Annotated in this window: 49 protein-coding genes (1 of these 49 only partly in view); 26 read left to right on the forward strand and 23 right to left on the reverse strand. The window is 66.6% G+C overall.

Features of this window, described 5'->3' with window-relative positions; genetic code table 11:
* Positions 1-68: 68 nt before the first annotated feature.
* Genes AUL32_RS18755 through AUL32_RS18775 form a run of 5 tightly spaced genes read right to left on the reverse strand, consistent with a single transcriptional unit; the run spans position 69 to position 4,728 of the window.
* Complete coding sequence (locus tag AUL32_RS18755) at positions 69-1,055, reverse strand: branched-chain amino acid ABC transporter permease (protein ID WP_062118401.1); 987 nt, start codon at positions 1,053-1,055, stop codon at positions 69-71.
* Positions 1,052-1,939 carry a branched-chain amino acid ABC transporter permease gene (locus tag AUL32_RS18760; protein WP_062118543.1) on the reverse strand — a complete coding sequence of 296 codons (888 nt, stop codon included), beginning with the start codon at positions 1,937-1,939 and terminating at the stop codon, positions 1,052-1,054. The genes AUL32_RS18755 and AUL32_RS18760 overlap by 4 nt, the downstream gene beginning before the upstream one ends.
* Before the next feature lie 5 nt (positions 1,940-1,944).
* Positions 1,945-2,658 (reverse strand): ABC transporter ATP-binding protein, encoded by a 714-nt coding sequence (locus AUL32_RS18765; protein WP_062118404.1) that lies wholly within the window; start codon positions 2,656-2,658, stop codon positions 1,945-1,947.
* Entirely contained in the window at positions 2,651-3,484 is an 834-nt protein-coding gene (locus tag AUL32_RS18770) for an ABC transporter ATP-binding protein (RefSeq protein WP_062118407.1), read from the reverse strand. The genes AUL32_RS18765 and AUL32_RS18770 overlap by 8 nt, the downstream gene beginning before the upstream one ends.
* 11 nt (positions 3,485-3,495) lie before the next feature.
* The gene (locus AUL32_RS18775) at positions 3,496-4,728 is read right to left on the reverse strand and encodes an ABC transporter substrate-binding protein (protein WP_062118411.1); all 1,233 of its coding nucleotides are present in this window, start codon (positions 4,726-4,728) and stop codon (positions 3,496-3,498) included.
* Positions 4,729-5,030: 302 nt separating this feature from the next.
* Here AUL32_RS18775 and AUL32_RS18780 point away from each other — a divergent pair, with 302 nt between their 5' ends.
* Positions 5,031-5,942 carry a LysR family transcriptional regulator gene (locus AUL32_RS18780; RefSeq protein ID WP_062118414.1) on the forward strand — a complete coding sequence of 304 codons (912 nt, stop codon included), beginning with the start codon at positions 5,031-5,033 and terminating at the stop codon, positions 5,940-5,942.
* 37 nt (positions 5,943-5,979) lie between these two features.
* On the opposite strand, the gene AUL32_RS18785 is transcribed toward AUL32_RS18780, so the two are convergent.
* The 8 genes from AUL32_RS18785 to AUL32_RS18820 all read right to left on the reverse strand — a co-directional run bounded on the left by AUL32_RS18785 (position 5,980) and on the right by AUL32_RS18820 (position 14,255).
* Positions 5,980-6,297 (reverse strand): hypothetical protein, encoded by a 318-nt coding sequence (locus AUL32_RS18785; protein ID WP_061978620.1) that lies wholly within the window; start codon positions 6,295-6,297, stop codon positions 5,980-5,982.
* 161 nt (positions 6,298-6,458) lie between these two features.
* Positions 6,459-7,184 carry a class II aldolase/adducin family protein gene (locus tag AUL32_RS18790; protein ID WP_061978621.1) on the reverse strand — a complete coding sequence of 242 codons (726 nt, stop codon included), beginning with the start codon at positions 7,182-7,184 and terminating at the stop codon, positions 6,459-6,461.
* Entirely contained in the window at positions 7,181-8,569 is a 1,389-nt protein-coding gene (locus AUL32_RS18795) for an FGGY-family carbohydrate kinase (protein WP_062118416.1), read from the reverse strand. The genes AUL32_RS18790 and AUL32_RS18795 overlap by 4 nt, the downstream gene beginning before the upstream one ends.
* Positions 8,566-9,639 carry an ABC transporter permease gene (locus AUL32_RS18800; RefSeq protein WP_082659835.1) on the reverse strand — a complete coding sequence of 358 codons (1,074 nt, stop codon included), beginning with the start codon at positions 9,637-9,639 and terminating at the stop codon, positions 8,566-8,568. The genes AUL32_RS18795 and AUL32_RS18800 overlap by 4 nt, the downstream gene beginning before the upstream one ends.
* Positions 9,632-10,663 carry an ABC transporter permease gene (locus tag AUL32_RS18805; RefSeq protein WP_062118419.1) on the reverse strand — a complete coding sequence of 344 codons (1,032 nt, stop codon included), beginning with the start codon at positions 10,661-10,663 and terminating at the stop codon, positions 9,632-9,634. Before AUL32_RS18805 ends, AUL32_RS18800 begins: the two co-directional genes overlap by 8 nt.
* Positions 10,656-12,149, reverse strand: a complete 1,494-nt coding sequence (locus tag AUL32_RS18810) for a sugar ABC transporter ATP-binding protein (protein ID WP_062118422.1) — start codon at positions 12,147-12,149, stop codon at positions 10,656-10,658. The genes AUL32_RS18805 and AUL32_RS18810 overlap by 8 nt, the downstream gene beginning before the upstream one ends.
* A gap of 62 nt (positions 12,150-12,211) precedes the next feature.
* Positions 12,212-13,216 carry a substrate-binding domain-containing protein gene (locus AUL32_RS18815; protein WP_061978625.1) on the reverse strand — a complete coding sequence of 335 codons (1,005 nt, stop codon included), beginning with the start codon at positions 13,214-13,216 and terminating at the stop codon, positions 12,212-12,214.
* A 16-nt stretch (positions 13,217-13,232) separates the two neighbouring features.
* On the reverse strand, positions 13,233-14,255 hold the full coding sequence (locus AUL32_RS18820) for a LacI family DNA-binding transcriptional regulator (protein ID WP_062118425.1): 1,023 nt from the start codon (positions 14,253-14,255) through the stop codon (positions 13,233-13,235).
* Between the two features lie 203 nt (positions 14,256-14,458).
* Here AUL32_RS18820 and AUL32_RS18825 point away from each other — a divergent pair, with 203 nt between their 5' ends.
* From AUL32_RS18825 to AUL32_RS18845, 5 genes are all read left to right on the forward strand, one after another.
* Complete coding sequence (locus tag AUL32_RS18825) at positions 14,459-15,361, forward strand: sugar phosphate isomerase/epimerase family protein (RefSeq protein WP_061978711.1); 903 nt, start codon at positions 14,459-14,461, stop codon at positions 15,359-15,361.
* 241 nt (positions 15,362-15,602) lie between these two features.
* Positions 15,603-16,397, forward strand: a complete 795-nt coding sequence (locus AUL32_RS18830) for a DUF2076 domain-containing protein (RefSeq protein WP_244497976.1) — start codon at positions 15,603-15,605, stop codon at positions 16,395-16,397.
* A 93-nt stretch (positions 16,398-16,490) separates the two neighbouring features.
* Positions 16,491-17,150, forward strand: coding sequence for a DedA family protein (locus tag AUL32_RS18835; protein ID WP_062118428.1), 660 nt, complete (start codon positions 16,491-16,493; stop codon positions 17,148-17,150).
* A 365-nt stretch (positions 17,151-17,515) separates the two neighbouring features.
* Positions 17,516-19,087 (forward strand): TerC family protein, encoded by a 1,572-nt coding sequence (locus AUL32_RS18840; protein ID WP_062118431.1) that lies wholly within the window; start codon positions 17,516-17,518, stop codon positions 19,085-19,087.
* Positions 19,088-19,361: 274 nt separating this feature from the next.
* Complete coding sequence (locus AUL32_RS18845; protein WP_062118434.1) at positions 19,362-19,625, forward strand: hypothetical protein; 264 nt, start codon at positions 19,362-19,364, stop codon at positions 19,623-19,625.
* Positions 19,626-19,664: 39 nt separating this feature from the next.
* Here AUL32_RS18845 and AUL32_RS18850 read toward each other — a convergent pair whose 3' ends face one another.
* A complete protein-coding gene (locus AUL32_RS18850; protein WP_062118437.1) occupies positions 19,665-21,068 on the reverse strand; it encodes a sensor histidine kinase in 1,404 nt (467 codons plus the stop codon).
* Positions 21,061-21,732 carry a response regulator transcription factor gene (locus AUL32_RS18855; protein ID WP_062118440.1) on the reverse strand — a complete coding sequence of 224 codons (672 nt, stop codon included), beginning with the start codon at positions 21,730-21,732 and terminating at the stop codon, positions 21,061-21,063. The genes AUL32_RS18850 and AUL32_RS18855 overlap by 8 nt, the downstream gene beginning before the upstream one ends.
* Before the next feature lie 183 nt (positions 21,733-21,915).
* Here AUL32_RS18855 and AUL32_RS18860 point away from each other — a divergent pair, with 183 nt between their 5' ends.
* Complete coding sequence (locus AUL32_RS18860) at positions 21,916-23,568, forward strand: phosphoethanolamine transferase (protein ID WP_062118553.1); 1,653 nt, start codon at positions 21,916-21,918, stop codon at positions 23,566-23,568.
* Positions 23,569-23,655: 87 nt separating this feature from the next.
* Here AUL32_RS18860 and AUL32_RS18865 read toward each other — a convergent pair whose 3' ends face one another.
* The 3 genes from AUL32_RS18865 to AUL32_RS18875 are packed head-to-tail and all read right to left on the reverse strand — an operon-like array spanning position 23,656 to position 26,279.
* Complete coding sequence (locus AUL32_RS18865) at positions 23,656-24,537, reverse strand: TadE/TadG family type IV pilus assembly protein (RefSeq protein ID WP_062118443.1); 882 nt, start codon at positions 24,535-24,537, stop codon at positions 23,656-23,658.
* The gene (locus AUL32_RS18870; protein ID WP_062118456.1) at positions 24,537-25,067 is read right to left on the reverse strand and encodes a TadE/TadG family type IV pilus assembly protein; all 531 of its coding nucleotides are present in this window, start codon (positions 25,065-25,067) and stop codon (positions 24,537-24,539) included. The genes AUL32_RS18865 and AUL32_RS18870 overlap by 1 nt, the downstream gene beginning before the upstream one ends.
* A 6-nt stretch (positions 25,068-25,073) precedes the next feature.
* Positions 25,074-26,279 (reverse strand): TadE/TadG family type IV pilus assembly protein, encoded by a 1,206-nt coding sequence (locus tag AUL32_RS18875; RefSeq protein WP_062118458.1) that lies wholly within the window; start codon positions 26,277-26,279, stop codon positions 25,074-25,076.
* A 364-nt stretch (positions 26,280-26,643) separates the two neighbouring features.
* On the opposite strand from AUL32_RS18875, the gene AUL32_RS18880 reads away from it, so the two are divergent.
* Positions 26,644-28,599 (forward strand): putative bifunctional diguanylate cyclase/phosphodiesterase, encoded by a 1,956-nt coding sequence (locus AUL32_RS18880; protein WP_062118460.1) that lies wholly within the window; start codon positions 26,644-26,646, stop codon positions 28,597-28,599.
* A gap of 261 nt (positions 28,600-28,860) precedes the next feature.
* Complete coding sequence (locus tag AUL32_RS18885) at positions 28,861-31,242, forward strand: bifunctional diguanylate cyclase/phosphodiesterase (protein WP_062118463.1); 2,382 nt, start codon at positions 28,861-28,863, stop codon at positions 31,240-31,242.
* A 49-nt stretch (positions 31,243-31,291) separates the two neighbouring features.
* On the opposite strand, the gene AUL32_RS18890 is transcribed toward AUL32_RS18885, so the two are convergent.
* Entirely contained in the window at positions 31,292-31,648 is a 357-nt protein-coding gene (locus tag AUL32_RS18890) for a VOC family protein (protein ID WP_062118466.1), read from the reverse strand.
* Between the two features lie 392 nt (positions 31,649-32,040).
* On the opposite strand from AUL32_RS18890, the gene AUL32_RS18895 reads away from it, so the two are divergent.
* The 10 genes from AUL32_RS18895 to AUL32_RS18940 all read left to right on the forward strand — a co-directional run bounded on the left by AUL32_RS18895 (position 32,041) and on the right by AUL32_RS18940 (position 42,279).
* Positions 32,041-32,877: a transporter substrate-binding domain-containing protein gene (locus tag AUL32_RS18895; protein WP_156421527.1), complete on the forward strand. Its 837-nt coding sequence runs from the start codon at positions 32,041-32,043 to the stop codon at positions 32,875-32,877.
* A gap of 115 nt (positions 32,878-32,992) precedes the next feature.
* A complete protein-coding gene (locus tag AUL32_RS18900) occupies positions 32,993-33,655 on the forward strand; it encodes an amino acid ABC transporter permease (RefSeq protein WP_061978641.1) in 663 nt (220 codons plus the stop codon).
* 18 nt (positions 33,656-33,673) lie between these two features.
* Positions 33,674-34,336, forward strand: coding sequence for an amino acid ABC transporter permease (locus tag AUL32_RS18905; RefSeq protein WP_062118472.1), 663 nt, complete (start codon positions 33,674-33,676; stop codon positions 34,334-34,336).
* A gap of 8 nt (positions 34,337-34,344) precedes the next feature.
* Positions 34,345-35,115, forward strand: a complete 771-nt coding sequence (locus AUL32_RS18910; protein WP_062118474.1) for an amino acid ABC transporter ATP-binding protein — start codon at positions 34,345-34,347, stop codon at positions 35,113-35,115.
* A gap of 51 nt (positions 35,116-35,166) precedes the next feature.
* Positions 35,167-35,550: a RidA family protein gene (locus tag AUL32_RS18915; protein ID WP_061978644.1), complete on the forward strand. Its 384-nt coding sequence runs from the start codon at positions 35,167-35,169 to the stop codon at positions 35,548-35,550.
* 25 nt (positions 35,551-35,575) lie between these two features.
* Positions 35,576-36,388, forward strand: coding sequence for an IclR family transcriptional regulator (locus AUL32_RS18920; protein WP_062118476.1), 813 nt, complete (start codon positions 35,576-35,578; stop codon positions 36,386-36,388).
* An 897-nt stretch (positions 36,389-37,285) separates the two neighbouring features.
* Positions 37,286-37,687, forward strand: a complete 402-nt coding sequence (locus tag AUL32_RS18925) for a MarR family winged helix-turn-helix transcriptional regulator (RefSeq protein ID WP_148640216.1) — start codon at positions 37,286-37,288, stop codon at positions 37,685-37,687.
* 173 nt (positions 37,688-37,860) lie between these two features.
* Complete coding sequence (locus AUL32_RS18930) at positions 37,861-38,520, forward strand: glutathione S-transferase family protein (protein WP_062118480.1); 660 nt, start codon at positions 37,861-37,863, stop codon at positions 38,518-38,520.
* Positions 38,521-38,786: 266 nt separating this feature from the next.
* Complete coding sequence (locus AUL32_RS18935) at positions 38,787-39,920, forward strand: GGDEF domain-containing protein (RefSeq protein WP_062118482.1); 1,134 nt, start codon at positions 38,787-38,789, stop codon at positions 39,918-39,920.
* Between the two features lie 364 nt (positions 39,921-40,284).
* Positions 40,285-42,279, forward strand: coding sequence for a putative bifunctional diguanylate cyclase/phosphodiesterase (locus tag AUL32_RS18940; protein WP_062118483.1), 1,995 nt, complete (start codon positions 40,285-40,287; stop codon positions 42,277-42,279).
* Between the two features lie 9 nt (positions 42,280-42,288).
* Here the strand turns inward: AUL32_RS18940 and AUL32_RS18945 are convergent, their stop codons facing one another.
* Positions 42,289-42,903 (reverse strand): NUDIX domain-containing protein, encoded by a 615-nt coding sequence (locus AUL32_RS18945; protein WP_062118485.1) that lies wholly within the window; start codon positions 42,901-42,903, stop codon positions 42,289-42,291.
* A gap of 95 nt (positions 42,904-42,998) precedes the next feature.
* Here AUL32_RS18945 and AUL32_RS18950 point away from each other — a divergent pair, with 95 nt between their 5' ends.
* A complete protein-coding gene (locus AUL32_RS18950; RefSeq protein ID WP_062118487.1) occupies positions 42,999-43,754 on the forward strand; it encodes a DeoR/GlpR family DNA-binding transcription regulator in 756 nt (251 codons plus the stop codon).
* 228 nt (positions 43,755-43,982) lie between these two features.
* Positions 43,983-47,795, forward strand: coding sequence for a PAS domain-containing protein (locus tag AUL32_RS26070; protein ID WP_062118489.1), 3,813 nt, complete (start codon positions 43,983-43,985; stop codon positions 47,793-47,795).
* Positions 47,796-47,863: 68 nt separating this feature from the next.
* Here the strand turns inward: AUL32_RS26070 and AUL32_RS18960 are convergent, their stop codons facing one another.
* Positions 47,864-48,439, reverse strand: a complete 576-nt coding sequence (locus tag AUL32_RS18960; RefSeq protein ID WP_062118493.1) for a hypothetical protein — start codon at positions 48,437-48,439, stop codon at positions 47,864-47,866.
* Positions 48,440-48,802: 363 nt separating this feature from the next.
* Here AUL32_RS18960 and AUL32_RS18965 point away from each other — a divergent pair, with 363 nt between their 5' ends.
* From AUL32_RS18965 to AUL32_RS18980, 4 genes are all read left to right on the forward strand, one after another.
* The gene (locus AUL32_RS18965) at positions 48,803-49,813 is read left to right on the forward strand and encodes a 3'-5' exonuclease (protein ID WP_062118495.1); all 1,011 of its coding nucleotides are present in this window, start codon (positions 48,803-48,805) and stop codon (positions 49,811-49,813) included.
* A 124-nt stretch (positions 49,814-49,937) separates the two neighbouring features.
* A complete protein-coding gene (locus AUL32_RS18970) occupies positions 49,938-50,264 on the forward strand; it encodes an HNH endonuclease (RefSeq protein ID WP_061978655.1) in 327 nt (108 codons plus the stop codon).
* A 291-nt stretch (positions 50,265-50,555) separates the two neighbouring features.
* A complete protein-coding gene (locus AUL32_RS18975) occupies positions 50,556-51,443 on the forward strand; it encodes a sensor domain-containing diguanylate cyclase (protein ID WP_062118498.1) in 888 nt (295 codons plus the stop codon).
* 67 nt (positions 51,444-51,510) lie between these two features.
* Positions 51,511-52,692 carry a winged helix-turn-helix domain-containing protein gene (locus AUL32_RS18980; protein WP_244497978.1) on the forward strand — a complete coding sequence of 394 codons (1,182 nt, stop codon included), beginning with the start codon at positions 51,511-51,513 and terminating at the stop codon, positions 52,690-52,692.
* On the opposite strand, the gene AUL32_RS18985 is transcribed toward AUL32_RS18980, so the two are convergent.
* Entirely contained in the window at positions 52,689-53,789 is a 1,101-nt protein-coding gene (locus AUL32_RS18985) for an aldo/keto reductase (RefSeq protein WP_062118504.1), read from the reverse strand. The two genes, AUL32_RS18980 and AUL32_RS18985, sit on opposite strands and share 4 nt — an antisense overlap.
* A 97-nt stretch (positions 53,790-53,886) precedes the next feature.
* Between AUL32_RS18985 and AUL32_RS18990 the strand changes: the two genes are divergently transcribed.
* Entirely contained in the window at positions 53,887-54,792 is a 906-nt protein-coding gene (locus tag AUL32_RS18990) for a LysR family transcriptional regulator (protein ID WP_062118507.1), read from the forward strand.
* A gap of 219 nt (positions 54,793-55,011) precedes the next feature.
* On the opposite strand, the gene AUL32_RS18995 is transcribed toward AUL32_RS18990, so the two are convergent.
* Positions 55,012-56,550: the 3' portion of a bifunctional diguanylate cyclase/phosphodiesterase gene (locus tag AUL32_RS18995; RefSeq protein ID WP_062118511.1), read on the reverse strand. The gene runs 864 nt beyond the window's last position; 1,539 of the gene's 2,403 nt are visible here — the last part of the coding sequence; the start codon falls outside the window, past its right edge; it ends in the stop codon at positions 55,012-55,014.

A 56,550-nucleotide genomic window follows, 5' to 3' on the forward strand; every position in this document is an offset into this window, starting at 1 on the left:
GGTTGGCGAGCGCGCAGCCCGCCGTGCCGCCGCCGATCACGATGAAGTCGTAGGCCTCCTCCATCGGATCAGCCGCCCTCCCCGCCGAAGCGCCGCCCGAAGCGCGAGGCGAGAAGCTCTCCGACGAGGCCGCGCCGGAACAGGAGCACGCAGACCATGAAGATCAGGCCGGTGATGACCGTGACCGGGAAGGCCGAGGTGGCGAGAGAGTTCTGGATCGCCACCACCAGGCCGGCGCCGACGATCGGCCCGAGCATCGTTCCGATGCCGCCAAGCAGCGTCATCAGGATGACCTCGCCCGACATCTGCCAGGTGACGTCGGTGAGCGTCGCGAACTGGAAGACCAGCGCCTTCATGCCGCCGGCCACGCCCGCCAGCGCCGCCGACATGACGAAGGCCGAGAGCTTGTAGGCGCTGACGGAATATCCCAGCGAAATGGCGCGGTTCTCGTTCTCGCGGATCGAGCGCAGGATCGTGCCGAAGGGCGAGTTGACGATCCGGTAGATCGCGAAGATCGCGGCGAGGAAGATCGCGAGCACGAAGAGATACATGGCCATCGGGTCGGCCAGATCGACGAGGCCGAGCGCCCGGCCGCGCGGCACGCCCTGCAGCCCGTCCTCGCCGCCGGTAAAGGGCGCCTGGAGGCAGAAGAAGAAGAGCATCTGCGAGAGCGCCAGCGTGATCATCGCAAAGTAGATGCCCTGGCGGCGGATCGCCAGCGCGCCGATCACGAGGCCGAGCAGGGCGGCGGCCGCCGCGCCGACGACGACGCCGAGTTCGGGCGTCAGCCCCCATTCCTTGACGGTGTAGGCGGTGACATAGGCCGCGCTGCCGAAGAAGGCGGCATGGCCGAAGGACAGGAGGCCGGTATAGCCGAGCAGAAGATTGAACGCCGCCGCAAAGAGCGCGAAGCACAGGATCTTCATGAGGAAGATCGGATAGAAGAAGAAGGGCGCGGCAACGAGAAGCCCGATCGCCACAAAGAGAAGCGCGAGCTTCGCGCCGAGGGAGGCCGGGCGCGCCGACGAGGAACCTGTAGCCGAAAGGCTCGTCATGCCGCCCTCCCGAACAGGCCGGCCGGGCGGATGAGCAGCACCACGGCCATGATCACGAAGACGACGATGTTGGAGGCTTCGGGGTAGAAGACCTTGGTCAACCCTTCGCAGAGGCCGAGCAGGTAGCCGGTGGCGATGGCGCCGCCGATCGAGCCCATGCCGCCGATCACCACGACCGCGAAGACCGTGATGATGATGTTGGTGCCCATCAAGGGGCTCACCTGATAGATCGGCGCCGCCAGGATGCCGGCGAGCCCGGCCAGCGCCGCCCCGAACCCGTAGGTCAGCGTCAGGAGAAGCGGCACGTTGATGCCGAAGGCGCGCACCAGCTGGGGGTTCTCGGTGGCGGCCCTGAGATACGCGCCGAGCCGCGTCTTCTCGATCAGCGCCCAGGTGGCAAGGCAGATGACGAGCGAAGCGACGACGATGAAGCCGCGATAGTTCGGCAGGAACATGAAGCCGAGATTGGTGCCGCCGGTGAGAAGCTGAGGCGGCGCATAGGGCTGACCCGAGGCGCCGTAGTAGTAGCGGAACGTGCCCTCGATGACGAGCGCGAGGCCGAAGGTGAAGAGGAGGCCATAGAGCGGATCGAGATCGGCGAGACGGCGCAGCGCGACGCGCTCTATGAGGGCGCCGAGCAGCCCGACCACGAGCGGCGCCAGGATCAGAGACGGCCAGAAGCCGATGCCGGCCACCGACAGAAAGAGATAGCCGGCAAAGGCGCCCAGCATGTATTGCGCGCCATGGGCGAAGTTGATGATGCGCAGCAGGCCGAAGATGATGGCAAGCCCGAGGCTCAGCATCGCGTAGAAGGACCCGTTGATCAGCCCGACGAGCAATTGCCCGAGAAAGGCCTGCACGGGCACGCCGAAGATCATCGTCATCCCGATCACACTCCCAGCGTTTGCGTCATCTGCGCCATGCGGTCCGGCAGTTCGGCGACAGCGAAGCCGTCCAGCACGCGCCCATGGTCCATGAGGTAGAAGCGGTCCGCCACCTTCGCGGCGAAGCGGAAGTTCTGCTCCACCAGAAGCACCGTCATGCCCCGCGCCTTCAAGACCTGAAGGATCTCGCCGATGCGCTGCACGATGACGGGCGCCAAGCCCTCCGTCGGCTCGTCGAGCAGCAGGAGCTTGACGCCGGAGCGAAGGATGCGGGCGATGGCGAGCATCTGCTGCTCGCCGCCCGAAAGCTGCGTGCCCCCGCTCTGGCGCCGCTCCTTCAGATTGGGGAAGAGCGCGTAGATTTCCTCCACGCTCATGCCGCCCGGCGCCACGATCGGCGGCAACAGCAGGTTCTCCTCCACCGAAAGGCTTGAGAAGATGCCGCGCTCCTCCGGCACGAAGCCGAGGCCCAGCCGGGCGACGCGGTGCAGCGGCACTTTCAGGAGATCGCGATCCTCGAAGCGCAGCGTGCCGCTGCGCTTGGGCAGAAGCCCCATGATGGCGCGCAGCGTCGTGGTCTTGCCAACGCCGTTGCGCCCGAGCAGCGTGACGGTTTCGCCGGGGAAGATGTCGAGATCGACGCCGTGCAGCGCCTGGCTTTCGCCATACCAGGCCTTGAGGCCGCGAACGCTGAGCAGCAGCTGGGCGCGGTCAGACATGGTCGGTTCCCATATAGGCGGTGCGCACGCGCTCGTCGGTGGAGACGGTGCGATAGTCGCCCGCCGCCAGGATCTCGCCGCGCTGGAGCACGGTGACGCGGTCGCAGAGATCGGCGACGACCTTCAGATTGTGCTCCACCATCAGCACCGCGTGGTTGCGGGCGACCTGTTTGATGATAGCGGCGATGACCTCGACATCCTCGTGCCCCATGCCGGCCATCGGCTCGTCCAGAAGCAGCACCTTGGGCTCCAGCGCCAGCGTGGTCGCGATCTCCAGAACGCGCTTGCGCCCATAGGACAGGCTGGCCGCCGGCCTGTCGCGCGCTTCGGTCAGTCCCACCGCGTCGATCAGCTCCATGGCGCACGCGTTCAGCCGGTCGAGGCTGGAGAGCGGGCGCCAGAACTGGATGGCGAGCCCGTTCCGGCGCTGCAGGGCGACGCGGACATTCTCCAGGATCGTCAGATGCGGAAAGGTCGCCGAGATCTGGAACGAGCGAACGAGCCCAAGGCGCGCCACCTTGGCCGGCGGGGTCTTGGTAATGTCCTCACCCAGAAGCGTGATCGTGCCCGAACTCGGCTGCAGGAACTTGGTCAGGAGGTTGAAGACCGTGGTCTTGCCCGCCCCGTTCGGGCCGATCAGCGCATGGACCTCGGCATGGCCGACGTCGAGATCGACATCGCGGACGGCGGTGAAGCCGCCGAAGTCGCGCCTGAGGCCCCGGCAGGACAGGACGGTCTCGCCCTTGGCGAGGCCCCGGCCGGGCGCCGCGTCCCCGGCGCCCCTGGCAAGGGCGCCGGGATGGGCGGTTGAGAGAATGCCGCTCATGCCCGCGCCGCTTACGGGGTAACCAGCGGGCAGTTGCTCTTGGCCGGATCGAGATAGGCTGTGTCGCCCAGCACGGTGGCGAGGACCTTGAAATAGTCCCAGGGCTTGGTGCTCTCGGCGGGCTTCTTCACCTCGAGAAGATACATGTCGTAGATCATGCGCCCGTTCTTGGCGACCTTGCCGCCGCGCGCGAAGACATCGTCCACCGGCATCTCGTGCAACGCCTTGGCAACTGGCTCGGTCGCGTCGGTCTTGGCCTTGTCGATGGCCTTCAGATACTGCAGCACGGCGGAATAGGTGCCGGCCTGGATCATGTTGGGCATGCGCTTGGTGCGCTCGAAGAAGCGCTGCGAGAAGGCGCGCGAGTCGTCGTCGCGGTCCCAGTAGAAGCCCTCCGTCAAGGACAGGCCCTGTGCCGCTTCGAGGCCGAGCCCGTGGACCTCGGCAAGGGTGAAGAGCAGCGCCGCCAGCCGCTGGCCGCCCGCAACGATGCCGAACTCCGCCGCCTGCTTCACCGCGTTGGACGTGTCGAGACCGGCATTGGCCATGCCGATGACCTTGGCGCCCGAGGACTGCGCCTGAAGCAGGAAGGAGGAGAAGTCCGTGTTGGACAGGGGATGGCGCACCGATCCCACAATCGTGCCGCCGCTCGCCTTGACGAAGTTCGATGTCTGCTCCTCCAGCGAGTAGCCGAAGGCATAATCAGCCGTCAGGAAGAACCAGCTGTCGCCGCCCTGCTTGACCAGCGCGCCGCCGGTGCCGACTGCGAGCGCATGGGTGTCGTAGGCCCAGTGGAAGCCATAGGGGCTGCAGGCCTTGCCGGTCAGGTCGGTGGTCGCCGCGCCGGTGACGATGTCGATCTTCTTCTTCTCCTTCGACAGGCCCTGCACGGCCAGCGCGACGGAGGAGGTCGTCAGTTCCATGATGGCGTCAACCTGTTCGGTGTCGTACCACTGGCGCGCGATGTTGGAGGCGATGTCGGGCTTGTTCTGGTGGTCGGCGGTGATGACCTCGATCTTCTTGCCGAGAACCGTGCCGCCAAAATCCTCCACCGCCATCTTGGCGGCCTCGAAGGACCAGCGGCCGCCGAAATCGGCATAGACGCCGGACTGGTCGTTCAGGATGCCGATCTTGACGATGTCGTCGGAGACCTCCTGCGCCTTCGCTTGCATCGAAGTGCTGGCCGCCAGCGCGAGCGTCGCGCCTGCCAGGACCGTCCGTTTGAGCCTGCCGGAAACCGTCATCGTTCCTCCCTTTCGTCGATTCCATCGATCGCCTGTCGGGAGTGTCGAGGGCCGCCTCTGGCGACCGCCGGGCCGCCGCGCGACGCGCAGGGCTACAGGCGGCGTCGGATCGACCGGCCGTGCTCGTCCTCCCCGCTTTCCCGCCCGTCTTCGCGCGCGCGTCGAAAGCCTCCTCACTGCCCTGCCGTCCCACGGGGCGATGCGGATGCGAAAGGCTAGCACCAAGCAGATGCGTTCAGAATGGCGTTTTTCGTACAAGCCTTGTACGAAAACGTAAGAGGAAGCCGGCTCGGGAGATCGCATTGCAGTTCGATTGGGACGATCTGCGGCATTTCCTGGCGGTTGCGCGCACGCGCCAGCTCTCCGCCGCCGCGCGACGGTTGCGCAGCAATCACGTGACCGTGTCCCGGCGGATCGACCGCTTGGAGAAGGCGCTCGCCATGCGCCTCTTCGAGCGCTCCGCGCGCGGCTACACGCTGACCATTCTGGGCGAGCGCCTCGTCGCCCATGCCGAGCGGATGGAGCGGGAGGTGGAGGGCTTCGGCGAGACGATCCTGGAAGCCGGCGGCTGGGCGAGAGGCGTGGCACGCCTGTCGACGCCGGAGGGGTTCGGCAATTTCTTCCTGGCCGAACGCCTGCCCGGCTTCGCGCGGGCCCATCCCGGCCTTCTCGTGGAATTCGTGACGATCCAGCAGATCGTCTCCCTGTCGCGCCGGGAGGCCGACCTGTCGGTGACGCTGAACGCGCCCGGCGCCGGGCCTTATCTCAGCGAGCGGATCGCCGGCTACCGGCTCTTTCTCTACGCCTCGCGCGACTATCTCGCCCGGCACGGGCCGATCGGCACACGGGGCGAGGTGAACCTTCATCCGCTGATCGGCTATGTCGAGGACATGATCTTCACGCCCGGCCTCGACTATCTCTCCGAGATTCTGCCCGGCATGCGCGCGGGCTATCAAAGCTCCTCCATCCAGGCCCAGTTGCAGGCGGTTCTGGCGGGGTTCGGGATCGGTATCCTGCCCTTCTTCATCGCCTCGCGCCACGCCGAGCTCGTGCCCATCCTGCCGCGCGAGCTGCATCTGGAGCGCGACTACTGGATGAGTTCGCACGAAGACCTCGCCGCCGCGCCGCGCATCCGGGTGCTGGCCGACTTCATCCGGCGGCAGGCGACAGAGTTCGGCCCGATCTTCCGCGCCGAAGCGCTGCTCGGCGCCTGAGGGCCGAGCAACGCTTGCGTGGCCTCGGGCCGCGAGATTAGCGCCGTTGCGGCGGGGCCGACCAGGTTTCGGCCTCGTCCACATAGGCCTTCCCCGCCTTCTTGTCGTAAAGGCAGAGTTTCGACAGGGACGAGCCGCGCGTGCGGTCCGACACCAGCATCGCGACCATGCCGACGCGATCGTCGAAGCCGACGATGGTGGAGGGCCGGGCGTTGCGGATGCCGCTGGCGGCAAGACAGGCCTTGGTCACGCGCGCGTCGAACTCGGCCCAGGCGTCGGCGCTCGATGCCAGCGCCGGGCCGGAGATCGCGGCGACAGTCAGACCGAAGACCAGGGGAACGGTGGGGATGCGCATGTCGTGTCGTCTTCCAGTGCAGTTGCGGGAACTCTCGCTCGACGGCGAGCGTGCGGGACCAAGCCGACGGTTTGATGACCTCGCTCGATGAGAGTTCGAGCAGGCGCCGAGCGCAACGGCGCTCTCGAGGGGCGGCGCGCGCCGCCCCTCGCCGCTCAAGCTCAGGCGCTCATGCGGGCCTTGGGATCGGTGCTCTCGGACTTGGCGCTCGGCGTATCGTTCACGCCGTCGAGATCGGGCGCATGGCCGTAGCTCATATTCTTCATCTGCTGGATGACGCGCGCCATTTCCTCGTCCGGCAGCACCGGCGGCTCGCCCAGGACGCGGGCCTGCACATAGAGGCGCGACAGCGTCTCCACCTCGACCGCCAGCGCCAAGGCGGCGCCCAGCGTCTTGCCGAGCGCGATCTGGCCGTGCTGGCCGAGCAGGCAGGCGAGCCGGTCTTCCAGCGCTTCGAGCGCGGCGTCGGACAGGGCCTGCGTGCCGAAGGTGGCGTAGCGGGAGCAGCGGATCGTGGTGCCGCCGGCGATCGCCGTCATGTAGTGAAAGCTCGGGATCGCGTGGTGATGCACGGCAAGCGTCGTCGCATAGACGGAATGGCAGTGGAGCACGCAGTCGATGTCGGTGCGCGCGGCGAGAATGTCGCGGTGAAAGCGCCATTCCGACGAGGGGCGCCGCTGGCCCTCATAGGTGCCGTCGAAGAACATCTGCACGAGATCGCCCGGCTGCATCCGGTCGTAGGGCAGCGACGTCGGCGTCACCAGGAAGCCCGCCGGATTGCGCACGGAAAGATTGCCGGCGGTGCCCTGGTTGATCCCGGTTTCGTTCATCCGGCGGCAGGTGGCGACCATTTCCTCGCGAAGGGCGGCGTCGTCATAGGCAGTCATGAGGCTTGGCTCCAGGGTCTGGACCGGTCGCACCAGTGCGACCAGTAGGACAAGAGATCGGGCAGGTCGGAAACATCGGGCGTTTCCACACTGAGCGGCGCGGGGGCGGCGCGCGTTTCGTGGCCGGCGAGAAGGGCCGCCCCGGTCGCCGTTCCGTGCGCGTCGCGGTTGACGAGAACTCGGACGCCCGGGTTGAGCGCGGCCAGGATCGCGCCGAACAGGGGATCGCGAACCAGCCCGCCGTCGAGAACGAGCGTGCGGGCCGGCGGCAGGTCCCGCAAGCATTGATTGGCGAGCATGGCGGCGTAGAGAAGGCCGAGCGTGAAGCGCAGGGTCGCGTCCCCCGCCAGCGGACCTTCGACAACGCCGCGCCGCGCGGTGCCGGGAAAGAGCCCGTCGTCTCCGCCGAAGGAGGGGAGAGCCAGCGTCCGGCCGGCGACGATGCGCCTCAGCGCCTCGCGCGTCGCCGGCCCGCGCGCCTCGCCCGCCACGGCCGCGAACTCCCGCCCGCCCATGGTCAGCATGCCCGGCACCGGGCGGCCGAGGACATCGGCATTGCAGGCGCGGCCGGGCGCTTCGCGATCGAGATCGACGCCGGACCGGTCCGTAAGCGCGACGATCCATGTGCCGGTCGAAACCACGGTGAGATCGGAGAGGCCGGCAGCCTGATAGCGGTAGAAATTGGCCGAGGAATCGTGAATGCCGCAGAGGACGCGCGTGTCCGGCGACAGGCCGCAGCGCTTCGCCAGCGCTGGCTTCAGGGGCCCAAGCGTCTCATAGGCGCGGCGAAGCGGGGGCAGGAGGCGCGCCCAGCCGCGCCGCTCGACGAGCCGCGCGGGGGCCCCGTCGGCGCTCGACCAGAGATGCGACTGCGCGGCAAGGCTCGTCACCTCGCCCGCCGCCACGCCGCAGAGGCGAAAGGCCCAGTATTGCGGCAGCGCCAGAAAGGCGCTCGCCCCGGCGAAGACATCCGGCCAGCCGCGCTCCAGCCAAAGCATCTGACGCGCCAGATGGGCCGAGCCCAGCATCACCGCGCTGCCCCGCTCGCGAAACGAGCCGACCATGGCGGCATAGTCCCGCACGACATCCACCGGCGGCTCCTGCTCGTAGTCGATCATCGGCATGGCCGCGCCGCTCTCATTCACCAGCACGCCGCCCGAACCGTGCGAACAGGCGACAATCGCCCCGATCGAATGGCGCGTTCCCAAGTCGGCGAGGCCGTCCAGCAACCAGGCTTCCAGGGCGGCGAGGTCGTGATGGCGGTAGGGCGGCCCATCCACCACGAGATTGCGCGCCGACATCTCCTCCAGGATCGCGCCGTCCGGGGTGGCGGCGAGAAGCTTCACATTGGTCTTGCCGACGTCGAAGACGGCGACGACGCTCATGCCGCCCCCTCGCCGCGCTTTCGCAGGATGCCGGCGAGCGCGGGCAGATGCGGGCGGATCGACTGCGCCACGACGACGGCGATCAGCGTGCCGCCCCAGATGGCGAGGGTCAGGTAGTTCGACAGGCCGAACTGGTTGAAGCCCGAGGAGATGACCTGGAGAATGGCGAGCGCCACCATGAGCCCGCCCACCGTGCCGAAGCCGCCGAACGGATCGACCCCGCCGAGCACTGCCGCGAGAATGGTGACGAGGAGGTAGGACTGCGCATAGTCCGCGCTGGCGGAATTGAAGATCACCAGCATGACCAGCGCGGCGACGAAGCAGACGAGGCTGGACAGCGTGTAGACGCCGATCAGCACCCGCTTCGTGTCGATGGCGGAATAGCGCGCCGCCTCCATGTTGGAGCCGATCATGTGGCAGGCGATGCCGAAGGCGGTCTTCTTCAGGACCAGCCCGACCACGACCGCGACGAGCACCATGACCACGAAGACCAAGGGCACGCCGAACAGGCTGGAATTGCCGATGCGGGAGACGAGGTCTGGCACGCCCGACAGCGCCATGCCGCGCGTGAGATAGATGCTGACCCCGTCGATCAGCGACTTGGTGCCGAGCGTGATGAGGATCGGGTGGACGCCGGTATAGGCAATGAGCGCGCCCGTCAGGAGGCCGATGACGAGGCAGAGAAGGAGGCCCGCCGCCAGCGCCAGCGCGACGCCGGCCAGCACCGCCCCGCCACCCGCCGCGGCGGGAATGGCGTTCTGCATGACGAAGACCATCAGCAGGGCGCATTGATTGGTGGTGGCGATGATCGCCAGATTCAGCCCGCCCGTGATGAGCGGCACGATCATGGCGAGCGACAGAAGCCCCAGAAGCGGCATCTGAAACATGAAGGACTGCAGCGTGCCGAGGCTGGCAAAGCCGGGAACCGCCAGCGAGAAGGCCAGCACCAGCGCGACCAGAAGGCCGGTCAGGCCGAGATGGGCGCCGGCAACGCCAGCCCGCAGCCGTGTCATGAAGCCGGCAAGGGCGCCGTCGTCGGCCAGGGGATGGGACGTCCGGTTCTCAAGCATGGGCGGCCTCGCCAAGGGTGCGATGGCGCCGACCGCGCCGGGAGGAGAGGAAGGTGAGCGAGGTGGAGGCGAGGATCGTGAGGCCGATCACGATCTGGAAGAAATAGGACGAGACGCCCAGAAGGTTCAGCCCGTTCTGCAGGATGGCGAGGAGAACGATGCCCAGCAGCACGCCCGGCACGGTGCCGATGCCCCCCGTCAGACTGGCGCCGCCGAGCACGGCGGCGGAGAGGACGGCAAGCTCCGTGTTCGCCATGGCGTTGGGCACGCTCTCGCCCACCCGGTGCGCCTGGAGAAGCCCGGCGAAGGCGGCGAGAAAGCCGAGGAACCCGTAGGCCACGAAATGGAGATGGCCGATCGAGATGCCGATACGCCGCGCCGCTTCCGTGTTGCCGCCCATGGCGTAGAGCTGCCGGCCCACCGCCGTCTTGTTCATCAAGGCCCAGGTGCCGAGGCTGACCACCACCATGGCCATGATGGGCAGCGTGACGCGAACCAGATCGCCGTTCGCCATCTCCGTCTCGTAGAAGGTGACGCGCGTCGTCCACCAGTCCGGCAGGTCGTAGATCGAGCGCCCGCCCGAGAAATACATGAGAAGCGAGAAGGTGACGCTCATCATCGCGATCGTGGCGATGATGGAGGGAATGCGCACGAAATGGATCAGCGCCGCGTTGAGACAGCCGAGCGCGGTGCCGAGCGCCAGACCCAGCCCGATCGCCAGCGGGGCGGGAAACCCCATGCGGGCGGCGAGAAGCGCCGCGACATATTGCGACACCGAGGCGGTGGCGGCGAAGGAAATGTCGATACCCCCAGAAACCAGCACGACGAAGAGGCCCATCGCCATGATGGCCTGCACGGAATAGGTTTCCAGAAGGTCGATGACGTTGGGCAGCGTCAGGAAGCCGGGCGCCATGGCGCCGAAGAACAGGACGGCGAGGACGATGACGCCGAAGAGCCAGGCTTCGGGGCGGCGCCGAAGGCGCGACAGGGCGGCGCGGCGGGGTCCGTGCGGGTGATCAGGCATAGATCCTCTCCTCCAACTGGCGCTCGCTGGTGCGCCCGGGCACGACTTCGTCGACGATCCGCCCGGCGCGCATGTGCAGCACCCGGTCGCAGGTGGCGAAGGCCTCGCTCACCTCGTCCGAGATGAAGATGATGCCCACGCCCTCGCGCGCCAGCTCAGCCACGATCTCGTAGATCCCCTGCTTGTTCTTGATGTCGACGCCCACCGTCGGCGCGTCGAGAATGAGCACGCTCGGCCGCGTCGCCAGCCATTTGGCGAGCACGACGCGCTGCTGGTTGCCGCCCGACAGGGTCTGCACGGGACGGTCGATGTCGGGCACCTTGATGGCGAGGCGGCGCACCCAGTCTCTCGCCAGATCGGCGCGCCGACGGCGCGGGATGAGGCCGGAGCGACCAGCGAGGTCCTTCATCACGGCGAGGCCGACATTGTCCTCGATCGACTGCGGCAGGATGACGCCGAGCGACAGGCGGTCCTCCGAGACATAGGCGATGCCGGCGCGCACGGCGTCCCGATTGGAGCGCAGCGACAGCGGCGCGCCGTTGAGGCGGATCGTCCCGCCCTCAGTGCGGTGCATGCCGAACAGCGTCAGCGCCAACTCCGTGCGCCCGGCGCCCAGAAGCCCGACGAGGCCCAGCACCTCGCCCCGGCGCAGGGTGAAGCTGACATCGGCGAACTCGCCGCGCCGCGACAGGCCCTCCACCGTCAGAAGCGGCTCGGCCGCGCTCATGTCGCGCGCCGCCACACCATGGTCGATGTCGAGCCCGGTCATGAGATGGGCGATGCGGCGCGGGTCCATCTCGGAGACCGGCCAGGTCCCGACCTTGCGCCCGTCGCGAAACACGGTGACGCGCTCGGCGATCTCGACCACCTCCTCAAGGCGGTGCGAGACGAAGACAACGGCGATCCCGTCCGCCTTCAACCGCGCCACGATGGCGAGCAGCCGGTTCACCTCGGCGCGGGTCAGCGAGGCCGTCGGCTCGTCCATGAAGATCAGCCGCGCTTTTGCCGCGAGCCCGCGCGCGATGGCGACGATCTGCCGTTCGGCGACGGGCAGGTCGGAGACGAGCGCGGACGGGTCGAGATCGAAGGCGAGCCGCGCCAGCACGGATTTGGCGAGGGCGCGCATGCGGGCGGCGCGAACCGGCTTGAGCGCGCCGCCGAGATAGGCGTCGATCGCGATGTTCTCGGCCACCGAAAGGTTGGGAAACAGCGACAGGTCCTGGAAGATGACCTGGATGCCGAGCGCCTTGGCGCGCGCTGGCGTCAGCGGCAGGACGTTCTCGCCCTCGATCTCGATCGTGCCTTCGCTCGGCGCGTGGACGCCGGCGATAGCCTTGATGAGCGTGGACTTGCCGCAGCCGTTCTCGCCGACGAGGCAATGGACCTCGCCCGGGCGCACGTCCCAGTCGATGCTCTCCAGCGCGCGCACGCCGCCGAAGCGCTTGGACAGGCCCGTCAGTTTGAGAAATGGAACGTCATCCGCCATCGGCCGCCTCCCACCGTCCGAAATGAGGAGCCGGCGGCCCGATCGGGCCGCCGGAGCAGGGGTCAGAGGCCGAGCGCGACCAGACGGTCGATATTAGCCTTGTCGAGGGATTCCAGTTTCTGGGCCTGGATCAGCCGCTTGTCGGGATAGACCCGCACGGGCCCGACGCCGGTGATCTCCATGTTGTCGGTGGGCTCCTTGCCCGCCGCCAGCAACGAGGAAAGCTGCGCGAAGACCTCGCCCGCCGTCAGCGGGTTCCAGATATAGCCGCCGCGAATGACGCCGGATTTGACGTATTTGGCGCCCTGGCCCGGTGAGAAGCCGCCGACCAGCGCGATGCTCTTGGCCTTGCCGCGATCGTCCAGAACGCGCCCGGCACCGATCGGGCCTTGGCTGCCGAAGGTCAGGATGCCCTTGAGATCGGGGTTGGCGCGCAGCTGGTCCTGCGTGGTCTTGATGCTTTCGTCGAGGCTTTCGGCGACGCCGAACCGATCCCCCACCATCTGCATCTTGGGATATTTCGTCTTTTGGTAGGCGATGGCGGCGTCGGCCCAGGCATTGTGCAGCGGCACGGTGAGCGAGCCGACATAGACGATATACTTGCCTTCCTCGCCCATCTCCTTGGCCAGAAGGTCCATATGCGCCTGGCCGTAGGCCTCGGTCGTGGTCAGCTCGAAGTCCCAGTCCTTTTCCTTCTGGTCCGGCCCTTCGTGGGCGAGAACCTTGATGCCGGCGGCGCGGGCTCGGCCGAGCACGGGCTCGAGCGCGGCGGAATCGTTGGGCACGATGCCGATCACGTTGACCTTACGGGCGATCAGGTCCTCGATGGCGCGGACCTGCTGGGCCGCGTCGGCCTGGGTCGGGCCGACCATCCAGGCATTGACCTTGTACTCCTTGGCGCCCTTCTTGATCCCTTCCTCCATCGCGTTGAACCAGGGAATGCCCCCGATCTTCACGACGATTCCGGCCTGCGGCTCGGCGCTCTGAGCCAAGGCGGCGGGGCCGGCGAGCGAGAGGGCCAGAAGACCTCCCATGGCCGCGAGAGCGCGGCGGCGCGACATCAGCATGTCTTATCCTCCCGTGTCATGAACCCGCCCGGCCTCCCCGCCGGTGCGGGACCCGCAGTGTCGAGCCGCGGATGGTGACGGCGCATTCGAGGCGCCTTGTTTTTTCAGGGGACTCATGGCCGTCCATGCGCCGGCGCAACAGCGCCCAGGCGGCCTTGGCCATGTCCTCCACCGGCTGACGCACGGCGGTGATGCCGGGCGAGACGAGCCGCATCCATTCCATCTCGTCGAACGAGGCGAAGGCGAGATCGGCCGGAATCCGAAGCTCCAGCGCGCCGATCAGCCGATAGGCCGCGAGCGAGGTCATGTGGTCGAGCGCGAACAGCGCGCCCGGCCGCTCGCGCTCCAGGCGCTCGCGCAGGCGGGCCGTCGCCTCCTCGCATTCGAAGCCGACTTCCAGCATCTCGGCGCGCATCGAGCCCGCCTCGGCGGCGAATCCGTCCCAGCGCTCGCGCACATTGCTGATGGCAAGGCTGGTGCCGACCACGAGGCAGCTTTCGATCCCGGCCTCCGCCATATGGCGCGCGAGGGCGCCGGACGCCGGTCCGTTGTCGACCGCCACGAGATCGAAGCGGCTGTCGTCGGGAATGCGGTCCGCCACCACGGCGGGAACGGCGAAGCCGGCGGGCAGGCGCGACGAGAGCGCCCCGTCGCAGGGAATGACGATCAGCCCCGCCGGACGCCAGGCGCGGATATTGGCGAGGCGGTCGGCCTCCTCCTTAGGGTCGTTGCGCGCCGAGACCACCGCCAGATCGAACCCGCCCTCACGCGCCTCGTGCTCCAGCGTGGAAACGAAGGCGGCGAACATGGGATTGGTGAGGTCCGGCACCACGACCGCCGCCAGCGCCGCCTTGCCCGAGCGCAGGCGCGAGGCGGCGATGTCGGTGACGTAGCCCAGTTCCTCGACGGCGGCGCGCACCCGCTCGGCAAAGTCGAACGACACGCTCGCCTTGCCGTTGATGACGTTGGAAACCGTGGCGATGGACACGCCTGCTCGCTCCGCCACCATGCGGATGGACGGCGTTTGTTGTCGCGACATGGACGCCCCTCCCAAGACGAACCGAGCCCAAACTTCGATCTGAACGTCAATAAAACGTTTCATCGGAGGCTAGACACGGGTCCGGACTTTGTCAATCATGCAGATCAGCAGCCGAGCGTCGGGCTTTGCTGCAAAGCGAAAGAACAGTTCGCGCTTGCGAGACTGCGCACTTGCAAAAGAACGAGACGTACCGGGAGGACGACATGAACAAGCTGGGTGTACACGCGCTGGTCTGGGAAGCAGGCTGGAGCGAGGCGGAATGCGCGCGGGCGATCGGCAAGACGGCCGAGATCGGCTTCGACTTCATCGAGGCGCCGGCGCTGGACCCGAGCCTGATCGACCCGGTCTTCACCCGCCGCCAGCTGGAGCAGGCCGGCATCGGCATCAACTTCTCGCTCGGCCTCGGTTTCGAGGACGACATTTCCTCGGGCGACCCGGAGAAGCGCGCGCGCGGCAAGCGCAAGCTGGAGGACGCGATCGCCGTGTGCCGCGACTGCGGCGGCGAAAACATCGGCGGCATTCTCTACTCCGCCTTCGGCAAATACGCGGTGCAGCCCACAGCCGAGGGCATTCGCCAGTCGGCCGAGACCCTGGCCGAAGTGGCCGAGATCGCCGCGCGCAGCAACATCACGCTCGCCCTGGAAGTGGTGAACCGCTACGAGACCAATATCTGCAACACGGCGGCGCAGGGCGTCGAAATGGTTCGGCTGATCGGCGCGCCGAACGTCAAGGTCCATCTCGACGTCTATCACATGAACATCGAGGAATCCGACATCGCGCAGGCGATCGTCGAGACCGGCGACGACATCGGCTATTTCCATACCGGCGATTCGCATCGCGGCTACATGGGCTCGGGCACGATCGACCTCGCCTCCGTGTTCCGCGCCCTTGTGCGCTGCCGCTACCAGGGGCCGATCACCTTCGAGAGCTTCTCCTCGCGCGTCGTCGGCCAGCCGCTGGAAGGCATTCTGGGCATCTGGCGCAACCTCTGGGAGGACAGCCACGACCTCGCCTCCCATGCGCTGATGTACACCAAGGCCCAGCTCAAGGCCGCGCAGGAAGCCGAGCGCCAGGCGAACGAGCGCAGCCGGCTTCCGCTGGGCTGACGCCGGCGCCCCTCTCCCACCCCGAATAATCGGAGGGCGACGACGCGTTCGTCGCCCTTTGCCGTTTCGCTAAATCCCGCGCCCCGAAAAAATTCGCCCCCGCACCGGATGGAATCCGCCGCTCCCGCGTATACGGGGCATGAAGGTTCGAAGTCCCGACATCCTCCCCCCTCGGTCCCAGGCTCTGGCGACCCGATGATCGGTATGCTCGCCTTCAGCGGCTCCTCCTCGCGGGGTCCGCATGTTCTCTCCGAGCGATCGCGAGACCGTCCCGGCGCCAGCGCGGCCCCCGCCGCGCCTCATAGGCGACGTGCCGACGCTCCTCGACCTCACCTCCCCCCTCTTCCGCTTCTCGCCCGCCCTCGTGGCGGCGCAAGCTCGCGGCTTCATCAAGGAGACAAACGGCATGGACACCAACGACCGTCAGGCCATCGAGCAGCTTTTCACCAAGCTCGAAGGCGTGGAGCGTCAGGCCGGGCCGCGCGACGCGGAGGCCGAAAGCTTCATCGCCTCGCGCGTTTCGCGCCAGCCGGGCGCGCCCTATTTCATGGCGCAGACCATCGTGATGCAGGAAATGGCGCTGGAAAGCGCCCAGCGCGAGCTGGAAGAGCTGCGCCGCGCCAAGGCGGCCGAGCCGCAGTCCAGCGGCGGAATGTTCGGCCGCCTGTTCGGCGGCAGCCAGACGCCTGAGCGCGCGCCCGCCCCAGTCGCCGGGCGAGGCCCCGCCGCCGCCGCAGCGGGTCCCTGGGGCGGATCGGCCGCCGCCCAGGCTCCTCAACAGGGCTATCCCCAGCAGGGCTACGCTCAGCAGGGGCGCGGCGGCGGCGGCGGATTCCTGGCCGGAGCCGCGCAGACCGCGATGGGCGTCGCCGGCGGCGTGCTTCTGGGCAATGCCATCGGCGGCATGTTCGGCGGGTCGGAGGCATCGGCCGAGACAGCCGCCGCCGAGCCGGCCGCTGCGGACGAGCCGCAGGTCGAGGAAACCTCCTACGACGAGGGCGGCTTCGACGATTTCGGCGGCGACGACGAGATCTGATACACTCTCTCCATCGGCACGGGCGGGGCACCTCCCCCGCCCGTGTCCTTTGTTTTCGCGACGCGCTAGCGCCGCCCAAAGAGATGGAACGTGATGGAAGCCTACATTGCCGAAATTGGCCATTTCGTGCGGACCCACCAGGGATGGGCCGGCGTGATCGTCGGCCTGATCTCGTTCGGCGAGTCGCTCGTGCTGGCCGGGCTCCTGATTCCGGCAACGGCCATCATGCTGGTGATCGGCGGCCTCGTCGGCACGGGCGTTCTCGATCCGGTGACGGTGCTGGTCGGCGCCATTCTGGGCGCGATCGTCGGCGACATCGTCTCCTATGCTCTCGGCCGCTGGCTCGGCCCCGGCATCGTCCATCGCAAGCCCCTGCGGCGCTACCGCCACGCCGTCGCCAAGACCCGGCTCTTCTTCCGCAAATACGGCTTCGCCGCCGTTCTGGTCGGCCGTTTCCTCGGCCCCATCCGCTCCACCGTGCCTCTGGTCGCGGGCATGATGGCGATGAACCAGGTGCGGTTCCAGATCGCCAACGTTCTCTCCGCCGTGCTCTGGGCGCCCTTGATGCTGGCCCCCGGCTGGATCGGCGCGCGCGGCCTGTCCGAGCTCGAATGGGTGGGGGGCGAGCACATGCTGGCGGTCGTCGCGCTGGTGATCGTGGTGACTGGGATCGGCACGGCCTATATCGGCAAGCACCTCGCCAAGCGCGCCAAGCCCCAGCGCGTGCGCGCGGCGGCGCAGCCCGGCCTCTGAGGCTTTGACTGGAAATGCGGCGGACGATCCGCAAGCGATCGTTCGCCGCTCGATGCTCGCCTTCGAAACGCTCCGCCCCTGGACGGACCAGACGTTGACGCCAATATTGCCGCGATGATCGCTCCTGAAACGAGTGGCGCCGACGCGCCCGGCGCTGCCGACAGCTCCGTCGGCGAAGACCCGCCCAGTCCGGCTCACCGAGCCCGGCTGGCGCCTGGACAAAGTGCCGGCAGGGACGTGCGTCCCCAATCCGAACCATTGACATCATCCCTCCCGGCCTTCGTGCCGGAGCGCGACGTCGCCCGGAGCCCCACCGCTTCCGGCGGCGCGCTCGCATCTATCCCCCACAAAAGGCCCTGACCTCCATGGAATGGATCGCAGACCCGAACGCTTGGATCGGGCTCGCGACGCTTGTCGTGCTCGAAATCGTCCTCGGCATCGACAATCTCGTCTTCATCGCCATCCTGGCCGAGAAGCTGCCGCCCGAGCAGCGCGACCGCGCCCGGCTGATCGGCCTTTCGCTGGCGCTGGTCATGCGCCTCGTTCTGCTCGCGTCGATCTCCTGGATCGTCACGCTGACCAGCCCGCTCTTCTCGCTCGGCAGCTTTTCCTTTTCGGGGCGCGACCTGATCCTCATCGTCGGCGGCGTGTTCCTGCTCGCCAAGGGTACGATGGAGCTGCACGAGAGGCTCGAAGGGCACGAAGCGAAGACGGGCGGCGTGCGCGTCGAGGCCGTGTTCTGGCAGGTGATCGCGCAGATCGTCATCCTCGATGCCGTGTTCTCGCTGGACAGCGTCATCACCGCCGTCGGCATGGTCGAGCATCTGATGGTCATGGTGATCGCCGTGATCGTCGCGATGGCGATCATGATGCTGGCCTCCAAGCCGCTCATGGCCTTCGTCAACCGGCATCCGACCGTCGTCATCCTGTGCCTCGGCTTCCTCCTGATGATCGGGTTCAGCCTCGTCACCGAAGGGTTCGGCTACCACCTTCCCAAGGGCTATCTCTACGCTGCCATCGGCTTCTCCGTCTTGATCGAGGCCGCCAACCAGTTCCGCAGCCGCAAGACGGACAGCGAGTTCGCGGGGATGGACATGCGCGAGCGCACGGCCGCCGCCGTGCTGAAGCTTCTGGGCGGTCGCCGCCGGGGCGAGGCGCGGCCGGAGCCCTCAGCCCACGGCGCGCCGGACAGCGAGCAGGTGGCCGTCTTCGCCCCGGCGGAAACGGACATGATCCAGGGCGTTCTGACGCTCGCCGAGCGCCCGGTGCGCACGATCATGTCGCCGCGCGCCGAGATCCAATGGATCGACCTCGGCGAGACGCAGGAGGAGGTCCGCGCCGACATTCTCGATCTCACCCATTCGACGGTGCTTCTGTGCCGCGACGGGCTCGACGGGTTCGTGGGCGTCGCGGCCACGACCGATCTCCTGCATTCGCTGGCAGAAGGCGCGACCGTCGATCTCCAGGCGAAGATGCGCCAGCCCGTGATCGTCCACGAGGGAACCAGCGTCCTTCGGCTGATGGAACAGCTGCGGCGATCCTCGACGCCGATTTCCATCGTCGTGGACGAATACGGCTCCGTCGTGGGCGTCGCGACCCCGACCGACATTCTGGAAGCCATCGCCGGCGAGTTTCCCGACCGCGACGAGGCGCCCGCCGACATGCACCTGACCGAGGACGGCAGCTGGACGCTCGACGGCTTCGTGGATGTCCACCGCGCCAGCGCGGCGCTGGGCGTCGATCTGGTGGACGCGAGCCATCGCTACACCACGCTGAACGGCTACATCGTGTGGAAGCTCGGCGACATTCCGCGCGACGGCCAGCGGTTTCGCGCGGACGGGCTGGAGATCGAGATTCTTGCCATGAAGGGCCGGACCGTGGACAAGGCGCGCCTGCGACTTCTCGCGGCCGAGGCGGTGAGCGAGATGGCGGATTGAACCCGCTCGGAACACACGCCGCCGGACAGGCCGCTTTCGGCATCGGGCGTTCCACGGCCCAGGCGCATCCGGCGCTCGCGCTCTGTGCGGGTGGGTCGAGACTCGACGGCTGCGGGGCGCACGTGTTTCGAACTGAGCGTCCATTCCGAAGCGGCAGCGCATGTCCGGCTTCCGGTCTCCACGCCCCGGTCGATCCGTGACGGGTCCGGGACGAAGCTTCACGGCGGCCAGAGCCACGCTTCGCGACGCCATCAGCCAGAGGTGGCGGGGCCACGTGCCGCTCGCGCGCCTCCTGTTCGTGGACATGCTCGTCTGGGGCACGATCCTGAACCTCACGACCACCGGCGCGTCGCTGATCCTCCTAGCGTTCGATGCGCCGATCTGGGCGGTGATCGCCGTCTGGCTCTCGTCCTGGCCCTGCAACGCCTTCCTGTGCCTCAGCGTCTGGCGCACGGCCGACCGCGCGAAACGAGGCGTGCTGCCTGCCCTCGCCGGCCCCCTCGCTACGATCTGGGCGCTCGGAATTTCCGTCGTCTGACACGCCGTCTCCGCTGAGAGGCATCGAGGACGGAACGCGCTATCGCGTCACGGATAGGGGAAAGGCGACCTGGAGGGCGAGGCCGGGGGCGTTGTCGGAGGCTGTCACCGAGGCCCCGTGCAATTCGGCGATGGCTGCGACCATGGCGAGGCCGAGGCCGGTGCCGGGCGTGCTTCGGCTGCGGTCGAGCCGGTAGAGACGCCGAAAGATGCGCTCCCGCTCCGCCTCGGGAACGCCGGGTCCGTTATCCCCAACGCAAAGCAGAGCCTCGCCCTCGGCGCGCCGCAGCGACATCACGATGAGGCTGGGCTCGGGAACATGGTTGATCGCGTTCTCGACCAGATTGACGAGGAGCTGGGTCAGGAGATCGGCGTCTCCCTCGATGAAGACCTGATCCTCGATCTCGGCTTCCAGCCGATGGCCGGCGTCCTGCGCGACGTCGCGGTAGATGTCGCAGACCCGCTCCGCCACCTCGGCCAGATCGAGCGTTCGAAACCGCGCGCGCCGGGCGCCGCCCTCGACCTGCGCGATCCGCAGAAGCGCGTTGAAGGTCTCGATGATCGTGTCGGCCTCCTCGATCGCGCCCTCGATCCCGCTCGTGAACTCGGCCCGGTCCTCCGGCGGGCGGCGGCTCAGGAGGTCCAGCCGCTGGCGCAGCCGGGCGATGGGCGTGCGCAGGTCGTGGGCGATGTCGGTGGACACCTGCCGCAGACTTTCCATCAGCGCTTCGATGCGCGCCAGCATCGCGTTGATGTCGGCGGACAGGCGGTCGATCTCGTCGCCATTGGCGGTGATCGGCAGGCGCACGGCAAGGCGGCCCGACACGACCTGATGCGTCAGGCCCGCGATCGCGTTCACCCGCCGCACCGGCCCTCGCGTGATGAGATAGCCCCCGCACAGCGCCACGATCGTGATCGCAAGGCACCCCAGAAGCAGGCAGCCCAGCATGATCTCCTGCGTCTCGTGCAGGACGTGGGAGTTCCGGCCGGTCAGCAGCCGAAAGTTTCCCAGCCTTTCGCCATGGCTGAATAGGCGCACCTCCCCGTCCGTGTTCATGGCGGCCGCATCCATCAGGTCCTGGCTCTGGCGCACCACGGCGTCCCCCATCCGGCCCTCGAACCAGCCCTCGCGCCAAAGCTCGGCGGGAATGTTGCCGGAGAGGAAAGCTCCGTTCTCGTCCAGGAGGAGATAGAAACTGTCGCCCGGCGCGCCTTCGGAGCGCTCGCGAACCGCCAGGCTCAGCTCGCGCCCGCCGCCCTCACGATAGGCGGAGCGGAAGGCGGCCATGTCGTGCAGGATCTCGCGCTCGGAAATGCCGCGGATTTCGCTCGTGGCGAAAGCGTAGGCCGCGCCCATGATCGCCGCCACCGAGACCACGAACAGAACGGCGTAGGCGGCGGCGAGGCGGAACGAGATCGTGCGGAAGACGGCGAATTCAGGCATCGAGCATATAGCCGGAGCCGCGCACGGTGCGGATCATCTCGGTGGCGAAGGGCCGGTCGATCTTGGCCCGCAGGCGACTGACATGGGTTTCCACCACATTGGTCTTGGGGTCGAAGTGGAAGTCCCAGACGCGTTCCAGCAGCATGGTGCGCGTCATCACCCGCCCCCGGTTGCGCATCATGTATTCGAGAAGGCGGAACTCGCGCGGCTTCAGGTCGATCGGCGCGCCCGCGCGCGTCACCGCGCGGGACAGAAGGTTCATCCGCAGCTCGCCGATTTCGAGCACCGTCTCCTCCCGCCGGCTCGGCGCCCGGCGGACCAGTGCGTTCAGCCGCGCCATGAGTTCGGAAAAGGCGAAGGGTTTCAGGAGATAGTCGTCCGCCCCGGCTTCCAGCCCCTCGACCCGGTCGTCGATGCCCCCGACCGAGGTCAGAAACAGGATCGGCACGTCCCGCCCGGCCGAGCGCAGCGCGCGCACCAGCGACAGGCCGTCGAGCTTGGGCAACATGCGATCCACCACGAGCACGTCGTAGCGCCGCGAGCAGGCCAGTTCCAACCCGGTCGGGCCGTCCGGCGCGTGGTCGAGTTCGTGCCCCTCCTCGCGCAGGCCGCCCGAGACATAATGCGCGGTCGACGGGTCGTCCTCGATCATCAGAATCTTCAAATCCTGCCTCGTCCCGCTTCGCTGCGAACTATACCAAACCGTATAGTTCCAGCGAGTTTTCCGCCACCAAGGCGGTGTAATTCGAAGGCTCCGATTCGTCTGTCGGAGCCGCCGCGCCGCTTGTCGCGCAAGGTTCGGCCCCGGCGGGCGCCGCCATGCCATTTCGTTTCGCGTAGGGCCTATATGCGTATCAGACGACCCCGGATCGGCAGCGTGACGCTGTCGATCCTCACCGCCGCCTTTCTCCTGTTTCTCACGAACTGGACGTTCTGGCGCAAAGCCTTCCTCTACTTCGCCGGGCACGAGGATCATCTCGCGCTGATGGCGATCGCGCTGTTCCTTCTGTTCGTCGCGCTGATGACGACGATCTCAGTCAAATACGCGACCAAGCCGCTGTTCATCGCCTTCATCCTGATCTCGGCCAGCGCCTCCTACTATGCCGACACGTTCGGCATCCTGATCTCGCGGGACATGATCCAGAACGTGGCGCTGACCTCGACCAGCGAGGCCCGGCACCTCGTCACGCCTGACCTGATCCGCCATCTCGCGCTCTACGGGCTTCTGCCCTCCGTTCTGATCTGTTGGGTCGAGATCGTCCATCGGCGCTTTCCCGCCAAGCTCCTCCACAATTGTCTGGTGATCTTCCCGGCCCTGGCGATCGCCGCCATCATCAGCCTTTCGACCTACTCCACCCTCGCCTCGACCTTTCGCGAGCATCGCGACCTGATCGGCAGTCTCAACCCTACCGCGCCCGTGGTGGCGGCCGTGCGCTACGCCTCGCACGAGATGCGCGAGCGCAACGTCGTCGCCCAACCGCTGGGCCGCGACGCGCGGCAGGGCGAGCGGATGGCTGGGTCGCAGAAGCCCGTCCTGACCATCCTCGTGATCGGCGAGACGGCGCGCGCGCAGAATTTCGGACTGAACGGCTATGTCAAAGACACGACGCCCGAGCTTGCCGCCCGCAACGTCGCCCATTTCACGGATGTGTCGAGCTGCGGAACCTCGACCGCTGTTTCCGTGCCGTGCATGTTCTCGGTCTATCCGCGCTCGGCCTATTCCGAATACAAGGCGCTCGCCACCGAGAACCTGACCGACGTCCTCGGCCATGCCGGCGTCAAGGTGAAGTGGTTCGACAACGACGCGGGCGCCTATCAGGTCGCCGACCGCATCCCCTACGAGTTCCTGCCCTCGACCAACGATCCCCGCTTCTGCTCGGGCGGCGAGTGCCAGGACGAGATCCTCGTGGAGCGGCTGAAGCGGGAGCTCGGCGAGATCAAGTCGAACACCGTCCTCGTCCTCCACCAGATCGGCAGCCACGGGCCGGCCTATCACGAGCGCTACCCCGAGAGCTTCGAGCGCTTCAAGCCGGCCTGCCACACCGCGCAGTTCGCGGACTGCACGCGCGACGAGATCGTCAGCGCCTACGACAACACGATCGCCTATACCGACCACGTGCTCGCCGAGATCATCGACCTGCTGCACGACCACACCGAGTTCGCGGGCTCGCTCCTGTTCCTGTCGGACCACGGCGAGTCGCTGGGCGAGAACGGCCTCTACCTCCACGGCACGCCCTACTTCCTCGCCCCGAAGACGCAGACGCAGGTGCCGATGGTGGCCTGGTTCTCGGACGGCTATCAGGCCCTGCGGCCGACCGACCTCGCCTGTCTCAAGGCCCAAAAGGACGCGCCCCTGTCGCAGGACAATCTCTTCCACACGATGCTGGGCATGATGGACGTCTCGACAAATGCCTACGACAAGGGGCTCGACGCCTTCGCCGCATGCCGCGATCCGGCGCCGTCCGGCGGCCTCGCCTCCGCCGCCGAACCCAGATCGTGAGCGAAGACGTCTCGTCGCCAAGCGCCTCGGCCATCGCGAAATCGGGATGGAGATTTTCTCCCGCCCGGTGCCTCTATGAGACGGACGTCACAGGTCGAATATCGCGCATCCGCCGGACGATACCGAGGAACTATAGCGCGGCAAGACGTAGCTCATTCCGGACAGGACGATGGCTTGCTCGAGGACGGCCCCGGTCACCGGCCGGAAGTCGTAGCTGGCTTCACCCATGAGGATATAGAAAACCACTGGCGTGTTGGTCGGCTGTTGCGAGGACGATGGCTGCTGTGAAGGTTGCGACGGATGGTGGCTGAAGAGGCGCCCCTTTTCCTCCGAAGGCGCACGCAGGGGTGCGATAGCGGGATGATCCAGGCCAGTGTCGAACCCGCCACCAAGGCTTGCCAGTCGAACAGGGGCGCCACTCCGGGCCTCGCCCGACATGCGCGCGAGTGAACTGCGGAAAGCGCTCCCCCGAAGCAGCGCGCTGGTCGCTTCTTCGCGCGCTGCATAATCCCGCCCGTGGTCGAGCCGCTCTCGAAGGCGCCCCTGCAAGAGCTCTCCCTGCGCCTTGAGATTGTCTGGAATGGGAATAGCCGAGCCCTTCGCCAGCTGATCGTAGCCTCGGGTCTGGCAGGACCAGTCCACCGTTCCCTTTCCGTCCACCACCTTGATCTGGGTGACGCGCATCCGGAGCGGGACGATCGAGTAGGGAGCGATCGTGCCCTTAGAGATGCGGAACAGCTTCTGCAGATCGCTCTCGCTGAGCGAGGTCGACTGCGACACCAGATCCACGGCGTAACCCGCCATGGCCTTGACTTTGCGATCCACCGTCAGGGCGATGCCGAGTTCGGACCCACCCAGGAGAACGATCAGAAGCAAGGGAACCACCAGCGCGAATTCCACCGCGCTGACGCCCCTCCGGTCGCGCCACAGGCGCCCGATCCATGTCCACTTTCTGGAGATTGTCCGCATCAGAAGGGCTCTGTCCGAAACGTGCTCATGCTCATCAGGACGACCGAGCCGTCCTTGGTGTCGGCGAAGAAGCGTCTAAGGACGCTGGTGAGGATGGGCCACTTGTAGAAGACGCGCAGGGCGACGATCGTGCCGCCGCGACTGAGCTCGTACTTGAAACCACTCGTATCGATCGCGTCGCCCTTCATCGGCACATCGTCTGGAACGTCGGCGAAGGAAGGATAGGACCGGATGTCGAAGACGAGCTTGTTGCAATCCAGCATGATCTTCACCTTGTCGCAGGTGAAGGCCGCGAATTGCTCCTTCGTCATATTGTCGTGCTGCGCGCGCCCAACCCGCACCATGCGTCCGGCATAGGTCGTGCCCTTGTCGAGAACGAGTTCGGCGGTGAACAGAAGCGCGATTTCGATGATGGCGAAGACGATCAGAAAATAAAGCAGCGCGAGAACGCCGAACTCGACCGCCGTGCTGCCCGATTGCGACCGGCGGAACCCTGAGGTTCGCAGGCGAAGCCTATCAAGGATGCCCATCGCGCGTCAGCTCGACAGCCGGCGGCGGACGGTCATGATGTCGTCCACGATCTGGAGCAACTGGCTCTCGGCCGATCCAGCGTCCTGCGCCTGATAATAGTAGTTCGGACTGGCGCAGGACTTCATGTTCGGCGAAATCAGATCGTAATATCGAGCCACGCGGTCACGGAAGAAGTTTCCAGTATCGAAGTTCTTGATGTATTTGATTTCAAGAACGACGAGGTCGATCCCGCCATCCTTGATAGGCTTGCACGAGAGCGGATCGACGGGGCCCAACGAAAACGGCGAAAAGCTCTCGTCTTCATCTCGAACACCATCCGTCACGACGATGGCGATCTTTTTGGGGTCGGATTGGGTCCTGCCCGAACCCTGCGCACCCAGCTTTCGTCTGAAATCCTCGAAGGCGAGTTTCATGTCCGAATGCGGATGAGGCTCGGGCGCCGGTGTGCGAATGGACGCCTTTAGGATTCCAGCATGCGTGATCGGCGGTTGCCAGTCGTGAAACGACGAACTGAACCCTGCGGTCGCGACGCGGGTCGACACGAGCGAGCCGACTGCGTTGTTCAGCGAAAGCACTTTATCGATCATGCTATCGGCCGCAGATCGCAAGACATCGACCCGCAGTGTGACGCCTGCGATCTGACTGATCGCGTAGTTCGACAATGTTCTGTCCCAATCAGGGACATGGCAGGCGAACGCACAGGGTCGTCCGTTCATCTGGTTCGTTGCTTTTTCCAGCTTACTTCGGTCTTCATCGCTGGCCGCGATGTTCATCGATTCGGAGATGTCGAGCAGGAAGTAGAAATCGACAAAGCTCTTGCGCTGGATCAGCGCCTGCGAGCTCGCATCGATCGGAAGATTTCGGATCTGGAAAAGCTGCAGGAAGTTGGGAGCGAGGTTGCCCGAGCCGACCACATCGACCGTTCCAGCCGTCTGGTCGATCTTTCCCTGGAACGTCACATCGGGAAAGCCGACGGGAAGATTTGCCTTCGCCGCCAGCTGAATGACCTTCTGCGCCTCGGCTTCGGTGCCGATCTCCAGTTTCTTGGCCCCCGCCAAGGCCGCCGCATCCACCGCGCGCTGGACAACGGCCTGGTCGATCCACTGCGTCGACAGATCCAGAATGCCGCCGAGCGATCCGATCAGCAGCACGGACAAGATGCCCGTGATTACGGCGAAGTTTCCCCGTTGATCTTGAACAAACGTCTTCATCGGGAATTCCCGCAAACAATCCATCGCAGTGATTAGCAATCGTCAGTAAATATTTCTCCACCTGAGCTGAGCGTGTTTTGATTCGTCTGTTACATGTAATAAAGTAAGATCATCAGCACTGCATATGGTTTGAACGCAAGCTGATGAAGAATCATATCTTTATGCTCGAGACCTGCGCCGGCCGTCATCGGTACGTTTTGAGGAATGGGCAAACACAAAAGGAAAGCCGCTGATTTATTAAGTATTAATAATGATGCGGCAAATAGACTTCTCCAAGTAGTTTATTTATTCGATTCACGCGACGGCAGGGCTAAACGCGCTAACAAACATCGTATCGAACGAGACGCGATCTGCAGGGGGTCTCTTGAACCGCGATTTCTCCAAGGCGAGATCGATCGAGCAGGCACGTTATCATGCCTTGGCGAAGGTCTGGCCGGCGCTTTATCTGGCGCTGGTCGGAGACATGATAGCGGTCTCCTTCGTTCACATGGCCATGGCGCCCTGGTGGGCGACATTCCTGTTCCCGGCGATCCTGATTCCCAAAGCCTTGATCTGTTCCGTGAGGTGGTATCGCAATCGCGATACGATCCCGCCAGTGGACGAGTGCGTACGGGCGGTCCGGGTGCTCGGCATCGAGGTGGTCGTCTGGATGGGCCTCATCGTCGCCTGGGAAATCTGGCTGGCGCAATGGGGCAATGCCGATACGCTGATCGTCCTCATGCTGTGCGTGGCCGGGCAGATGGTGTTTCTCCAGTTCGGGCTCCTCCAGCTTCGGCTGGCGTCGCTGGTCTCGGGCGCGATCTGCCTCGCCGGTCTCATCTACCTGGGATCGGGCATCGAGTCGCTGGTCGGCACGATCGGCGTCGTGACCGTGTTGGTGATGGGGTTCGGGAGCTTCGCGCTTATCGCCTACGGATACTATTTCGACTTCACCAGCCTCGTCGTGTCCCGGTTGACGCTCGAGACCAAGGCGGAGGAGGTCCAACTCCTGAGCGAGACGAACTTTCGCCTGGCCAACACCGACTCCCTCACGGATATCGGCAACCGCCGCCGGTGCTTTCATGATCTGGAGAAGGCTCTGCAAGCAGCGGCCGATACCGGACGCGCGGTCGCCTTCGGCGTTCTCGACCTCGACGGGTTCAAGGCGGTCAACGACAGCAACGGCCATGTCGTCGGCGACCGGCTCCTTCATGCCATGGCCGCGCGCATCCGCGATACGCTGGGCGAGTTCGGCGACGTCTACCGGCTGGGCGGCGACGAATTCGCCTTCATCATCGCCGGCGAGGAGAGCCCGGAGCGCCTTCTGGAAATCGGCGAAGACCTGATCTCGAGCGTGCAGACGCCGATCCGGATCGGCGACTTCAACATGCTGCTGGGATGTTCGATCGGCTTCGCCACCTATCCCAAGAGCGCGGAAAGCGCCGAGGAGCTTTATGACCGCGCCGACTACGCGCTGTTCCATGCCAAGCGCACCGGTAGGTCGAGGCCGGTCGTGTTCAACGAGGAGCACGAGCGCAGCGTGCGCCAGACGGCGCTGATCGAGCGCACGCTGCGCGCGGCGGATCTCGAGGAAGAACTCTATCTCACCTTCCAGCCCATCGTCGATTCGCACCAGAACAAGACCATGCTCTTGGAATGCCTGGCGCGATGGCAGAGCCCGATTCTAGGCCTGGTCTCGCCTGCCCAGTTCATCGTCGCCGCCGAACAGTCCGGCTTCATTTCCACTTTGACGCCCATTCTCCTGCGCAAGGCGCTTCTAGCCATCCGGCAATGGTCGGGCGAGGTCGGCATCTCCTTCAACCTTTCGGGCCACGACATCGTGGCACCGGAAAAGGTCCTGAACCTCATCGGCATCCTGATGCACAGCGGCGTGGCGCCGAACCGCGTCGAGTTCGAGGTGACGGAAACCGCCATCATGATGAATCTCGATCAGGCGCTGGCCAATCTGCACCTGCTCAAGGCCACCGGCGCGCGCATCTCGCTGGACGATTTCGGCACGGGCTATTCCAGTCTCAGCCAGATCCAGAAGCTGCCGCTCGACAAGATCAAGGTGGATGCGAGCTTCGTGCGCGATCTGGAAACCAACCCGGCCAGCCGCAAGATCGTCAGCTCGGTGACCGCCCTCTCGCGAGACCTCTCGCTCAGCTGTGTCGTGGAGGGCGTCGAAACGCGCGAGCAACTCGACATCCTGCAGGGCCTCGGCTGCTCGCTCATTCAGGGCTACTTCTATTCCAGGCCGATGCGCGAGGTGGATGTTGAGGCCTTCCTCGATCAGCAGCTGGAACTTCGCAGCTCGATCGAGGCCAGCGCTTCGGTCTGACCGGCAATGCCTGGAAATCTCGTCTGAACCGACTCGGTCGATGCGCGATGGGAACTCGCATGTCGGCCGATCGGCACCGGATCGCCAAGGCCGAACTCTTTCAGCCTTTCAAGAAACACCCTCCCGGCGGCCGCTGGGCCCCGGAAATGCGGCGGCATTAGCCGATCCATAACTCATCGCGCGATAGTTTCTAGGGAACGGCCGTCCGCACCACAGATCAGCGACTCGCGCCCGGCGCGAGCGAGAAGGAAAACGTTCGAGATGATGACGGTCCTCGGATGTATCGTCCACCAGCATAATCTCTGGCTCGTGCTGATGGCCGCCGTCATCTGCGGCTCGGGCTCCTGGGCCATGGTGCGATTGTTCACGCGCGCCGCGCTCACCAGTTCGCTCGAGAAGATCGCCTGGATCGTCCTATCGGCCTTCGTCACCGGCGCATCGATCTGGAGCACGCATTTCGTCGCCATGCTGGGCTACGAGCCGGGCGTGCCGATCGCCTTCGATCCCGTCCTCACGATCGTCTCGCTGCTGGTCGCCATGACGGGCTCGGGCCTCGGCCTCCTGATCGCCACCGCGAAACAGCCGGCGGCGCCGGCGATCGGCGGCGCCGTGGTCGGCCTGTCGATCGCCGTCATGCATTATGTCGGGATGCTCGCCTACCGCGTGCAGGGCATCGTGAGCTGGGATCGGTCCTATCTCATGGCCTCCATCCTGATCTCCTGCACCCTGGCGGCGGCGGCTCTCTACCTTGCGCTGCGGCCGGGAAGCGAGCGCGCCCGCGCGCATGGCGCGTCGGGTCTGTTCTTCCTGTCGATCATCGGGCTGCACTTCACCGGTATGACGGCTTTCGGCGTCACGCCGATGCAGGTGGACGGCTCCTTCTCCAACCCGGAGGCCCTGAACGCGCTCGCTTTCGCGGTGGGCTGCGTCGGCCTGTTCATCGTCGGCTCGGGCTTCGCCAGCAGCTTCATCGACAACAAGGCCCGGGCGACGGCCTCGGACGCGCTCGCCAACATGTCGAACGGACTGACCATGTTGTCGCCCGGCGGCATGGTCACGCTGGTCAATGATCGGGTCCGCCAGCTTTTCGGGCTGGAGCCGGAGGAGCTGAAGGTCGGGATGACGCTGGAGGCCTATCTCGGCACGATCGGCCAGCGCGTGGGTTGGGACGAGGCGCGCCTGGAACGGATCATCGACAAGCACCGGGCCTGGATGCGCGAGAAGACCACCACGCGCGTCGAGCATCATTTCGACCACGGTCCCGTTCTGAGCATCGTCTGCCAGCCCGTCCACCGTGGCGGCGCCATCCTGACCTACGAGGACGTCACCGAAACCCGCAACGGGCAGAAGACGATCGCCCATATGGCGTTCCACGATGCGCTGACCGGGCTCAGAAACCGGCGCATGTTCGCCAAATGCATCGAGGCGCTGCTCCCGGAGGGCGAGTTGTCGATGCTCATGATCGATCTCGATCGCTTCAAGGGCGTCAACGATCGGCTGGGCCATTCGGTCGGGGACGAGTTGCTGCGGCAGGTGGCGATGCGGCTGGAGACCCATCTGCGCGAGGGCGAGCAAGCCTTCCGGCTCGGCGGAGACGAGTTGGCGGTGCTTCTGTCCGCACCCCCCGAACGGGTCGTCGCCCTGGCGCATACGATCACGACCTCGATCGCGATCCCGTTCGAGATCGGACCGCACGTGGTCGCGATCGGCTGCAGCATCGGCATTGCCACGGCGATAGGCTCGGACGATGCCTCCACGCTGCAGCAGAAGGCGGACCTTGCCCTCTACACCGCCAAGAACGGTGGCCGGAACCGGTTCGAACTCTACCAGGACGGCATGCTGGAGGAGGAAGCCGGCAAGCGCGCGCTGGAGCAGGACCTGTCCGCCGCGATCGCCCTCGGTCAGCTGGAGCTTTGGTATCAGCCGCTTCACAGCCTCCCCGACCGCCGGCACAGCGGGTTCGAGGCGCTGATCCGCTGGCGCCATCCCGTCCGCGGCCTGGTCCCGCCCGGCGAGTTCATTCCCATGGCGGAGCGATGCGGGCTGATCGGCGAGATCGGCGCCTGGGTGATCGAGGCCGCCTGCGAGCAGGCCGCGCTCTGGCCCGCCGACCTCTACATCTCCATCAACGTCTCGGCCGTGCAACTGCGCTCGGTCGCGCTCCCCTTGCAGATCAGAGAGGCGCTGGCCCGGCACCGCGTGGACGCCTCGCGGATCGAGATCGAGATCACCGAAACCGCGATGGTGGAGAACAGCGGCCAGATCGCCCTGACGCTGGCCAGCCTTCGCGCGATCGGCCTGCGGATCGCGATGGACGATTTCGGCACGGGCTATTCCTCGCTCGCCCATCTTCGCGAGTTCAAGATCGACCGCATCAAGATCGACCGCAGCTTCGTCTCCGCCTCCAGCCACGATGCGGGCGCGGCGGCGATCGTGCGCGCCGTTCTTTCCATGGCCCGCGAACTCAGCATCGACACGACCGCCGAGGGCATCGAGGAGGAAGAGCAGCTCCAGAGCCTGCTCGAGCTCGGCTGCGGAACGGCGCAAGGCTATCTCCTGGGCCGCCCGCTCGACGGCCCGGCCGCCGAAACCTTCATGCGCGAACGGCCCGCGCCGAAACTGGCGAAGCTTCGCGTCGTGTAAGGAGCGGGGTTCGCCTTGCCGGCGAACTCAGACCGGGTTCGGCAGGTCGCTATCCTGCCTCGTGCGCGAGAATGTTCACGAGCCGGCCGAACGGATCGCGCACGAAGAAGCGCCTGACGCCCCAGGGCTCCGTCGCCGGGCCGTATTCGATAGGGTGGCCGGCATCCACGATCCGACGGAAAACCTCGTCGAGATCGCTCACCTCGACCGAAAGCTCGGGAACCGGCGTCCCGGAGCCGCCCTCCAGGGCAAAGCTGATCTGGGGCGCGACCACGCCGGACCCGACGAAGGTGACGATCCAGCCGTGATCCATCCCGATCGTCAGTCCGAGAAGGTCCCCGTAGAAGCGCCGGGCGTCGTCCAATCGATCGGTCGCGATATTGGGAACGATCCGCGTCACGCTCATTCGCTCGCCCCCATCATCGCAACAAACCTCCTCGGCCGGGGTCGAACGCCGGATCTCGGATATACGGGTTCGTTCCCGCGCGACCCTATCACGACCCGAGGACCTGTCTGAAAGCGCTCAACAAGACTGATGGTCGGGGTTGAGGGGAGCTTTCGCGGCCATCAGGCGAGAAGCCGCGCGCTCTTCAGTGGAGGGCGAAAGCCCGGCCTTCGCAAATGAAGCTCCGACACCCATCACAGCGTCGTCATGCCGCGAACGCTCGAGCGAACGCGCGGCGAATTTTCTCCCACGATGCGCATTGACAAAATTTCGTGCGCGCTCACAAATGGGGCAATCCAATATTCTGGTACTGTGTACGGTATATCGGACATCCCATCTCTGGAGGAATGGCAATGGATACGAAGTCCCTCATCCTCGGCCTGACGGCGGCGGCGACGCTCGCGCTGGCGTCGATACCAGCGCAGGCGGCCAAGCTCGACGACGTGCTGTCGCGCGGCAAGCTCGTGGTCGGCACCGGCTCGACCAATGCGCCCTGGCACTTCAAGGACGCTGGCGACACGCTCCAGGGCTTCGACATCGACATGGCGAAGATCGTGGCCAAGGCCCTGTTCGGGGACGCGGAGAAGGTCGAGTTCGTTAACCAGTCCTCCGACGCGCGCATCCCCAACATCACCACCGGCAAGGTCGACATGACCTGCCAGTTCATGACCGTGACGGGCGAGCGCGCCCAGCAGGTCAACTTCACCATTCCCTATTACCGCGAGGGCGTCGGCCTGATGCTGAAGGATGGCGGCCAATATGCCGATTACGCCGCGCTGAAGGCCGCCGGTTCCTCCGTCACCATCGCCGTTCTCCAGAACGTCTATGCCGAGGAACTCGTCCACAAGGCGCTGCCCGAGGCGACGGTGGACCAGTACGACGCGCAGGACCTTCTCTATCAGGCGCTGCAATCGGGCCGCGCGGACGCGGCGGCGACCGACCAGTCCTCCATCGCCTGGTACGTCACGCAGAACCCGGGCCAGTACAAGGACGGCGGCTACGGCTGGAGCCCGCAGACCTATGCCTGCGCCGTCGCCAAGGGCGACCAGGACTGGCTGAACTTCGTCAACACCGCGCTGCACGAGGCGATGACGGGCGTCGAGTTCGACACCTACGCCGCGTCCTTCAAGAAGTGGTTCGGCAAGGACCTGCCGCCCCCGGCGATCGGCTTCCCCGTCGAGTTCAAGTAAGTCGAGTTCGAGTAAGCGGCACCAGTCGCGCTTAGACGAGACGCCGGGGCGTGAAGGCGGAATTTGATTCCGCCCAAGCGCCCCGGCGAGGCCCAGCCCGCCGCGAGGGGTCCCGATGGGATACACGCTGAACTTCGACGCCGTCTGGCGAAACTTCGACCATCTGCTCTGGGGCCTTGGGCTCAGCCTGGTTCTGGCCTTCTTCGCCATCGGCGTCGGCTGTGCGCTGGGGCTGGTTCTGGCCTTCGCGCGCACCTCCCGCTCGCGGCCCCTCGCCGCGCTGGCCGGGCTCTATGTCACGCTGCTGCGCAACCTGCCGCTTCTGGTTCTCGTCCTGTTCTCCTTCTTCGCCCTGCCGCAGCTCGGCCTGCGCCTGTCGAAGCAGAGTTCCTTCGTGCTGGCGCTGGCGCTCTACTCCGCCGCCTATCTGGCGGAGGTCTTTCGCGGCGGGCTGCTCGGCGTGCCCAAGGGCCTGCGCGAGGCGGGGCTCGCCATCGGCCTGACGGAAGGACAGATCCGCCGGCGCATCATCCTGCCCGTCATGCTGCGGGCGGTCCTGCCGGCGCTGGGCAGCACCTTCATCGGGCTGTTCAAGGACACCTCGCTCGCGGCCGCGATCGCGGTGCCCGAACTCACCTTCGAAGCGCGCAAGATCAATGTCGAGACCTTCCGCGTCATCGAGACCTGGATCGTGGCGAGCGGGCTCTATGTCGCGACCTGCTCGATCCTCGCCGCCCTTCTGCGCCGCATCGAGGCGCGCCTCGCCGTTTCGCGATAAGCCCGTTCGAGGTCGCTCATGAACCCGTCTCCCTCCTTTCTCGACCTCGTGTGGCTGGCCCGCTGGCCGCTGCTCTACGGCCTCGGCACGACGGTCGCCATCTCGCTGCTGGCGATTGCCGGGGGCACGGTCATCGGCACGCTGCTCGGCCTCGCGCTGACCTATGGCAACCGCTTTTTGCGCCTTCTCGCCCGCGCCTATACTGATTTCGTGCGCGGCACGCCGGTGCTCGTTCTGGTTCTGGCGAGCTTCTACATCCTCGGCACGATCGGGCTGGACCTCTCGGCCTTCCAGGCCGGCGTCCTGGCGCTCACCGTCTTCTGCTCCTCGCATGTCGGCGAGATCACGCGCGGCGCGTTGCAGACCCTGCCCAAAGGACAGACGGAAGCGGCCAAGGCCATCGGCCTCACCTTCGGCCAGACCTTTCGCTACGTGCTGGGGCCGCAGGCGCTGCGCCTGTCGCTCCCCCCGCTGGTCAACACGGGCGCGGAGATGGTGAAGGCCTCGACGCTTCTTTCCGTCATCGGCGTTGCCGAACTGCTCCTGCGCACGCAGGAGGTCATTTCCCGAACCTTCCAGAGCCTGCCCTTCTATCTCCTGGCCGGGCTTCTCTACTTCACCGTCAACTTCGCCATCGAGCGCCTCGGCCGTCTGGTCGAGCGTCGCCTGAGCGCTGCCTGAGAGCTGCCATGACCGCCAATCTTCTGGAGATCCGGGGCCTGCGAAAGAGCTATGGCCCGGTCGAGGTGCTCAAGGGCGTCGACTGCGACGTGAAACCCGGCGAGGTGATCTCGATCATCGGCTCGTCGGGCTCGGGCAAGACAACGATGCTTCGCTGCGTCAACATGCTGGAGGAGTTCGAGGGCGGCACGATCCGCATCGATGGCGAGGAGATCGGCTTCGAGACCGTGAACGGCCAGCGCCGGCGCAAGTCCGAAAAAGACATCGCCCGCCAGCGTGCGCTGACCGGCATGGCCTTTCAGCAGTTCAACCTCTTCCCGCACATGACGGCGCTGGAAAACGTCACGCTCGGCCTCACCCTCGTTCGCAAGCTCGGCCGCGAGGAGGCGCGCGCGCTCGGCGAAAAATGGCTCGACCGGGTCGGGCTGCTGGCGCGCAAGGACCACCACCCCTCCAAGCTCTCGGGCGGCCAGCAGCAGCGCGTGGCCATCGCCCGCGCCATCGCCATGAGCCCGCGCCTCATGCTGTTCGACGAGGTGACCTCGGCTCTCGATCCCGAACTCGTCGCCGAGGTGCTTCAGGTCGTGCGAAGCCTTGCCGAGGAGGGCATGACCATGCTTCTCGTCACCCACGAGATGCGCTTCGCCTTCGATGTGTCGAGCCGCGTCATCTTCATGAACCAGGGCAGCATCGGCGAGGAAGGGAACCCGCGCGAGATGTTCGCCTCGCCCCGAACCGAGCGGCTTGCCGCCTTTCTTCAGTCGTCGCGCTTCGACTGACCCGATGGGCGCGGGCCCCGCCCGCCCCTTTCCCACATAAGGAACGCATTCATGACACTCACTCGCTATGGCGGCGGCGGCAAGGGCGCCGGCGGACAGCCGCTTCCCTTCGCGCGGGCCGTGGAGGCCGACGGCTGGCTCTACGTGTCGGGCCAGGTCGCGATGGAGAACGGCGAGATCGTGCCCGGCGGCATCGTCGAGCAGACCCACCGCACCATGCAGAACGTCATCGCCATTCTCACCGAGGCCGGCTACGGGCTGGAGGACGTGGTGCGCGTCGGCGTCTGGCTGGACGATCCCCGCGACTTCTGGAGCTTCAACGGCGTCTACGCCACCTATTTCAAGGACCATCCGCCGGCAAGAGCCTGCGTCCAGTCCTCCATGATGGTGGACTGCAAGGTCGAGATTGACTGCGTGGCCTTCAAGCGGAAATAACCCTTCCGAAGCGAAGAGGTCGAGAATGGACAAGCGCGTGGAGGAGACCGCGAACCGCAGGGCCCGTGGGCTCGAACGGGCGTTCGACATTCTCGACTGTCTGCGCGAGGCGGGGCGCCCGCTTCGCGCCAACGAGATCGCCGTCGCGATGGGCGCGCCGCGCTCCACCATCTACGAGCTTGTCGGCCTGCTCCTGAAGATCGGCATTCTGGAATCGGTCGGCGGCGAAGGCCGCGTCTTTCTCGGCGGCCGCCTGTTTCTCTATGGGCAAGCCTATGGCGATCAGTCCGGCCTGCCGGACCGCGTCGCCGCGCTGCTGGAAGGCATCGTCGCCGAAACGCAGGAAACCGCGCAGTTCTGTCTCTTGGACGGCGACAAGTACACGGTGGCCATGATGCGCGAGGGCTCGCGCCCGTTTCGCATCTCCTCCAGCGTGGGCGAGCGCACGCCCATTCCCTGGACGGCGTCGGGGCGGCTCCTTCTCGGCCGCATGAGCGAGGCGGAAATCCGCGCCTTCGTGCCGCCCGAGGATTTTCGCCTTCCCTCCGGCGAATGGCTGGACCCGTCCCTCTTCACGATTGAGGCGCGCGAAGCGGTGGCGAGGGGCTACTTCACGTTCGATTCCATCGTAGACAGCTACACACATTGTTTCGCCGTTCCGGTGACGCTGCGGGACGGGACGATCGCGGCGACGCTCTGCCTCGTCGCGCCGAAGAACGACGCTCTGCGCAACCATGCCGATTATATCATGCGCCTTCAGAAAGCGGCCGGTCTGCTGGGCGCGGTCTATGCCGAAGGCGCGAAGCTGCAGCCGACGACGCCGATCCGGCGCGCCTGAGGGCGGACTCGAGCTTGACACGCGGCTTGATGCGGGCCGTCCGATCCCAGCGTCCATCTCAAGGCCGTCTGCTTCCCAGATGGCTTGAGCAGACCCTCGTTCCGTTGTTCCGAACGCAAGGTAAGGCCGGACGAAGAACAATCTGCGGACATCCGTCGATCGATCTGAGGTGCATTACTGCATCCAGGAGTTGATCGATTGGAGACGACAAGGCGTTGCCCTTTTCTCTGAGGCTTTTTGTCTTTTCGTGATCCGCCATGACGGATACCAACATTCCTGATATTTCCGGTCTTCTTCTGGCCCGCGCAACGCGGCCGGTAGAGCTCGTCGGAGCATCGCTCCGCTTCTCAGTTTTCAAGTCCTTACCAATCATTCAAGTTACTTGACAGGAGCGACAAAACGGTCTTTCTGCCCGCTAGAAAGCTCCGGGTTTGCGAACTGGTATAACAAGTCTAGGGTCGATAATGGTCATCAATGGCAGTGATTGGCTCGGACTTAGGCTCGTTTTCAACTACATCGGCCTAAAACAGCGCAAAGCGACGCGGTCTGCACTTCGCAGTTGGGTGGACCGTGAGAAAGGTCTTGATTTGAGCAAATGCGTCATTTCGACCCCACGAGATGGATGGCGGCGCGAGTTCAGAACCCCTTCGGAATACTTTGCCAATGCCGGCCTTCTGCGCTATTGGATATGCTCGATTACCAAAAATCGGTATCGACGGCTGATTATCTGAAGCGCGACCGGAAACGATTACGGTGATTTTCAATCACTCCGATTTATCTATTCCCGTCCAACGGACGACCTTTTCAGGAGATGACATGCCTCATCGCGCTTCTCCGCAGCCGTGCGAACGAACGCTGTGGTTCTTGTTGATCGAAACCGCACTGGCCCTTCGGCAGATGACAGAACGCCATTTGAAGGGAAACAGCGTTGGCTTGACGCCGGGTGAGATCAGGACCCTGGATTATGTCATGCGCCATCGGAGCACCCGGCAGGTCGTCCTGGCCGAGCGCATGGGAATCGAGCCCATGACCTTATCGGTCTATCTCGACCGGCTGGAAGCGTTCGATCTCGTGGAGCGCAAGAAGGACCCGGGCGACCGGCGCCTCAAGCTCGTCGAACCCACCGCCAACGCGGTCAAGGTCGTCGGCGATCTCGAACCCACGCTGGCGGAGATCTACCGCGTCATGGCCCATGGCATCGATCAGGACGAGTTGACGAAGGTCGCCACCGGGCTGCAGGCGATCCATGCCAATCTGACCAAGCCCCCGGCCGCCGTTCCGATCGCCGCCGGGTTTTGAACCCAGCGGCTGCATCGCCAAGTTTCGGCGGCAAGCTCCCAAGACGTTTCGCATCGCGGCGCGGGTCGCGGTGAACGGCATCGACCTTTCGCCCGCCCCTTCCCCGCGTTTGCCGCTTGTCCCCGCCTCCTGCCGAGATCAGCATGGATCGGGCCGAGTGGAGACGGGCTGAAATGGGCGAGCTGAGCCTGACGACGTTCGACTGGGTGCCGGAACAGCCGCGCGGCTTCGTGCGCGATCTCAGGGTCCGCTGGGCGCTGGAGGAGGCCGGGCTTCCCTACCGCGTCGATAGCGTGCCCTTTGCCGATCGCTCGCCCGAGCATTTCTCGCACCAGCCTTTCGGTCAGGTGCCATGGCTGCGCGACGGCGCGCTCTCGATCTTCGAGAGCGGGGCGATCCTTCTTCATCTGGCCGAGCGCAGCGAGTCGCTCATGCCGCGCGATCCGCCGGGACGAAGCCGCACGATCGAATGGCTGTTCGCCGCTCTCAACTCGGTCGAGATGGCAAGCCTGCCCTGGGCGCTTGTCCGGTTTTCCGGGGACACCACGCCCTCGCCTGGCCGGGCGCAGCTCGACGCCTTTCTCGACATTCGGCTTCGGCATATGGAAACCGTCCTGTCGGAGCGAGACTGGCTGACCCATCGCTTCGGGGTGGCCGACATTCTGATGGTCGACGTTCTGCGCCTCGTCGATCGGTTCGAAGGGCTCGCCCACCATCCCGCCTGCCGCGCCTATCTCGCCCGAGGAACGGAGCGCCCCGCCTTCGCAAAGCCGCTGGCCGACCAGATGGCGCATTTCGCGCTGGCGGACGAGCGGCGCACGCATCGGCTCTGAGGCCCGAGCGGCATCTTGAGCGGCGGGCGAAGCGCCCAGCGATCCGCTCGCCTTCGTCCCCGGCCAGACCGGCTTCGATCGCACCCATGCCCGGAGGAAGACACCGCGACACGCACCGATCCTTAAGACCCCACAAGTAAGGGTTGGCTGAGAATGAACGAGCGGTGTTCGACGCTTTCGGCGACGAAGGGGCGAAAGCAAGCGGTCAAGCCGGGCCGCGCAATCCGTCGAGCAGGCTCTGGACCCTACACACGCGGGCGAAACCCATGGATTTGCATACGCTTCATGTGTCGAGTGCGCTGACGAACATAACCTGCGGCGTCGTTCTCGCCGTCGCCTGGTGCGTTCGCGAGGAGAAGTCCTATCTCGGCTGGTGGTCCGTGTCCTTCATGCTGTTCGCCGTCGGTCTGCTCTCGCAGATCGAGGGTTCGAACCATCCCGCCATCGGCGCGCTGACCTACACGTTTCTCATCGCTGGAACGCTTCTGATGCTTTCGGGCTTTCGCAGCTTCGACGAAAGGCCAGCCTTTTCCGGCCTCATGCTCGTGTCGCTGCCCCTCCCCCCGATCGTCTATCTCGCGCTTCTCAAACTCCTTCCCGGAACGGACTGGCCGGAGCTCGCGACCTTCGTCGTCAGCTGCCTGATCTCGGTCCAGATTCCCTTCTACGTGCTGACGCAGAACCATGATCGCCTGGCGTTTCGCTGGGTCGCGGGTTCGGCCTTCACCGTGCAGCTGGTCTTCACGGTCACGGTGCTGCTCTGGGGCTCGGCGCTGATCACGCCCGAAAACGTCACGCTCGCCATCTCGCTCAGCGACCAGGTGTGCAGCACGATCGTCATCGCCTGCGTGCTCGGCATGGTGATCGAACGCGACAACCACCGGCTCGACCGGATCGCCCATCAAGACGCGCTGACCGGCTGCCTCAACCGCGCGGGCCTCCTGTCCTACAAGGAAGTCGCCACCGGGCCGCATGGCGTACTGGTGGCCGATTTCGATCATTTCAAGCAGTTGAACGACCAGTACGGCCATGCCGCCGGCGACGAGGCGCTGCGCGTCTTCGTCCGCCGCGCGGACGCCTGCCTGCCGCAGGGCGCTGTGCTCGCCCGCTCCGGCGGGGAGGAGTTCGTGGCCCTTCTGCCAGGGGCGTCCACGGCCGAGGCGGAGCGGATCGCGATCGGCCTCGGGGATGCGGTCCGCGCAGGCGGGCTCGAGTTCGAGGGTGCCACCATCCCCTTCACCATCAGCGTCGGCGTGGCCGAGGTGGCAGCGGGCGAGATGATCCGGGCCGGGATCAGGCGGGCCGACGCCGCGCTCTACAAAGCCAAGCGCGACGGGCGGGATCGGGTCGCGGTCTTTGAGGACGCGCCGCCGGCCAAGGATGCGCTCGTCACCGCCTGACGCTGCCAAGCCGAACGTTCACGCTGCCCTTCGTTCGGCGTCGCCGACAAGGGATGCCGAAGACGCACCCCGTGCTTTACCAATCCTGCTGCACCCACCTCCAAAGCCTCGAAGACGAATTTTGTCGTCGCAGACGCCGAGCTCGCGAATTTGTTAACTGCGACTTTACCACGCAGGCGGATCGTCGTGTGATGCCGCGAGAATCGTCGGTGTTTGTCGAATTGTGCAAGGAACTTTTCGGCGCTTTCGGTTCATTTACGCCCAAAGCTGAGTTCGATCGTATCGTCTGAAACCGGCACCGAGTCTCGATCCGCAACCGGTGCAACTCTAGGATGGCGGGACGCGATTCCGCCGGGCACGAGAAATGGCAGAGGTCAAGCACGTGCTGCAGGAGGAGATCGACGCCGTGGATGCCGAACTGCGGCGGGGCCCGTTCGCGCGCCCGTCCGCAGCCCTGAGGCAGCGCTTCTGGACCTCGCGCCGCGAGGCGCGCCGCCAAGCGAGCTGGTACGGCTACCACCTCTCGGCCTTGGTCTATCTCGTCTTCTCGCTGCTCGACATCGTGACCCTGCCCGATGTCGCGCCCTACACGGTGGCGGCGCGCTTCGTGGTCGCCGCGACGAGCCTCAGCCTGTTTCGCAGCCTCTACCGGCGCGATGCCTCGCCCGAACGCCTCGATGCTGTCTGTTGCTCCGGCATCGTCGTGGCATTCCTCGGCTGGTTCGTCGCCTCTTCCTTCTCCGCCGACAGCGATGTCGTTGGGTTCTATCGGGTGTTCGGCGCCATATTCATGATGGGCGCGAATCTCTTCTTCGCGTTCCGCTTTTCCGCCGCGCTCGCCACCAGCACCACGATCCTCGCCGCCGTCCTGGCGACCCATTGGGTCGACGCGCGGACCGACCGCATTTCCGACGTCGCCTATATCGTCTTCTATCTCTCGTGCTTCGCGCTTACCGTCTACGTCAACTTCAAGACGAACCGCGAGCACTACCGCACCTTCCTGAACTCGCACCGGGCGAGCCTTCTGCAACGCGTCAGCGATGCCGCGCACGAGGAGCTGACGGTTCTGTCCAAGACCGACCCGCTGACGGGCGTCGCCAATCGGCGCGCCATCGACGATCAGCTGAACGAGCGTTGGACCGCCTGGAAGGCGCGGCAGGAACCCTTCGCCGTCGCGCTGGTGGATGTCGACTTCTTCAAGAACTTCAACGACTGGTACGGGCATGTTCAGGGCGATGCCTGCCTCGTCCGCGTGGCCGAGGTTCTGGCCTCGATCGCCGCTCGGCACCGGGGCCATGTCGGGCGCTATGGCGGTGAGGAGTTCATCCTGGTCGTACCGACCGGCCACTCGCCCGACCCGCAAGGGTTCGGCAACGCGATCTGCGCGGGGATCATCGAAGCGGGCATGGAGCATATCTGCCGGAGGGACGGCGTCGCCGTGGTGACGGTCAGCGTCGGCGTCTCGACCAGCGGCCTCCACGCGCTGGAAACGGTGGAGCAGCTGGTGCAGCAGGCCGATCAGGCGCTGTATCGCGCCAAGGAGCAGGGCCGCAATCAGGCCTCCGTCTTCAACGCGGGGGATGCCGTTCGCTCCGACGAGACCGAGTTCGTCGCCGGCCTGCTGAAGATCGCGCTGGAGCGCCAGCTCCTGTCCGTCGCCTACCAGCCGATCTACGGCTGCGCGAGCGGGCAGATCGAATCCATGGAATGCCTGATGCGGCTAAGGACGCTGGAGGGCAAGCCGATCCCGCCCCCGACCTTCGTGCCCATCGCCGAGGAGATCGGGCTCATCATTCCGCTCGGCCTCTGGATCATCGAGCGCGTGTGCCGCGAGATCCTGGTCCCCGGCCTCGCGCCGACCGCCAGCGTCAACGTCTCGGCCGTGCAGCTCGGCGTGCCCGGCTTCGCGCTGGAAGTGTCGAAGATCCTGCTGCGCACGGGCGTGCCCGGCCATCGGCTGGTGATCGAGATCACCGAAGGGCTCGACCTCGACCTCGATTCCGACGCGCTGCGCACCATCGCCGACATCAAGGCCCTCGGCGTGAAGCTGTGGCTGGACGATTTCGGCACCGGCTTCGCCGGCTTGTCCTGGCTGCGCCAGATCGCCTTCGACGCCGTGAAGATCGACAAGTCCTTCCTTCGCGACATCGACGATCCCGAGGGCCGGCGCTTCCTGATCGACATCGTCTCGCTCATTCGCAACCGGGGCGCGGGGATCATCATGGAAGGGATCGAGACGCCCGCCCATCTCGATTTCGCCCGCGAAAGCGGCGTGAATCAGTTGCAGGGCTATCTCTTAGGCTACCCCGCGCCGCTCTCCACCCTTCTCGCCCAGAAGAGCGCTTCCGGCACCGCCTGAGACGGTGGTTCAGCCTCGCTCCGCAGCCGGGGCCGGGGCCGGGGCCGCGAAGAGATGGAGCGCGGCATATTGCAGGAGCATGATCGTCTTGCCGTCGCGGATCGTGCCGCTCGCGACCATCGCCAGCGCCTCCGCGATGCCGAGTTCCATCACCGTGATGTCCTCGCCCTCCTCCGCGATGCCGCCGCCCTCAGAGGCGCGGTCGCCCGGCTCGTAGGCGCCGACGAAGAAGTGCAGCCGCTCCGTCACCGAGCCCGGGCTCATGAAGGCGTCGAAGACCTCGCGCACCTCGCGGACCCGGAACCCCGTTTCCTCCTCCACCTCGGCGCGGATGCGCGCTTCCGGCTCGGCCTTGTCGAGCAGCCCGGCGGGCGCCTCGATCAGGAGATCGTCGTGCCCGTTGACGAAGGCGGGGTAGCGGAACTGGCGGGTGAGAACCACCGTGCGCCGGCTCGGATCGTAGAGAAGAATGGTCGCCCCGTTGCCCCGGTCGTAGGTCTCGCGGGACTGACGCTGCCACGTTCCGTCGCTGCGCTGGAAGTGGAAGCGCGTCTTTCGCAGGACGTACCAGTCGTCCGACAGGACGGTGACGTCCTCGACGCGGATGCGATGGGCAATGCTCATGACGAATTCTCCAGGGCACGGCTCTCCAGCCAACGCACTGGACCATTCGTGCAATTTCGTGCAGAGTCAAGACGGTTCGTGCAAAAGGTGAGACCATGCTGACGTCGGAGCGCAAGGCGCTGATCCAGGAAGTTCTGCGCCGCGACGGCCGTCTGGTGGCGAAAAGCTTCGCGCATGAGCTCGGCCTCTCCGAAGACACGATCCGCCGCGACCTGCGCGAGTTGGCGGGCGAGGGTCTGCTGCAAAGGGTGCATGGCGGCGCCTTGCCGGCCTCGCCGGCGGTCGCGGATTTTTCCGTGCGCGCCGAGGCCGGCTCGGCGGTCAAGCAGGCGCTCGGGCGGGCCGGGGCGCGGCTGATCCAGCCCGGGCAGATCGTGTTTCTGGATGGCGGCACGACGAATGTCCAACTGGCGCGCGCGCTCTCCCCCGATCTCAAGCTGACGGTGGTGACGCACAGCCCCAGCATCGCCGTGGAGCTGACGCGCCATCCGCGGGTGGAGGTCGAGCTGATCGGGGGTCGCCTGTTCAAGCACTCCGTCGTCACGCTCGGCTCCAGCAGCGCCGAGGCGATCGCGCGCATCCGGGTGGACCTTTATTTCATGGGCGTGACGGGCCTTCATCCCGAAACGGGCGCGACCACGGGCGATGGCGAGGAGGCCGCGCACAAGCGGCTGATCAGCCGCCAGTCGGCCGAGACGATCGTGCTCGCCGCGCGCGAAAAGCTCGGCGCGGCCTCGCCCTATGCCATCGTGCCGCTGGCGGAGATCACGACGCTCGTTACCGAAGCCGGGCTCCCACCGGAAACGCTGTCGCCCTTGCGCGCGGCGGGGCTCGACATCGTGGAGGGCTGAACGCTCGCGCTTTCCGGCGGAGTTTCGAGAACGGTGCCATTCCGTTGGCCGGGAGCAAAGGGCGTGAGCCGGAGCAGCGCGCCTGCCCGGCGGTCGGGCCGGGTCTCGCTGCGGCGGAATGCGACAAAGCCCCGTCGCCAATAGCCAGGCTTTGCGACTTGATGCTATGGGGCGGGCTGCGCGAGGTCGCTGCGTCCTGCGACGCCGCTCAAATGAAGATGTCACGAGATGATCGAGCCTCAGCCTTTCCTGCGGGACGGCGGCGAGATGGGCAGGCGGATGCGAGACCATGACTGGTCGACCTCGCCGCTCGGCCCGCCCGAGACCTGGCCCCGCTCGCTCGGCTCGGTCGTGGCGCTCATGCTCGGCTCGAAATTCCCGATGTTCCTGGCCTGGGGGCCGGAACTCGGCTTTCTCTACAACGACGCCTATTCCGAAATCCTCGGCGCCCGGCATCCCGCGGCGCTGGGGCGGCCGTTCCAGGAGATCTGGAGCGAGATCTGGGCCGACATCCTGCCTCTCATCGAGAAGGCGCTCAACGGCGAGGCGAGCTGGCTGGAAAATCTGCCCCTCACCCTGCGCCGCAACGGCTACGAGGAGGAGACCTATTTCACTTTCTCCTATTCCCCCGCCTTCGGGGACGGGGGCGAGATCGTCGGCATGTTCTGCGCCTGCACGGAAACCACGCGCCAGGTTCTGGCCGAGCGTGGGCAGGCGCGCGAGCGCGAGCGCCAGCACCTGATGCTGCGGCAGATGCCGGGCTTTTCCGCCATCCTGGAAGGTCCCGAACACCGCTTCCAATATGGCAACGAAGCCTTCGGCAAGCTCGTCGGCGAGCGCGAGGTCGAGGGCCGCACGATGCGCGAGGCCTTTCCCGAATTCGCTGATCAAGGCTATTTCGAGCTTCTGGACGAGGTCTTCGCGCGCGCGGAGCCCTTCGCCGCCCATGGCAGGCCGCTCCGCCTCGCGCGCGAGGGCGGCGACCGGTTCGTGGATCTCGTGCTCGATCCGATCCGGGACGATGCCGGGGCGGTGGGCGGCCTCTTCCTCGGTGGCTACGACGTGACCGACCGGGTGCGGGCCGACCGGCACCGCGAGGCGCTGATGCGGCTGGAAGAGCGGCTGCGGGACGTGCCGACCCCGGCGGGCCTGACGCTGGCGGCGACCGAACTCCTAGGCGAAACGCTGAACTGCGCGCGCGTCGGCTACGGCACGATCCATGCCGCGAGCGGGACGATCGCCGTCGACCGGCATTGGACCGCTCCCGGCTTCGAAAGCCTCGCCGGTCTGCACCGGTTCGAGGAATACGGCTCCTATATCGAGGACATCCGCCTTGGCCGGGCGGTGGCCAACGCGGATGTGGAGCGCGACCCCCGCACCGCCGAACGGGCCGAAGCCTTCCGCGCCATTCGCGTGCGCGCCTTTCTCGACGTTCCCGTGATGGAGCAGGGGCAGGCGACGGCGCAGCTCTTCGTGCATTCCGCCGCGCCCCGGCGCTGGAGCGAGGCCGAGATCGCCTTCGTGCGCGATTTCGCCGAGCGCACCCATGCCGCGATCGCCCGCCGGCTGGCGGAGCAGGAGCTGCGCGACGGCCGGGCGCGGCTGGGCACGGCGCTCGCCGTTTCGCGCCTCGGCACCTACGAATGGGATCTCACGACCGACATCATCGCCATGGACGAAACCGCCGGGCGGTTCTTCGGTTTCCCGCCCGGCCAGGAAGTGACGCTTCTCGACGTGAGGGACCGTGTCGATCCGCGCGACCTCGAGCGCATCACCACCGTCATCCAATCGCTTCGCGACAGCACGGCGCGGTTGGAGATCGAATATCGCCTTCGGCTGCCGGACGGCACGGGCCGAACGCTGGTGAGCACGAGCGACGCCGTGCCGGGCGCGGACGGCGAAGCCGACCGGCGGATCGGCGTGTTCCAGGATGTCACCGCGCGGCGGCGCTCCGAGGTGCGGCGGGACGCGCTGGTCGAGCTCGGCAACGTCATCCGCGACCTCGACCGCCCGTCCGAGCTGGTCCACGCCGCTGCCGCGATCCTGGGCGCGGCGCTGGACGTCGGCCGCGTCGGCTATGGCACGGTGGACCACGACAGCGAGACGATGCTGATCGAGCGCGAATGGACGGCGCCCGATGTCGTCTCCATCTCGGGGTCCGTCGTCTTGCGGCACTACGGCACTTTCGTGGACGAGCTGAAGCGCGGGCAGGCGACGGTGATCGCCGACACCCGCCTCGATCCGCGCAGCTCGGCCGCCGGGGCGGAGCTGGAAGAGATCGGCGCGGTGGCTTTGGTCAACGTGCCCGTGATCGAGCGGGGCCGGCTGGCCGCGCTTCTCTATGTCAACGACGCCGCCGCGCGGCAGTGGAGCCGCGACGATCTCGATCTCGTCCGGGAGTTCGCCGAGCGGCTGCGCGCCGCCGTGGAGCGAAGCCGCACGGCCGAAGCGCTTCGGGCGAGCGAAGGGCGCCTGCGCGAGTTGAACGAGCGGCTGGAAAGCGAAGTCGCGCAACGCACCGACGAGCGCGACCAGCTTTGGACCCTGTCGGAGGACATGCTGGCGCGGGCCGACCTTTCCGGCATGATGACGGCGGTGAGCCCAGCCTGGACGCGCGTGCTGGGATGGAGCGAGGCCGAGCTTCTCGCCCGGCCCTATGCCAGCTTCATGCACCCCGACGACGAGGGGCCAACGCTGGCGGGCCTTGCCCGCATGGGCGAGACGAAGCGGCCCACGCGCTTCGAGAACCGCATCGCCACCACGGACGGCGGCTGGAAGCCGATCGAATGGACCGTGGCGCCGGAGGAGGACGGCGTGAACTTCATCGCCGTCGGGCGCGATCTCAGCGCCGTGAAGGCGCAGGAGGCCGAGCTGGAGGCGGCGCAGGAGGCGCTGCGCCAAAGCCAAAAGATGGAGGCCGTCGGCCAGCTCACCGGCGGCATCGCGCACGACTTCAACAATCTTCTCGCCGGCATCTCGGGCTCGCTGGAAATGATGCAGACCCGCATCGGTCAGGGGCGCGTGGACGAGATCGAGCGCTACATGCAGGGAGCGCAGGGCGCCGCCAAGCGCGCGGCCGCGCTGACCCACCGCCTGCTCGCCTTCTCGCGCCGGCAGACGCTGGCGCCCAAGCCCACCGACGTGAACCGCCTCGTGGCCGAGATGGAAGAGCTGATCCAGCGCACCGTGGGACCGGGCATCACCGTGGAAACGGTTGGCAAGCCCGATCTCTGGTCGACTCTCGTGGACCCGCCGCAGCTCGAAAACGCCCTTCTGAACCTTTGCATCAACGCGCGCGACGCCATGCCGGACGGCGGCAAGCTGGTGATCGAGACCAACAATGTCTGGCTGGACCAGCGCGCCGGGCGCGAGCAGGACCTCGACGCCGGCCCCTATGTCACGATGTGCGTTACCGACACGGGAACCGGCATGGCGCCGGACGTCATCGAGCGCGCCTTCGACCCGTTCTTCACCACCAAGCCGATCGGCCTCGGCACGGGCCTCGGCCTGTCTATGATCTACGGTTTCGCGCGTCAGTCCGGCGGGCAGGTCCGCATCACGTCCGAACTCGGCCGGGGCACCACGCTCTGCATCTACCTCCCCCGCCATCACGGCGCGGAGGAAGCCGCCGCTGCCCCGCCTCAGGCGCCGTCCGCGATCGAGCCGGTCGGCGCGGGCGAGACGGTTCTGGTGATCGACGACGAGCCGCTGGTGCGCATGCTCGTGGTCGATGTTCTTGAAGACCTCGGCTACACCGCGCTGGAGGCCGGCGACGGGCCGGAAGGGTTGAAGGTGCTTCGCTCCGACCAACGGATCGACCTTCTCGTCACCGATGTCGGCCTGCCCAACGGCATGAACGGCCGACAGGTGGCGGACGCCGCGCGCGAGCTGCGCCCCGGCCTCAAGGTCCTGTTCGTGACCGGCTATGCCGAAAACGCCGTGCTCGGCCAGGGCAACCTGGAGGCAGGCATGCAGGTCGTCACCAAGCCGTTCGACATGCGCGCGCTCGCCGATCGCATCCGATCGATGATCAAGGATTAGGGGACGCCGGGCAGCTCGTTCGCGGGGCGCGGCATGATCCACGCCCGATCGCCCGTCGACCACCCCGATTACGTGATGAGGTTCCACTTCCAGCGCTGCTCGAAGGGCAGGTCCTTCATGCGCGCGCGGCGCTGGGCGACGCGGCTTTGGGCGCGGCGGGCGGGCGCCTCGATGGCGAGCCTCGGCGTCTCCTGCACCGGGGCGACGCTGGCCTCGGCCGGTTCGTCCCATTCGAACGCGTCGGGTTCGGCCTCGTCAGTGGAGACCGGCGGCGGTGCGTCCACGGGCTCGGGCGCGTCGGTGCGTTCGGCCTTGCGAGGCTTGCGCGCCTTGGTCCGCACCGGCAGCTCGGGCTCGGAAGTTTCCTCGACCTCGGCGGCGGGAAGGCTTTCCTCTCTCGCCTGCAGGATGCGGGTTTCGAGAATGCGGGGAGAGCGCCCCTTGGCCTCGCCGCCGCTCTTGCGCGGTCGCGGCGCGACGTCCGCGCTGGCGGCCGGCTCATCCGTCTCGGCGCCGGCATTGGCGCGGAGCAGATCCTTCATCTCGTCGCTGAGGGCGCCGGTCCAGATGGAGGTGGAGGCCGCCTTGTTCAATTTCGACCGACGCTTGTGTTCGACCGCGAAGGGCCCAATCGTACGCTTCATGAAGCCAGTATCATATCGCTGAAAAGAGAAACGTCCGCTGTTGATCTCGACTGCGGCCCGGATGGTGCGATCATGCCATTTGCCATCATCCAGCGCAAACGACTTGAGACAACTGCATTATCACACCATCCAAGCGAGATCACTTCCCTCAGCACGCGAAACGACTCCCGTATCACCCGCGCGAAACTTGAGCGGCGGCCGGCACTTCGGGAGGGATAGACGCCTGTCGCCTCGCTTGCTCGATCCGCCCGGGACCTGAGTTTGCCCCCAGAAACCTTTTGGTAAGCGGAACAGACCGATGGTCGCGGGCGGGTTTTGTTTGTAAACCGTGTGACAGCGAGAGACGGCGGGGAGCGGCGCTTGATGGCAACGGACAAACCGCGTCAGATCGACCTCTTCAGCTTCAGTCCCGCGCTGCCGCCCGTTCGAAAGCCCGCGCCGCGCGCCGGGCGAGGCGCATCGGCCCGCGCGCCGGAGACCTTAAACGAGGAGGCGCTGGCGGCGCGGCTGGAGGAAACCGGCCGTTACCGCGTGCTGCGCAAGCTCGAGCCGCGCCCCGTCCTGCCCAATCGCTGGCCGCCGGCCAACCGCGCGCCCGGCGGCTGGCCCCGCCTCGGCATCGTTCTGGACACCGAGACCACCGGCCTCGACCATGCCGAGCACGAGGTGATCGAGCTCGGCATGGTGGCCTTCACCTATGACGAGGCGGGCGTGCGGGACGTGGTCGGCGTCTTTTCCGCCCTGCAGGCGCCCTCCAAACCCATCACGGCCGAGATCACCCGCATCACCGGCATCACCGACGAGATGGTGGCGGGTCAGCACATCGACCTCGACGCGGTGCGGCGCTTCGTGGAGCCGGCCGATCTCGTGATCGCCCATAATGCAAGGTTCGACCGGCCCTTCTGCGAGAAGCTGACGCCCGGTTTCGAGGTCAAGCCCTGGGCCTGCTCGGTCGCCGAGGTAGACTGGGTGTCGCTCGGCTTCGAAGGCAGCAAGCTTGGCTATCTCGTCGGCCAGTCCGGCTATTTCCACAATGGCCACCGCGCAGTGGACGACTGCCACGCCCTTCTGCAAGTGCTCTGCCAGGCGCCAAAGACCGCCGCCCTGCCCGCCTTCGGGCAGTTGATCGCCTCGGCCGCGCGCACCCGCCTTCGCATCCACGCACTCGGCTCGCCCTTCCACACGAAGGACGTTTTGAAGGCGCGCGGCTATCGCTGGAGCGACGGGATGGGCGGCAAGCCCAAGGCTTGGTGGCGCGAGGTCGGGGAAGACGGGTTCGAGGAGGAAGTCCGCTTTCTCGAACAGGACATCTATGGCGGCGCCATGAACGCCCATGTCGAGCGGCTGACGGCCTGCGAGCGGTTCAAGGCCTGACGGACCCTCCATCGCTTAACATCGCCGGGCGCTGCCCGGCTTGACCCCCTGCCCCGCTTCGTTCCATCACGGGGCGAAAGCCCGGGCGGGAGGCGCCCGCTCGGCCAACGGAACCGCAAGACACATGGCACGCAAGAACCGGGACGAAAGCTGGCTGGCGGACGAGGAAGCGGAGCGCGCACCGCCGGAGCCCTGCTGGCTCTGCGGCCGCCCGCTGGGCAAGACGGTGGATCGCTTCCACCCGATCCCCAAGAGCCGAGGCGGCAAGGACACCGTTCCCGTCCACCCGATCTGCCGCGAGACGATCGACGCCAATTTCACCGCCAGCGAACTCGTGCGCCACGCCGAAAGCGGCACACCGCTGACCGATAACGAGACCGTCGCACGCTTCGTGAAATGGGTCTCCGGCAAGCCGGCGGACTTCCACTCCGCCACCAAGACGGGGCGTTAAGCCGCAGGGACCTACACCGCCACAACTCGAAAGAGGCGGCGCTTCCAGAGTCCATCGCGGGCGCGCACAACCCAAGATAAGGAGTGCACGGCTGGCCTCTCGCACGGCGCGAAGTAAGCCAAGCGGGGTGTTAAGCGCTTGTTTACGGCGATCTCTCCAGAGTGGATTCAGGGCGAACCAAACCCATCGCGGTTGGCTTTCCTCGGCAAGGCACGGTGCCTGAGACACACCGTCCCGAAACTGAACCCAACGCGGCGCTTCTCCTTCGGGCGTCACGACATAAGGCTTCGAATGCCCCTCAATCTCGATCTGAACCGCCTTGGCGTTGCCGTCTGCGTTGTCGATGTCGATCGTGATGGCGTGTTCCGGTTCTACGGCATCAACGACTGCGCCGCCCGCGAAAGCGGCCTCAACCGGCGCGAGGTCGCCGGGCGCCTGTTCTCCGAGTGCCTGCCGGCGGACTATGCCCGGCGGCTGACCGAGCGCTACGCCGTCTGCGCCCGGACGCGAAAGGTGCAGGAGACGGAGGAAGAGGTCGATCTCGGCTTCGGCGCGAAATGGTACAAGACGACCTTGACACCCTTGATCGACGAGGCGACGGGCGCGGTCGCGCAGATCATGGGCGTTTCCCAGAACATCACGGAGACCAAGCGTCTGCAGGCCGAACTGCGGGAATATGCCTATGTCGACCAGCTGACGGGCCTCGCCAACCGGCGCCGCTTCGATCAGGCCATCTCCTATGCGCGCGACGAGGCGCTGGCCTCCGGCACCGCCTTCTCGCTGGCGGTGGTCGATCTCGACGGGCTGAAATCCACGAACGACCAGCACGGCCACCGCATCGGCGACGCGGTGATCCATCATGCCGGCCAGCTGCTGGCGGGAACGCTGCGGCCGGACGAACTGGTGGCGCGCGTGGGCGGCGACGAGTTCTACATGCTCCTGCGGGCCGGCAACCGCGCCGCGCTGGACGATCGGCTCGACGCCATCCGCATGCTGGTGGACAGGGGCCTGACCCTGCCCGAACTCGGGCTTCCCATCACGCTCAGCATCGGCGGCGAGGTCTGGCACCAGGGCGCCGACATTCGCGACGTGCTCTCGGCGGCCGACGAGGCCATGTATGCCGAGAAGGAAATCCGCCGGCTGGTCCGGCGCGTCGATCGGCGCAGCGCTGCCGCCTGAGCGACGGCGGCTTAGCGGGAGCGCGACCCGCATCCGACATCTGGCCAAAGCCAACGCGGCGTGCTGAATGCCAGGCATGACAATCGAGCGGATCAGCCTGCCGCAGGCGCGGCGGATCGCCCTGGCGGCCCAGGGGTTCGGGGCCAAGCGCCATGCAGCGCCCGGGCCTTCGCATCTCGCGCGGACGGTCTCGCGCCTGCATCTTCACCAGATCGACAGCGTCAACGTCCTGTCGCGGGCGCATTATCTTCCGGCCTTCTCGCGCCTCGGCGCCTATGACCGGGCCGATCTCGACCGGATGTCCTGGGGCCCGAAGCGACAAAGGCGCCTGTTCGAATATTGGGCGCACGAGGCCTCCCTCCTGCCCTTCGAGCTGCAGCCGCTCCTGCGCTGGCGCATGCGGCAGGCCGATCGCGGCGAGGCGGGGTGGGACCGGATGCGCCGCTACGCCAAGGAGCGCCGCCCGGAGGCCATGGCGCTTCTGGACCGCATCCGGGCGGAAGGCCCGCTCGCCACCGCCGATTTCGAATCCCATCAGGGCAAGTCCGGCTGGTGGGAATGGAGCGACACCAAGAGCGCGCTGGAATGGCTGTTTTGGGCCGGCCATATCACGACCGCGACGCGCCGGGGCGGCTTCGAGCGAGTCTACGACCTGCCCGAGCGGGTGCTGCCCGCCGACATTCTCGCCCGGCCGACGCCCTCCGACGAAGAGGCCCACCGCGCCCTGATCGAACGGGCGGCTCTCGCGCACGGCATCGCGACCACCGGCGAGCTGCGCGACTATTTCCGCCAGAAGCCCGAACAGGCCGAGCCCGCCATCCGCGCGCTGGCGGAGGAGGGCGTGATCCGGCCGGTCGAGGTGCCCGGCTGGCGCCATGCCTGGTTGCACCGGGACGCCCGCCTGCCCCGCCGCATCGAGGGCCAGGCGCTGCTCGCGCCCTTCGATCCGCTGATCTGGGAGCGGTCGCGGGCCGAGCGCCTGTTCGGCTTCCGCTATCGCATCGAGATCTACGTGCCGGCCGAGAAGCGCCAGTTCGGCTATTATGTCCTGCCCTTTCTCCTGGGAGACCGGCTGGTGGCGCGGGTCGATCTGAAGTCCGACCGCCAGGCCGGCCGCCTTCTCGTGCAGGCCGTCCATCTGGAGCCCGACGCGCCCGCGGAAACGCGCGAGGCGCTGGCGGCCGAGCTGGAAGCCATGGGCGCCTGGCTCGGCCTTTCGGAAGGCGTGTCCTACGCTTCCAAGGGTTAGCGCCAGGGCGTCACCGACTGTCCGCCGAAGATGCGCTCGCGCGGCAGATCGAAGATGAAGTACGGATTGATCAGCGGCAGCGCCCCGGCGCTGGCCAGCCGCGCTTCCTGCTCGGGCGAGAAGGTGATGTCGAGCGAGGCGACGTTCTGCTTCACCTGCTCCGCGCGGCTCGCGCCGATCAGCACGGAGGAGACGCCCGGCCGCTTGGCGACCCAGGCAAGCGCGACCTCGGCCATAGACCGCCCGATCTCCTCCGACACGCCGCGCAAGGCATCCACGATGTCGAAGTTCTTCTCCGTGAACAGCATTCCGCCATAGGGATTGTCGCCGTTCAGCCGCCCGTCGCTTTCGCCCGACGCCGTGGCGGTGCCGGAGCGGTTGGGCAGGCTGCCGGCCGGGCCGACCTCGGCGATCTTCTCGCGCCCGTACTTGCCGGTCAGAAGCCCGGCGGCGAGCGGGCTCCAGGCCACGAGGCCAAGCCCCAGCGCGTCGCCCGCCGGCAGGATGTCGAACTCGACGCCCCGGTCGATCAGTGAATAGGAATATTGCAGGCCGATCGGCTGCGGCAGACCATGAACGCGGGCGAGCGTCGCGATCTCGGCGGCGTACCAGGCGGGAGCATTGGAGAAGCCGTAGTAAAGAATGTCGCCCCGGCGCACCGCGTCGGTCAGCGCCCGCAAGACCTCCTCGGGGGGCGTCGTGCGGTCCCAGACATGGGTCCAGTAGAGGTCGATATGATCGGTGCCGAGCCGGCGCAGCGAGCCTTCCAGCCCGTTGCGGATGTTGCGGGCGCTGTTGCCGCCGGCGAGCGGCGTGTCGTCGCGCCGGGGAAAGCCGGACTTGGTGGCGATCACCAGCTTTTCGCGCAGGGCCCGGTCCGTGACGAAGCGGCCCAGCATGGTCTCGCTCTCGCCGCCGGAATAAACGTCGGCCGTGTCGATGAAATTGCCGCCCGCCTCGACATAGGCGTCGAAGATCGCCCGCGCGCCCGCCTCCTCCGCGCCCCAGCGGCCCGCGCCGAAGGTCATGGTGCCGAGCGCCAGCGGGCTGACGGCGAGGCCGGAGCGGCCGAGCGTGCGATAGGTCGTGAGATCCATTGTTGTGTCTCCTTCAGAACTGAAGGCGAAGGTAGCGCTTGCACCGGCGCGGGATTAGCGCCAATTCCTGACAAGGGTTTATGAACGGAGCACAGCAATGCGGCGCGGTGAGCTGGACGATCTGGCGCTGTTCGCAGCCGTCGCTCGGGCGCGCAGCTTCACCCGCGCGGCGGCCGAACTCGGCCTTTCGCCCTCCGCGCTCAGCCACGCGCTGCGCGGGCTGGAAAGCCGGCTCGGCGTGCGCCTGCTCGCCCGCACCACGCGCAGCGTAGCGCCCACCGCCGCTGGGGAACGGCTTCTGGAGCGGCTTCAACCGGCGCTGGACGAGGTGGCGCTGGGCCTCTCGATCCTAGCCGACTGGCGCGACGCGCCCTCCGGTGCGCTGCGTCTCACCACCTTCAACTACGCCGCGCGCACCATCCTCGCGCCGCGCCTGCCGCGCTTTCTGCTCGACCATCCCGACATCGCGGTGGAGGTGGTGGTGGACGACCGGCTGGTGGATCTCGTGGCGGGCGGCTTCGACGCCGGCATCCGCTTCGGCGAAACGGTGGAGCGGGACATGGTGGCCGTGCGCGTCGGGCCGGACCTGCGCACCGTCGTGATCGGCACGCCGGACTATTTCAAAAGGCACGCCCGCCCCGAAACGCCGGCCGACCTGAAGACGCATAGCTGCGTCAACTATCGGCTGATCGGCGGCGGCGGGCTGCTGCCCTGGGAGTTCGAGCGGGATGGGCAGGAGATCAAGGTGCAGGTCGGCGGGCAGCTGATCGTCAACGACGAGGTGCTGGCGGGCGCCGCCGTGCGCGCGGGCGCGGGCCTCGGCTACATGCTGGAGCACGATGTGGCGGGGGAGATCGCGGACGGGCGGCTCGTGCAGGTGCTGGACGGCTGGTGCGCGCCCTTCCCCGGCTGCCATCTCTATTATCCCAGCCGGCAGGTTCCGCTGGCCTTGCGCGCCCTGATCGACACGCTGCGCTGGACGGGCAGCCAGCCGCAGGGCTGACAACGTCCTGGGATTCTAGTCGGCGGTCCTGTTGCGAGATCCGGAAGCGGCGCTCAGAGACTATTTGCCAACGCAGCGGCGGAAGGCCGCCGAGTGATGTTCCATGCGTTCGCGAGGCGCCGAACTTGAGTAAGGCGAGGGCCCATCGGCGAGGATTGGCAACGGTCCATGCGGACGGGCGACTGCGGAAAGGCGCCGACCGGCCTGTTAAACAGTCTGTCAGACGGCGGCAACGGCGCTGCGCCGGGCGAGCGCCCGCCGGACGTTCTGACGGGTCTCCGCGCGGCAAAGCGCATAGGCCTGCATCGCGGTCATCGGCCGCCCCAGGAGATAGCCCTGCGCCACCTCGCAGCCGGCCTGGCGCAGGACCTCGAACTGTTCCTCCGTCTCGACGCCCTCGCCCACCGTGCCGACGCCGAGCCCTCGCGCCAGCTGCACGACCGCATGGAGAACGGCGGCGGCTGCCGGGTCGAACGGCGCGGTCTGGACGAAGCTCAGATCGATCTTGATGCAGTCGAGGTCGAACTTCCTGAGATGCGCGAGCGAGGAGTAACCGGTGCCGAAATCGTCCATGGCGACGCGGATGCCGCTGTCGCGCAGGGTTCGCAGCGAGGCGGCGATCAGCTCGCTGTCCTCCACCAGGGCGGTCTCGGTCAGCTCGATCTCGAGCCTGTCCGGCGACACGCCGGCCGCTTCCAGAAGGCGAGCGACCTCGCCCGGAAAACCCTCGCTGCGCAGCTGGACGGGCGAGACGTTGACCGCGACATGGATGCCGTCGGGCCATTGGCGAACATGCCGGCACGCTTCCTCGACGATCCACAGGCCGATCTCGCGGATCAAGCCGGTTTCTTCGGCCACGGGAATGAACTCGCCCGGCGAGATGAAGCCGCGCGCGGGATGCTGCCAGCGGATCAGCGCCTCGAAGCCCAGGACGCTGCGATCCTCGATCCGGTAGAGCGGCTGATAGAGAAGCGTGAACTCGCCGCGCTCCAACGCGCCGCGCAGGTCCGCCTCCAGCACGCTTCGGCGCATCGCCGCTTCCTGCATTCCGGCCTCGTAGCGCTGGTTGCGCCCCCGGCCCAGCGTCTTGGCCTTGTAGAGCGCGAGGTCGGCATGCTGGATCATCACGTCCGCGCTGGCCGCGTCCCGCGTCGAGGCCATGCCGATGCTGCAGCCCACGCTCACCATGCGTCCGTGGATCAGGAACGGATCGCTTAAAGTGGCGATGATGCGCCGGCTCAGCCCGGCCGCCTCCTCCTCGTCGCAGGAGAGCGAGAGAACCGCGAACTCGTCCCCCGCCAGCCGGGCCACGAGCTCGCCCCGCTCGCAGACCCGCCCCATGCGAACCCCGCATTCCGTCAACAGCCAGTCGCCGGCCGCATGGCCGAGCGTGTCGTTGACGATCTTGAACCGGTCGAGATCGATCAGGAACAGGGTCGCCGCCCGCCGGCCTTCATAGGCGGCTTCCAGCTCCTGCGCGAATTTTCGCCGGTTGGGCAGGCCGGTCAGCGGGTCGTGAAAGGCCAGCCGCTCCACCTCCCGCTGCGCCTGCCGCTCGGCGGTCACGTCGTCATAGGTCAGAACCGCGCCGCCGCCCATGATCGGCCGGCAGGAGACGCTGATGGTTCGCCCGTCCTCCAGCGCGTGTTCGAGATATGTGGTCCGGTCGAGGGCGAACCATTGCGTATGATTGTCGATCACCCGGCCAAGACGCGCCTCGTTCCACCCCAGACGCTCGGCCAGATTGGCGAGATAGCG

This window comes from Aureimonas sp. AU40 (genome assembly GCF_001463785.1).
Taxonomy (GTDB): Bacteria; Pseudomonadota; Alphaproteobacteria; order Rhizobiales; family Rhizobiaceae; genus Aureimonas.

What these genes read in the sequence shown, in the direction of transcription:
- AUL32_RS18755 (WP_062118401.1), bottom strand. Translation starts at nt 1,055, where the DNA reads ATGACGAGCCTTTCGGCTACAGGTTCCTCGTCGGCGCGCCCGGCCTCC.
- AUL32_RS18760 (WP_062118543.1), bottom strand. Translation starts at nt 1,939, where the DNA reads ATGACGATGATCTTCGGCGTGCCCGTGCAGGCCTTTCTCGGGCAATTG.
- AUL32_RS18765 (WP_062118404.1), bottom strand. Translation starts at nt 2,658, where the DNA reads ATGTCTGACCGCGCCCAGCTGCTGCTCAGCGTTCGCGGCCTCAAGGCC.
- AUL32_RS18770 (WP_062118407.1), bottom strand. Translation starts at nt 3,484, where the DNA reads ATGAGCGGCATTCTCTCAACCGCCCATCCCGGCGCCCTTGCCAGGGGC.
- AUL32_RS18775 (WP_062118411.1), bottom strand. Translation starts at nt 4,728, where the DNA reads ATGACGGTTTCCGGCAGGCTCAAACGGACGGTCCTGGCAGGCGCGACG.
- AUL32_RS18785 (WP_061978620.1), bottom strand. Translation starts at nt 6,297, where the DNA reads ATGCGCATCCCCACCGTTCCCCTGGTCTTCGGTCTGACTGTCGCCGCG.
- AUL32_RS18790 (WP_061978621.1), bottom strand. Translation starts at nt 7,184, where the DNA reads ATGACTGCCTATGACGACGCCGCCCTTCGCGAGGAAATGGTCGCCACC.
- AUL32_RS18795 (WP_062118416.1), bottom strand. Translation starts at nt 8,569, where the DNA reads ATGAGCGTCGTCGCCGTCTTCGACGTCGGCAAGACCAATGTGAAGCTT.
- AUL32_RS18800 (WP_082659835.1), bottom strand. Translation starts at nt 9,639, where the DNA reads ATGCTTGAGAACCGGACGTCCCATCCCCTGGCCGACGACGGCGCCCTT.
- AUL32_RS18805 (WP_062118419.1), bottom strand. Translation starts at nt 10,663, where the DNA reads ATGCCTGATCACCCGCACGGACCCCGCCGCGCCGCCCTGTCGCGCCTT.
- AUL32_RS18810 (WP_062118422.1), bottom strand. Translation starts at nt 12,149, where the DNA reads ATGGCGGATGACGTTCCATTTCTCAAACTGACGGGCCTGTCCAAGCGC.
- AUL32_RS18815 (WP_061978625.1), bottom strand. Translation starts at nt 13,216, where the DNA reads ATGCTGATGTCGCGCCGCCGCGCTCTCGCGGCCATGGGAGGTCTTCTG.
- AUL32_RS18820 (WP_062118425.1), bottom strand. Translation starts at nt 14,255, where the DNA reads ATGTCGCGACAACAAACGCCGTCCATCCGCATGGTGGCGGAGCGAGCA.
- AUL32_RS18825 (WP_061978711.1), top strand. Translation starts at nt 14,459, where the DNA reads ATGAACAAGCTGGGTGTACACGCGCTGGTCTGGGAAGCAGGCTGGAGC.
- AUL32_RS18830 (WP_244497976.1), top strand. Translation starts at nt 15,603, where the DNA reads ATGTTCTCTCCGAGCGATCGCGAGACCGTCCCGGCGCCAGCGCGGCCC.
- AUL32_RS18835 (WP_062118428.1), top strand. Translation starts at nt 16,491, where the DNA reads ATGGAAGCCTACATTGCCGAAATTGGCCATTTCGTGCGGACCCACCAG.
- AUL32_RS18840 (WP_062118431.1), top strand. Translation starts at nt 17,516, where the DNA reads ATGGAATGGATCGCAGACCCGAACGCTTGGATCGGGCTCGCGACGCTT.
- AUL32_RS18850 (WP_062118437.1), bottom strand. Translation starts at nt 21,068, where the DNA reads ATGCCTGAATTCGCCGTCTTCCGCACGATCTCGTTCCGCCTCGCCGCC.
- AUL32_RS18860 (WP_062118553.1), top strand. Translation starts at nt 21,916, where the DNA reads ATGCGTATCAGACGACCCCGGATCGGCAGCGTGACGCTGTCGATCCTC.
- AUL32_RS18865 (WP_062118443.1), bottom strand. Translation starts at nt 24,537, where the DNA reads ATGCGGACAATCTCCAGAAAGTGGACATGGATCGGGCGCCTGTGGCGC.
- AUL32_RS18870 (WP_062118456.1), bottom strand. Translation starts at nt 25,067, where the DNA reads ATGGGCATCCTTGATAGGCTTCGCCTGCGAACCTCAGGGTTCCGCCGG.
- AUL32_RS18875 (WP_062118458.1), bottom strand. Translation starts at nt 26,279, where the DNA reads ATGAAGACGTTTGTTCAAGATCAACGGGGAAACTTCGCCGTAATCACG.
- AUL32_RS18885 (WP_062118463.1), top strand. Translation starts at nt 28,861, where the DNA reads ATGATGACGGTCCTCGGATGTATCGTCCACCAGCATAATCTCTGGCTC.
- AUL32_RS18890 (WP_062118466.1), bottom strand. Translation starts at nt 31,648, where the DNA reads ATGAGCGTGACGCGGATCGTTCCCAATATCGCGACCGATCGATTGGAC.
- AUL32_RS18895 (WP_156421527.1), top strand. Translation starts at nt 32,041, where the DNA reads ATGGATACGAAGTCCCTCATCCTCGGCCTGACGGCGGCGGCGACGCTC.
- AUL32_RS18900 (WP_061978641.1), top strand. Translation starts at nt 32,993, where the DNA reads ATGGGATACACGCTGAACTTCGACGCCGTCTGGCGAAACTTCGACCAT.
- AUL32_RS18905 (WP_062118472.1), top strand. Translation starts at nt 33,674, where the DNA reads ATGAACCCGTCTCCCTCCTTTCTCGACCTCGTGTGGCTGGCCCGCTGG.
- AUL32_RS18910 (WP_062118474.1), top strand. Translation starts at nt 34,345, where the DNA reads ATGACCGCCAATCTTCTGGAGATCCGGGGCCTGCGAAAGAGCTATGGC.
- AUL32_RS18915 (WP_061978644.1), top strand. Translation starts at nt 35,167, where the DNA reads ATGACACTCACTCGCTATGGCGGCGGCGGCAAGGGCGCCGGCGGACAG.
- AUL32_RS18920 (WP_062118476.1), top strand. Translation starts at nt 35,576, where the DNA reads ATGGACAAGCGCGTGGAGGAGACCGCGAACCGCAGGGCCCGTGGGCTC.
- AUL32_RS18925 (WP_148640216.1), top strand. Translation starts at nt 37,286, where the DNA reads ATGACAGAACGCCATTTGAAGGGAAACAGCGTTGGCTTGACGCCGGGT.
- AUL32_RS18930 (WP_062118480.1), top strand. Translation starts at nt 37,861, where the DNA reads ATGGGCGAGCTGAGCCTGACGACGTTCGACTGGGTGCCGGAACAGCCG.
- AUL32_RS18935 (WP_062118482.1), top strand. Translation starts at nt 38,787, where the DNA reads ATGGATTTGCATACGCTTCATGTGTCGAGTGCGCTGACGAACATAACC.
- AUL32_RS18940 (WP_062118483.1), top strand. Translation starts at nt 40,285, where the DNA reads ATGGCAGAGGTCAAGCACGTGCTGCAGGAGGAGATCGACGCCGTGGAT.
- AUL32_RS18945 (WP_062118485.1), bottom strand. Translation starts at nt 42,903, where the DNA reads ATGAGCATTGCCCATCGCATCCGCGTCGAGGACGTCACCGTCCTGTCG.
- AUL32_RS18950 (WP_062118487.1), top strand. Translation starts at nt 42,999, where the DNA reads ATGCTGACGTCGGAGCGCAAGGCGCTGATCCAGGAAGTTCTGCGCCGC.
- AUL32_RS26070 (WP_062118489.1), top strand. Translation starts at nt 43,983, where the DNA reads ATGATCGAGCCTCAGCCTTTCCTGCGGGACGGCGGCGAGATGGGCAGG.
- AUL32_RS18960 (WP_062118493.1), bottom strand. Translation starts at nt 48,439, where the DNA reads ATGAAGCGTACGATTGGGCCCTTCGCGGTCGAACACAAGCGTCGGTCG.
- AUL32_RS18965 (WP_062118495.1), top strand. Translation starts at nt 48,803, where the DNA reads ATGGCAACGGACAAACCGCGTCAGATCGACCTCTTCAGCTTCAGTCCC.
- AUL32_RS18970 (WP_061978655.1), top strand. Translation starts at nt 49,938, where the DNA reads ATGGCACGCAAGAACCGGGACGAAAGCTGGCTGGCGGACGAGGAAGCG.
- AUL32_RS18975 (WP_062118498.1), top strand. Translation starts at nt 50,556, where the DNA reads ATGCCCCTCAATCTCGATCTGAACCGCCTTGGCGTTGCCGTCTGCGTT.
- AUL32_RS18980 (WP_244497978.1), top strand. Translation starts at nt 51,511, where the DNA reads ATGCCAGGCATGACAATCGAGCGGATCAGCCTGCCGCAGGCGCGGCGG.
- AUL32_RS18985 (WP_062118504.1), bottom strand. Translation starts at nt 53,789, where the DNA reads ATGGATCTCACGACCTATCGCACGCTCGGCCGCTCCGGCCTCGCCGTC.
- AUL32_RS18990 (WP_062118507.1), top strand. Translation starts at nt 53,887, where the DNA reads ATGCGGCGCGGTGAGCTGGACGATCTGGCGCTGTTCGCAGCCGTCGCT.